The organism is Streptomyces ovatisporus (assembly GCF_042653885.1).
GTDB classification, from domain to species: Bacteria; Actinomycetota; Actinomycetes; order Streptomycetales; family Streptomycetaceae; genus Streptomyces; species Streptomyces ovatisporus.
Genome location: NZ_JBHSFH010000006.1, coordinates 171543 through 229213, shown reverse-complemented (window position 1 = coordinate 229213; position 57671 = coordinate 171543). Strand labels below are relative to the sequence as shown.

Sequence of the window (57671 nt, the reverse complement as noted above, 5' to 3'; positions counted from 1 at the left end):
GCCTGCTGGTACGGCTGAGCGGCGCGAGCCCGTCCCAACTGCTCGCGGAACTCGTCGGGATGGAGATTCCGGTGAACGGCCTCGCGCCGCACCGCCGCCTGGAGGACGCCTTCCTCACCCTGATCGAAGGAGAGACCTCGTGACCGCCCAGCTGGAGACCGCGTCCGGCTACCGGCCGGGCCGCACCCTGCCCTTCCGGGTGGAGGCCGTACGGCAGTTGCGGCGCCGCCGTACGGCGGTGGTGGCGATGATCCTGGCCGTCCTTCCGTTCATCCTGGTCGTGGCGTTCGCGATCGGCGGCGACGGCGGCGACGGTGACGGAGCCGGCCGGGAGCGGCGGATCAACCTGCTGGACACCGCCACCGCATCCGGGCTCAACTTCGCCATTTCGGCGCTGTTCCTGTCCGCCGGATTTCTGCTGGTCGTCCCGGTGGCGTTGTTCTTCGGGGACACCGTCGCCTCGGAGGCCGGATGGGCGTCGCTGCGCTACCTGCTCGCCGCGCCCGTACCGCGCGCGCGGCTGCTGTGGAGCAAGCTCATGGTCGCGCTGACCTTCAGCCTGGCCGCGATCGTGCTGCTGCCTCTGCTGTCCTTGGCCGTGGGCACCGTTGCCTACGGGTGGCAGCCGCTCCAGAGCCCGACGGGCAGCTCGATCCCCGCGGGCGGCGCCCTGTTGAGGCTCGCCCTCACCGTCGCATTCGTCTTCGTCTCACAACTGGTCACGGCGGGCCTGGCGTTCTGGCTCTCGACCCTCACTGATGCGCCGCTGGGTGCGGTGGGCGGCGCGGTCGGCCTGACGATCGTCGGAAATCTGCTGGACGCAGTCGAAGCCCTCGGTCAGTGGCGGGAGTTCCTGCCGGCGCACTGGCAATACGCGTGGGCGGACGCCGTACAGCCTCAACTGGAGTGGGCGGGGATGCTGAAAGGGGCCTCGGTATCGGTGGCCTACGCCCTGGTGCTGTTCGCCCTCGCGTTCCGGGGGTTCGCCCGGAAGGACGTCGTTTCCTGAGCTCTCTGCCGGCCCCGGCGAACTTCAGCTGGGCCGTTTCCCTCGGACACACCTGGTCCCGTACCCGTCGCACACACCTGGTCCCGTACCCGCTCTCCGCGAGCGAGTACGGGACCTGGGCGTTCACAGCCGATGGATCACGGCCGTTCAGCGCTGGGCGGCGTTCCTGCGGCGCAGCCACCACACCTGGGCGCTACCGGCGGCCAAGACTGCGACCGCGATCCCGACGATCAGACCGACGGGGGTGCTGGATCCGGTAACCGGCAGGTCACTGTCCTGGCCGTTCGCCAGCTGGGTCGACTCGTCCGGTGCCGAGGACGGATCGTCCCGGTCATCGACCGAGGAGGTGGAGTCGTCCGACTCCGACTCCGACTCCGAGTCCGACTTCGACCCCGACTCAGACTTCGAGTCAGAGTCCGGCTTGGAGTCCGAGTCCGGCTTCGAGTCCGTCTTCGACCCCGAGTCCGTCTTCGAGTCGGAGTCCGTCTTCGAGTCCGACGGGGTGGAGTCGTCCGGCTTGGAGTCCGAGTCGGGCTTCGAGTCCGAGTCCGGCTTGGAGTCCGAGTCCGGCTTCGAGTCAGAGTCGGGCTTGGAGCCCGAGTCCGGCTTCGAGTCGGAGTCGGGCTTGGAGTCGGAGTCCGGCTTCGACGGCGACTCCTCAGGCTTCGAGTCTGTTCCTTCTCCGCCGTCCGAGTCCTCGGCGTCGCCCCCGCACTCCTTGTCCTCGTTGATGCAGTCCACGGCCTCCTTCATCAGCTTCGTGGGCATGACGTTGATGAAGTCGCTGTGGTCGGTGATGGGCTTGTGCAGCTGCTCCGGGAAGGAGTCCACCGCGAACGGCGTGTCAGCGTTGAGCAAGTTCTGCTGCGGGATGTCGTACTTGATCGTCTGCTGAAGCTGCGGGATGTTCTGGAACCCCTGGGGACAGTTGCCCTGGTCGTCCGAGAACTTCATGTGGTCGCGGTGGTTACCGCTGTCCGTGTTCTGACCGTCCCAGCAGTTCTGGAACTTGAACGTACGGATCGTGGCGCTGCCCTCGGGGCAGATCGGGTACTTGTCCTTGAGCTGACGGTCCTCGAAGCCCTCGCAGCTCCACGATGCGTTGGCGTTCTCGTCGCCGTTGGTGAAGGACTTGGCGTCACCGGTGATGATGCGCAGGAAGCGCGGCATCTCGGTGACCTGGTCGGCACCGCCGGAGGTGAACTTCAGCTCGGCGTCGGGCTTGAGGATGCTGCCGATGTTGAGGTCGTTGGCCCCACCGTCACCCGGCTGGGCATCGGCACCCTGGCCGCCACCCACCTGGTCTTCCTCGCCCTCACCCTGACCCTGGTCCTGTCCCTGTCCCTGGTCCTGGCCTTCGGCCGGGGGCTCTTCCTCGGCCGGGGGCTGTTCCTGTCCCTGATCCTGACCCTCGGCCGGGGGCTGCTCCTGGCCCTGGTCCTGCTCCTCAGCCGGGGGCTCTTCCTCGGCCGGGGGCTGTTCCTGGCCCTGATCCTGCTCCTCGGCCGGGGGCTGCTCCTGTCCCTGGTCCTGACCCTGTCCCTGGTCCTGACCCTCGTCATCGCCGGTCCGCTGGCCCTGCGGCTGCGCCTGGCCCTTGTCGCCCTCCTGCACGGCGCCCCGCTGGTCCTCGTTGCCGTCCAGCGAACGGATCACGGGCCAGTAGTGCGACGACTGGTCGTTCTTGGCGCATGTGGTGCGGGCTGCGGCGAGAGACTCGTCGGTGGAGGCCTGGTTGGTGTCCTCGTTGCCCACGTAGTCGTGCACGTGGTGGGCGCCGTTCAGAACACCGGGAGCGGCGATCACGTTGTCCGAGTTGAAGTGCTCTTCCTCGTTGTTGCCGCACTTCGTCTCGAAGCTGCCGCCCGGGTCCTCGGCCTTCGAGGCGTTGGGCTCGACGTCTTCGATGTTGACGAAGTCCTCGGCGACCGGGCCCTGGACCTGCTTGCCGTCTTCGCCTCCGCCTTCCTGGCCTTCCTGGGTCGCCTGGTCCTGCAGCATCTGGCACTGGGCCATGGACGCCATGTCACCGGGCGCCTGGCCGCCGGCGTTCTGGATGTCCCGACCCATGCTCCGGATGGTCTCCGAGCGCTGCTGCTTCAACTGGCCGAGGGTCTCTTCGGCGCTCTGCTCCTGGGAGTTCCACTGGCCGTAAGCCTTCGCGACCTGCTGGTCCAGAGTGGCGAGCTTCTGACCCACAGGCTCCTTGGCACCCTTGGGCACCTGGCCCAGTGCAAGGCTCACGTCAGGACAGTCGATCGTGCTCGCCGTGGGAGCGGTGTCTTCGTCCGCCCCCGCGAAGGCGCTTACACCTATCGCCGCTGCGCCACCACCGCCAATCACCAGCGCTGCGACGATCGCTATCGTTCTGTTCGCCGTGCGCGAGCGTCTGTGGCCCTTTACTCTCATATTGACTTCACTCCACTCATTTCGCGTCATTCAGCGCCTCGAATCACGAGCCAGGTGTCCTCCAAGGCTGTGAGATGATCGAGGACAATGGCGTTGGACCGGGTCGTCGCGAACGACAACACCATTGAATTGCGGGTCTGATCGCGTACAGGCCTAGGCCTACGAGGCCTAAAGACGGCGCTGAGCCTAGCGCAGCATGACCGCGAGGATGGCGCTCTCGTGCCGATGGAACAAGTTTGAACGCTCCCGTGCGGCCGTCCCCCGTTCTTCCGGGTGCACCACCGAGAGGATTGAATGGTGTTGCACCAGTTTTGCGGCGAATTGTAGAGAGATTCCCGCGAGGTGACGTCGTGGCCGGATGAGCCCGGTCCGGGTCACGGTCGCTGCCGCGGAGCTTCGCCTGGACGGCAGCGCTGACGGGGCAGGCCCTCCTTCAGCTGCGTGGGCAGGCACCGTACCGAGCACGGAGTCCGTGTGTGCCGCGTCCCCCGCGCCGACCTCGATGAGGCGTCCGCGTGGCAGCCGGCCGCCACGGTGCGCGGGTTGTCCGGGCGGAGGGCGACGGAGACGTCCGATCCGGAGCACGGCGCAATCCGCCTCCGGTCATGTGCCGGAGCAGTGCCGGGAGGGAGCGGTGAACTGTGCGTACTGTTCGGCGTTCTTCTCCGAATTTGACCGATATATGCCACATAATCCACAACACCCCCAGGATCGCCGACGCGAGTAGTGGACTGGGCAGTTCTTGCAGCAACGGCAGGGCGAAGTCCCGCCGTTTCTCTTCGAAAACTCCCCTTATTGAGAACATCACTATTGCCGTGCCCGTGAACAAAAGCCACAGAGGCGGCTGTATGTTCCGGTAAAAGCTGTATTCGGTGGCGGTGAAGGCGTTCAGTGCGGCAGTGGTCAGGTTCATCGCGGAAACCCGGCCACCGTGGCGGCCGAAATCCGCAGTCCGCGCCGACGTCCAGCCTGGGGGAGCCCCCGCCGGCACTATGACCGCCGGCTCGGTCCGGCTCGTCGCCGGTGAAGCCGCCGGCGCGGGTGAGCGCATGAGCGAGCGGATCGCGTGGTGGATGTGCCGGGACGACGCCTGGTGGCCGGTGCCCGGGAAAGAAGTGATCGAGGACGGGTGAGACGCAGGGACACGGGCGCGGTGAAGTCGCGCCGGAACAAGGTCGACGTGCACGGGCGGCCGTCCGGCATCACCGAACACCTCGCCGGTGAAGGCAAGTTGTATCTGTGTGCGGTCAATGACGCATGGTCGGGACCGCGATCGGACGTGGGTCGAGTGGACCTGCCACCGATCCCGCAGTCAACTCCCGCTGGGGCGTTTGCCCCCCGTCGAGTTCGAGACCACTATGAAGCCCGCCACAGCCCTCGCAGCATGTATCCCAACTGTCACCTGCCCGCACATCAGTTCCGAGCGTCGGCTGACCGGAACGATGGGCGCTCGTACTACGACCGCAAGAGCGTCACAGACGATGGAGACCACGGCATCGACCACATGTCATCTGCACCTGCGACGACCTCGTTAGGCGAGTCCCAGGTCGAGACGTAGATGACATGCCGGTGACGCCTTGTCAAACGACCGAGGGCCTTGGACAGACGCCCGAGGAAGGTGGGAAATGAAGAATCGCGCTCTGCCCACGATCGTCGTCGCAGTCTCCGTCCTCGCCGGGTGCAGTGGTGTGGAAACCGGTGCAGACGACGTCAAGTCGAGGCCCACGACATCGGTTTCAGCGTCGGCAGCGGACCGGGGCGAGCAGTTGGAGGAACTCAAGGTTGCGCCCAGTGGTTCGATGGACGGCTACGACCGTGACAAGTACCCGCACTGGAGCGGCCAGGGCAACTCGTGCGACACACGCGAGGCCGTCCTCAAGCGCGATGGCGAACGCGTGGAGACAGGCAGTGACTGCTCACCGACCAGCGGCACCTGGACCAGCCCTTACGACGGCGAGAAGTGGACCGACCCGTCGGATGTCGACATCGACCACATGGTCCCCTTGGCCAATTCCTGGATCAGTGGTGCCGATGAATGGTCCGACGAAGAGCGTGAGGAATTCGCCAACGACCTGGAGAGCAAGCAGCTTCTCGCGGTGACTGACAACGTCAACCAGCAGAAGAGCGACCAGTCGCCAGACCGGTGGAAGCCTCCGCTGGAGTCGTACCACTGCCAGTACTCCACGGACTGGATACAAGTGAAGCACCTGTACGAGCTCACGATTACCGCGGCAGAGAAGGCCGCGCTCAAAGACATGATCGGTACCTGCTGACGCAGCGGCGAACAGCCGGAACGAATCGGCCAGCGCCTTCATGAGGGGCTCGTTGAGCCGAAAAAGCCGGACGCCGTACACGACCGCCGACCGTCGGCGGTCGACTCCGAAGCCGGACCCATCTCCTGGTGGGGAGGTCGCCCGTGCGGCCGCCACCTCTCGTCGGCACGTCACCGGCAGGCAGGGGATCCTCGAGCATCGACCAGAATGCAAGGTGCGTGCTGCGTCGTCAACGGACCAGCATAATCCGACGAAGGGCTTCAAGTAGCCCCGGCGGCCCAGGAATTGACGGGCGCGACCGAAGAGGCCACGATGTACCTTTCTTCGACAGGTGATTCCCGGAAGGAACTCAACATGGCGCAGCGGGTCGTTACTCTCCTCATCGACGACATCACGGGTGAGGAGTCCGAAGACGTCACCAACGTGCAGTTCTCAGTCGCCGGCACGGATTTCGAGATCGACCTCAACGACAAGAACCACGCTGCGTTCATGAACGCCCTGGCCCCGTACATGGAAAAGGGCCGTCGCATCAAGCGGAGCCGGAAGAGCGGCGGATCGAGCGCCCGGTCCTCCTCATCCGGCGGCGGGGACACCGCGAAGATCCGTGAATGGGCCAAGAGCCAGGGGCACGAGGTCAATGAGCGGGGACGGGTTCCTGCCCATATTCGTCAGGCGTATGAACAGGCCCACTGAACGTTCCCGCGACCGTCGGCACGCGAAGAGAATGCCTTCGGCTGTCCGAGCCCATGGCGCCTGTACCGCCGCTCTTCCCGGAACGGTTGAAGTTTCTTCCGGTTGAGGTCCGCGCTGTGCACCGGGGCGCGGACCTCGACGCATGTGCCTTCGAGGTCCGGCCGCCGTACAGCACGGTGACGGGGTCAGCCGGGTCCATGAAGTTCTCGACCGCGGATATGCGGGCTACCTCTGCCAGGGCAGCGTCTCGATCGCAGGAATATCGCCCGCCGCGAGGCGTCTGCCGTCTACGCCCCTACTGCCCGGAACCGGACGGCAGCGTCCACCAACCGTGGGCGGGGCTCACCACCAGCCGAACGCCAGCCAGGCGAGGAAGGGTGCGACGACGATCGAGACGATGCCGTAGGTGAGGAGCTGGCGGAACAGGCGAGGCCGCACCGACGGTTCCGCGGCACCCAGGATCAGGCCGCCGGTGATGCCGAGCGGGTTGATGTCGACCAGTACCGAGGCCAGCGCCAGGGCGAGCACGCCGCCGACAGGGGAGAGGCCGTCGGCCACCAGCGGGGGCAGCAGCGGCATGGCGGTGACGAACACCGCGATGGAGCTGGCGGCGAACGACGTGATGCCCGCTATGTAGCAGAGCACCAGCAGGCTGAGCACCGGCGACCCCTGGACCCGGAGCAGGTCGCTGATCTGCTTGAACGCGCCGAGGTCCTCCATCAGCCCCACGTACGTCAGCAGGCCGCCGATCAGCAGCACCACGCCCCACGGGATCTTCGAGACGATCGCTCCGGGCTTCAGCCGGAGCACCAGCTGGAGAACCATCGCCGCTGTCAGGCCGAGGTAGCCCACGTTCATCTCGAAGCCGACCGACAGTACGACGACGGTGAGCAGGCAGAGGACGGTGAGGATGCGGGTTCCGCGGCTTCCCTGCGTCGTTCCGGAGGGCCGCGGGGCGTCTGACGCCGGCTCGGTGCCCTCGGCCGCGCCGTACCTGTGCGGTGCATCCTGCGGATCCGGTCCGGTGTCCTCGGTACGGGTGCCGCCGGCGGGGCCGCCCGCGCCCGCCGGGACGGCGGTCCGGCCCCTTGGCACAGCACCGGTCCGCTTGGCGACGAACAGGCAGCCCGCACATACGGCCAGCCCTGTGACCAGCCCGCCGAGGAGGAGGGTCACCGGTGCCGTGCCGGGCAGGCCGATGCCGAGTTTGGCGCTCAGCTCGCGGGCGGTGACGCCGTAGACCGCGAGTGGCGAGAGCAGGCCGCTGATGATTCCGGTGATGCCGAGGACGGCTGCCACCAGCGGTGAGATCCCGTACCGCGCGGCGAGGCCGAGGGCGATCGGGGCGACGATGGCGGTCGCGGCCGCCGGCAGGGTGCCGACCGCGGTCAGCACGGCGCCGATGACGAACGGGACGAGCGCAACCAGCAGCAGCCGCCCGCCGACCAGCCGGAGCAGCAGGTCGAGCAGCCAGTCGAGGGTCCCGTTGAGCTGGGCGGCGGCGAACAGGGCCGTCACTCCGACGATGAGCACGAAGAAGTCGGCCGGGAAGAAACCCGTCACTTCGTCCGCCGGCACACCGGCAGCGATACCGAGGAGGAACGCGGCGGACAGGGCTGCCGGCCCCAGGTCGAACCCGCGTATCAGGGTCGCCGCGAAGAGAGCGACCAGGACGACGATGGACAGGACTGCGACAGTCATGAGCAAGCTCCTCAGACCACTCCGCGGTGGTACAGATCATCGATCTCGGGCTCGGTCAGTCCGGCAAGGTCCCGCAGCACTTCGGTGGTGTGCTGGCCGAGGCCCGGTGCGCCGCGGCCGACCGTGCTGTCGAAACCCGAGAAGCGGCCTGCCGGAGCCTGCATGAGACGGGGACGTCCCCCGTCTTCGTCCGGTACTTCCACCACCGACCCGCGGGCGCGAATGTGCGGGTCGGCGCAGATGTCCGCCGCCGAGTTCACCGGCCCCGCGGCCACACCGGCCTCCAGGAGCAGGGACATCAGCGGCTTCAAGTCGTGAGCCGCGACGAAAGCGGCGACTCGCGCCTCGATCTCCTCGCGGTGCTTCAGGCGCGCGGTCATGGAGTCGTGGACGGCGAGATCCCCGGCACCCATGACCGCGACCAGCCGCCGCCACATCTGCTCGGTGGAGGCGGGCAGAGCCAGCCAGCGGCCGTCGCGAGTGCGGTAGAGGCTGTTGGGGCTGATGTGCGGATTCTGATTGCCCTGCCGCTCGCGGCTCTCACCCGTCGCGCCGTACTCGACGACGAAGTCCTCCATCATGCGCAGCAACGGCTCGTAGAGGGGGATGTCGGCGAGCTGTGGCTCGCCCGTGAGGTCCCGCTGACGCAGCGCGAGCATGGCCGCGAACGCGGCGTAGATGCCGGTGACGCCGTCGGCGACGGGGTAGCCGGCGAAGACCGGCGGCTGGTCCGGTGGGCCCGTGCGGTGGGTCAGGCCCGCGAAGGCCTCCGCCACGCGGGCGAAGCCCGGGCGGTCGGCGTACGGTCCGGTGCGGCCGAACGCGCTGACGTGAACCATCACCAGGTCCGGCCGGTGCGCCCGGAGGTCGTCGAAGTCGATCCGGAACCGGCGCAGCGTCGCCGGGCGGAAGTTGGTCACCACGATGTCCGCGGTGCCTGCCAGCCGGCCGACCAGGCCGGCGGCATCGTCGTGGTGCAGATCGATCGTCACGCTCCGCTTGGCGCGGCCGAGCATCGACCAGGCTGCCGAGACGCCGTCCTCCAGCGGTGGGTAGAGCCGCGCCGGATCGCCCTGCCCGGGATGCTCCACCTTGATCACCTCGGCGCCGAACTCGCCGAGCAGAGAGGACGCCAGCGGGCCGGCCAGGATCGTGGACACGTCCAGGACACGCACTCCGCTCAGCGGGCCGTCGGACACCATGGATTCCTTTCACGCCGAGACCTCGGAACTGCCCCGCAACCAGGGCGCTCGTCACGATGCCCTGACGGGGGAGCGCCCGGGAAGGCACGATTCGAGCTCACCGGTGAAAGGTTCTGCCTTTATGGTGAGCCGATGCGGGTGGAGAGAGCTCGGTACTTCCTTGCTGCCGTCGAGACGGGGTCGCTGCGCTCGGCGGCCGTCCGGTGCGGAGTCAGCCAGCCCACCGTCGGCCAGCAGATCGCGCTGCTCGAAGAGGAACTCGACGTCGTCCTGCTCACCCGCAGCCGGCACGGCGTGCGTCCCACGCCGGCGGGTCAGGCCTTGCTCGAACCGCTGGGCCGGCTGGTCGCGGCCGAGGATGCGGTGCGGGAATCGGCGATGGAATCGAGTGCCGCGTATCGAGGAGGCGTCCAGATCGGCGGCGTCTCGGTGACCGCGGAGACGATCATCGCTCCCGTCGTCGGGCACCTTCGCAAGCAGCATCCCGGGCTGCGGTTCTCGGTCCGTGAGGGAGCCTCCGCCGACATCGAGGCCGCCGTACTCGACGGCGGTCTGGATTTCGGAGTCGTCACCATGCCCATGAGCCCGGCTGCGACGGGGCTGCACCGGACACCTCTCGTATCGGCTCCCGTCGGGATCCACGTGCGCACCGACCATCCGCTCGCCGGGCGCGGCCACGTCCACTGGCACGACCTCGAGGCATGGCCCCTCGTCACCATGCGGACGGGCACCGTGATGTGGGAGATGCTGCACCGGCACGTGACCCGTCCCGACGTGGTCGTCCAGGCCATGTCGGCGCGCACCGTCAAGGTGATGGTCGGGCAGGGCGCCGGGCTCGGCCTCCTCGCCGGATTCGAGACCTCGGCTGACATCCCCGACCTCGTCTGGCTGCCCCTGCGTGACGCGGACCCCGTACACCTGTGCCTGACCCAGCGCCGGGACGGGCGGCCCTCGCGGTCCGCCCTCATCGTCCGGCGGCTGATACGGGCGCGGGCCGACGAGCTGACGGAGTAGCGGACCGGGAACCCCGGCCGCGCCCCGAACACCCCGTCAGCACGAGGGACTTCGCCGCCGTCGCCTGCGTGTCAGGTCCCGGACCTGACGTGCATCCGCTCGCCCTGCGGCCCGAACAGCGCCAGCAGCTCCACGGGGTGGTCCCCCTGGTTGGCGATGACGTGGGGGGTGCGGGTGTCGAACTCGACGACCTCGCCCGGCTTGAGGTCGAGGTGCCGGTTACCGAGGACGAGGTGCAGCCGGCCGGAGAGGACGTAGATCCACTCGTAGCCTTCGTGAACCTTCGGCTCGTACGGCCCCGGTGGGTCGTGCGGCGGCACGATCACCTTGAACGCCTGCAGTCCGCCAGGCCGACGGGTCAGCGGGACGTACGTGCGGCCGTGCCGTCTGATCGGCTTGGCCCGCACCCGCGGGTCGCCCGTCTCCGGCGCGTCGACCAGCTCGTCGAGCGGCACCTGATGGGCCCGGGCCAGCGGCAGGAGCAGCTCCAGTGTCGGCCTGCGCTGCCCCGACTCCAGCCGGGAGAGCGTGCTGACCGAGATGCCGGTGCTCTTCGCCAGGCCCGTCAGGGTCGCGCCCCGCTCCAGGCGCAGCGCGCGCAGTCGCGGGCCCACCCCGTCGAGTACGTCATCGAACTCTGCCATCCCCACACTTTGCCAGACCAGCAAAGAAGTTTGCCAATACTGCGGAGCGGTCGCACGCTGACAGGCATGGACATCAACGAGTCGTACGACGTGATCGTGGTCGGCGGCGGAGCGGCCGGCCTGAGCGCCGCGCTGGTGCTGGGACGGTCCCGGCGCTCGGTGCTGGTGATCGACGCCGGAGAGCCCCGCAACGCCTCCGCCGACCACATGCACAACTACCTCGGCAGGGAGGGCGCGAGACCGGCCGAGCTGCTGGCGGACGGCCGCGAGGAGGTCGGCCGGTACGGCGTGGAGGTGCGCGACGGCCGGGTCTCGACCGCCGCCCGCGCCCGCGGCGGCTTCGCACTGGGTCTTGCGGACGGCAGCACCGTCTCCGCTCGCCGGCTGGTGCTGGCCACGGGAGTGGTCGACGTGCTGCCGCAAGTCCCGGGGCTGGAGGAGCGGTTCGGCCGTGACGTGCTGCACTGCCCGTACTGCCACGGCTGGGAGGTCGCCGGCCTGCCGCTGGGGGTGGTGGCGAGCGGGCCGGACTGCGTCGAGCGGGCCCTGCTGTTCCGGCAGTGGAGCGAGGACGTGGTGATCCTGCTCAACGGCCGGCCGGCTCCGCAGGGGGAGGACGCCGAGAAGCTCGCCGCCCGCGGCATCCGGTGGGTGCCGGGCGCGATCGCCCGGGTGGTCGTCGAGGACGATGCCGTCACCGGCGTGGAGCTGGCCGACGGCGGGACCGTGGACCGCAAGGCGCTTGTGGTCACCACCGTGCCGATCCCCGACACCACCCTGCTGGATGCCGTCGGCGGCCCGGACGCCCCCGGCGTGAAAGTGGTCGGCAACGCGGCCACACCGTACGGCGGGGTCCTCGCCTCGGCCGCCGACGGCGTGATGGCGGGGACGCTCCTCAACCACGACCTCGTCCAGGAGGACACCGCGGCGGCTGTCGCGGAGCACCGGAAGGAAGCCGCCTGATGAGTGCAGAACCTGTGCACGGAGACCCGCTCACCGACGAGGAAGCCGCCCTGTTCGAGCCGCCGAGCTGGGAGGAGCGGTACTCCGGCGGGAGGAAATACTGGAGCGGCAACCCCAACCCGCAACTGGTCGCCGAGGTCCGCGAGTTGACTCCGGGCACCGCGCTCGACGTCGGCTGCGGAGAGGGCGGCGACGTGATCTGGCTCGCCCGGCAGGGCTGGCGGGTCACCGGCGCCGACTTCTCCGCCAACGGCCTGGCCCGCGCCGCCCGGCACGCCGACGAGGCCGGGGTCGCCGAGCGCACCGACTGGTGGCAGGTCGACGCCCGGACCTTCGCGGCCGAGGGGCGCTCCTACGACCTGGTCACCACCCACTTCCTGCACCCACCGGATCACGGCATGGCCGGGGTGACCGGCCGGCTGGCCGAGGCCGTCGCGCCCGGCGGGCACCTCCTGGTCGTGGGCCACGCGCCGTCCGAGGCGTTCACCCACCTCACCGCGAGCCAGCGCAGGGCGATGTTCCTCGCCGAGGAGCTGCTGCCGGGGCTCCCCGACGGCTTCGACGCCCTCGTGGTCGAACAGCGTCCCCGGACGGTGGTCCGCGACGGGGTGACGGTCGACGTCCACGACTCCACCCTGTTCGCCCGCCGTACGCAGTAGGGGGGAGCGGCCCAGGAGAGCGGTCCCACCCCGGTTCAGGGCGTCGCCCGACGAAGGCGGATGACGCGGACAACACCCGCCGACAGTCGAACGACATGCTGGCTCCCCGCGCCTGGGCTGACCCCCGGCCGGGAGCAGGCGTCCGGGATGCCGATCGGGTAGTCCTGCTCCGCTGACTGACGCGTCCCGAACAGCGAGCTTTTCAGCGCTGGTTCATGGTGGTGCTCTCTGGCAGACGCATCAGGGAGTGGTTCATGGATCGCACTGTGAAACTACGAATGGGCACGAGGCCGCGGCGAGGCGCCTCGAGAGCGGTGCTGGCTCTGTCGGCAGTGCTGTGCATCGGGGGCACGGCACTCGTCCCAGCAGCGTCCGCGCACCCGGTCCTCGATCAGCAGACTTCGTCGGAGGGAGGAGAGCAGCGACCTGTCGCCGACCGTGACACGCCGCCAGCCGTTCGCTGGCACGAATGCGCCAAGGACTGGGAGGTGGGGAAGGGGTGGAAGTGCGGCACTCTCGACACTCCGCTGGACCACCGGAACCCGCAGAAGGGCACCCTGAAACTGGCAGTGGCGAAACTGCCGGCTACCGAACCGTCCCAGCGCATCGGCTCGCTCATCACGAATCCCGGTGGCCCTGGCGGTTCCGGTATTGAGCTGGCGAACAGCTGGGGCTGGCCCACCAATGTCACGAAAGAGGTCAGAAGGCGTTTCGACCTGGTGGCCTACGATCCACGCGGAGTGGCAAACAGCATTCCGGAGCTGAGCTGCTCAAAACCGACGCCTCGAGGCCTCGACGCACAAGAGGATGACGACGAGAGCAACAGTCCACGCACACAGTCGGAGTTGCTGGATCAGCTGAAGGACAAGGACGACACCGGTGACCAGTGCGTGAAGAACGCCGGCTGGCTCGTTCCGTACATGACCACCGTCGACAACGTCCACGACCTGGACCGCCTCCGCCAGGCTGTCGGGGACTCGAAGCTCAGCTACCTCGGCGTCTCCTACGGCACCACCATCGGCAGCGTCTACGCCAACATGCACCCCGACAGGGTGCGCTCGCTCATCCTGCACAGCGTGGTGGACGCCAAGACGCAGATGAACGATCCCGGCGCCTACAGTCTTTCGGAGGCAGTGGGCATCGAAACGGCCGTCAGGGCGGCGCTGCGGGCGTGCGACCGGGATCCGGAGAACTGTGCGTTCCACGGGAACGCAGAGAAGAAGTTCGACCGGCTCGCTCAATATCTGGGCGACGCACACAAGCCCGCTCCCGCACCGGTCAGGACCTGGAACCGATTCGTCGACGCGGCCGAAGAGATGGATTCCGGTTCGCCGAAACAGACCAGAGAAGCCGCCAAGCACCTGCAGAGCCTCTACGAGCAGACCTTCCCCGCAACCAAGAACGGCGCGGGCGGCGCCGTCGGCACGGAGGAAACCGATCGTCAGCGGCGCAACGAGGACGATGTGCTGGAGACGACGGACTGTCTCGACCTTCCTCGACTGCCCAAGGAAAACGGACCGTGGCTGACGCGCTTCGCGCGTGCTCGGGCAGAGTCACCTGTCTTCGGGCCCGCAGAGATCCTGACCGACATCGCGTGCCGCGACTGGCCGGACGACCATCGCGCGGCGCTGCCCCGTTACACCGGCCCCTGGAACAAGCTGAAGTCCCCCGTCCTCGTGATGAACCACGAGTGGGACTGGCACACCTCTCTCAAATGGGCCCAGAACATGACCACGGCTCTCGACCAACCTGGGATGGTCGTCATCAACGGCTTCGGGCACGGCGATCCCACCGAGTGCAGCCGGCGCTGGACGGAGAACTACCTCCTTCACGGGAAAGTCCCCACCAACGTCGCGAAGTGCAACGACGGCTACACCAGACCCTTCAGGGGGTGAACTGTTCCCCGCCTGACCGGATGGGTGGGTAGTCGCGTTGCAGGCGGTGTCCGGACGTGAAGAAGCTCCTGGCAGACGGGTTCACGACCAAGATCGCCTGTCCAGCCAGGAGCTTCCGCGTGCTTTGTCCACCCACCGGCATCGACGCCGGCGGTATGCGGCGACCTTGTCGAGGATCTCGGCGGCGGCCCTGTCCCAGGCGAATGGCCCGGGGTTGTCGTTCCAGCCGGAGGGCCGGGGGCGGGCCCGGTCAGCTGCCGAGTGTCCCCGGTGCCGTGAGTTCGGCCCAGATGACCTTGCCGTGCTCGGTGTAGCGCGTGCCCCAGCGATCGGCCAACTGGGCCACGAGGAAGAGGCCCCGTCCGCCTTCGTCCATGGTGGCCGCGTAACGCAGATGCGGTGAGGTGCTGCTGTGGTCGAAGACCTCGCAGAAGAGCGTGCGGTCGCGGAGCAGCCGTACATTGATGGGCCCCGCGCCGTGACGCATGGCGTTGGTGACCAGTTCGCTGAGGACCAGTTCCGTGGTGTCCACGAGGTCCTCCAGCCCCCACTCCGCGAGGTGCTCGGTGACGGCGGCGCGTACGTGGCGCACGGCGGCGGGGTCCGACTCCACGTCCCACTCGGCGACCTGCCGGGCGCTCAGCACCTGCGTACGGGCGACGAGCAGCGCGATGTCGTCGCTCTGGATGTCCGGGAGCATGGCGTCGAGCACGGCGTCGCAGGTCTCCTCCGGCGCCTGGTCGGCGCGCGCCAGGGTCTCACGGAGCAACTGCAGCCCGGTGTCGATGTCCTGGCCGCGGCGCTCGACGAGGCCGTCGGTGAAGAGGACGAGCCTGCTGCCCTCGGGCAGCCGCAACTCCATCGACTCGAAGGGCAGTCCGCCGATGCCGAGGGGGAGGCCTGACGGTACGTCCAGGAACTCCACGGTGCCGTCGGGGTGCGTGAGAGCGGGCGTCGGGTGGCCGGCCCTGGCGATGGCACACATGCGGGAGACGGAGTCGTAGACGGCGTACAGGCAGGTGACGCCGGTGATGGTGGTGTCGTCGCCTGCCGCCACCGCGTCCTGGTCGGTGAGGGTGACCAACTCGTCGAGGTGGCCGAGGAGTTCGTCCGGCGGCAGATCGAGGGACGAGAAGTTGTGCACGGCGGTGCGCAGCCGCCCCATGGTTGCGGCGGCATGCAGCCCGTGCCCGACGACGTCGCCCATGACCAGCGCGACCCTGGCGCCCGGCAGCGGGATGACGTCGAACCAGTCGCCGCCGACTCCCTCCTGCGCGGGGAGGTACCGGGAGGCGACTTCGACGGCGTTCTGGTCGGGCAGCGCGCGGGGCAGCAGGCTCCGCTGCAGGGCCACGGCCATGCCGTGCTCGCGGGTGTACCGGCGGGCGTTGTCCAGGGACACGGCGGCGCGGGCGGCCAGTTCGGCCGCGAGAAAGAGATCGTCCTGCTCGAACGGCTCGGGCTCCTCGGAGCGCCAGAAGTTGACGACGCCCAGCAGCATGCCGCGGGCGGGCAGCGGCGCCGTGATGAGTGAGTGGATCCCGAAGTCGAGGATGCGGGAGGCACGCGCCTGGTCCACCGCCTGCCACCCCAGGGAGTCGGCCAGACGAGGCACCAGTACAGCCTGCCCGCTCTCGAGGCTGCGGGCAGGTGGCGAAGACGGCACATAAGTGATCAGGTCGCCGGTCGCGTAGAGGGGGGAGTCCTCGCGGACGCCGCTGGAGGCCAGGCGGCGCATCCGCGTACCGCCCTCGTCGTCGGTGCTGGCGCTGTTGCCGTTCACCCCCGGTTCGTCACCGCGCAGCACGGCATCGGCCAGATCGACGGTGACGAAGTCGGCGAAGCGCGGGACCGCGACCTGCGCCAGCTCCTCGGCCGTATGGGTCACGTCGAGGGTCGTGCCGATGCCGCCGGTCGCGTCGTAGAGAAACTTCAGTCGCCGCCGGACCAGCTCGACCCGCTGCGACGCCTCGCCGATCATCTCCATGACGTCGTCGGTGCCGATGTGCTCCTCTCCGGCCACGGCGTCGACCGCAAGCCGCGCGGACGCCGCGCCGACCGAGCCGGCGAGTTGGGCTTCCGCGTGGTTGACCAGCTCCGGGGTCGCTTCGGCCGCAGGTGACTCGGGTCTCCTTCCGGGGTAGGAGCGCATCGCCCGCTGGGCGCCGTCCCGCCCGAGGAAGCGTTCCAGGAGCGTTTGCAGCTCGCCGACCGTGGCACGGACATGCCAGCGCCGCCGCTCCCTGACGGGCTCCCCGAGGACTTCGACGAACTGCATCGCCTGTGCCCGCTCGGCGGCGTCCGGCCGGCCGGCGAGCGAGACTGCGACGTACCCGCCGATGTTCAGCAGCGCACTCCAGAACATCGCATGGCTGATCGGGTCCATTCCCGTCAGTCCGAACAGGCGCTGCGGCCGGAGCAGTTCGATGCCGAGCGGGCCCTCACGCAGGAACGAGGAAGGCAGCAGTCCGGCGTCGGCGAAGATCGGCAGCAGCAGGGTGTACGCCCACACCGCGAATCCCGCCAACAGTCCGACCAGCACGCCGTGTCGGGTGCCGCCCTTCCAGAACAGGCCGCCCAGGATCGCGGGCGCGAACTGTGCCACCGCCGCGAACGACACAGTGCCGATCGATCCCAGCGCCGGTCCCTCGCCGGCGAGCCGGAAGTAGGCATACCCCAGCAGCAGGACCAGCACGATGGTCGCCCGGCGAATGCCCAGCACCAGCCCGGCGACGTCGGCCCGCTGTGCCAGCCGGGACCTGCCACGCAGCAGCAGCGGCATCACGAGCGAGTTCGACACCATGGTGCTGAGCGCGATCGTCTCGACGATGATCATGCTGGTGCCCGCGCTGATGCCGCCGATGAAGACGAGCAGCGCGAGTACCTGCGGGCCTTCGGCCATCGGCAGTGCCAGCACATAGGTGTCGGCGTCGACGGATCCTCCGAACTGCAGCAGCCCACCGGCCGCGATCGGAAGCACGAAGAAGGTGATCGCGAGCAGGTACAGCGGGAAGAGCCACATCGCCCGCTTGAGGTGCCGCTCGTCGACGTTCTCGACGACGATCATCTGCCACTGCCGGGGCAGCAGCACGATCGCCAGCATGGACAGCACGTTGAGCCAGACCCACTCGCCGTAGCCCGTCTCCTCCCGCACCGTGAACAGCCTGCTGAGATCGGCGTCCGCTGCCTGGGAGAACAGGTCACCGAAACCCCCGAACGCCCAGAAGCTCACGAAGATCCCGACCGACAGGAACATCACGAGCTTGACCACGGACTCGAACGCGATGGCGGCGACGACGCCCTCGTGGCGTTCGGTGGTGTCCAGGTGCCGGGTGCCGAAGAGGATGGTGAACGCGGCCAGCAGCAGCGCGACGTAGAACCCGGTGTCCTGGAACAGCGGGACATGGCCCAGCTCCGAGGTGGAGGTGATCTCGGGGTGCCGGCGAAGGATCTCGAAGGTGTTGGAGATCGCCTTGAGCTGCAGCGAGATGTAGGGAACGATCCCCACCACGGCGATGATCGTCACCAGACCGCCCAGCGCTGCGCTCTTGCCGTAGCGGGCGGAGACGAAGTCGGCCAGCGAGGTGATCCGGTGCCGTCGGCTGATCCGGATGATCCTGCGCAGCACCAGCCAGCCCAGCGCGAACATGAGCATCGGCCCCAGGTAGACCGACAGGAAGCCGACTCCGGCTGTGGCGGCCGTGCCCACGTTGCCGTAGAAGCCCCACGCGGTCTCGTACACCGCAAGGGACAGCGCGTAGACGGTGGCGTTGTTGATCACGCTCCGGCCGGCGTCCGCCCGCCGGTCGGCGTAGGAGGCCACGGCGAAGAGCAGACCGAGGTACCCCACCGAAACCACGACGATGACCCAGGTCTGCAGCACGGCGCTACCTCGATCTGCCGCCGATGACGGCGACCATGCCGATCACGACCGCCCAGACGATGTACAGGTAGGCCCAGAGAAGCGGGACGCCGAAGACCCGGTCCGCGCGGTCGAACTGCGCCAGCAACGGCGGAACGATCAGCACCAACCCCAGCAGGGCCACGGCCACCAGGCGCCCGGCGAGCTGCTCGTCGTCTCGCGACTCAGCCACGGGCTGCCTCCGTATCCTCGATGTCACGCCGTGGACCGCCAGGTATGTGCTGTGCCATGACGCCGATCGGGCACCGCCATGACCCGCACCCTGCCAAGTCCAACACGGCAGCGGGACGCGTCGAAGACCGCCACGCCCGCGACCTGCCGCAGGCCAGGGAGGCGAGAGCGATCACGATCCGGCTGCCCCGGAGGGATCCCGGCCGAACCTGTCACCGGTTTGTGGAAGAGTTCGCACGACGAGTGCGTGATGTCGCGGGAGACGGGAGCCGCGACAACCGGCGGCCCTTCCGGTGACCGGCGCCGCACACGGAGTCGACGGCCGGAGTGCAACGCTCTGGGGTGGATGAACCATTCGGGGGGAGTAGTGCTGTTTTCCGCAGGACTGTTGACGGATCACCAGTCGGAGTTACTTGCTGCTGTCGTCGGAGCTGTGGCAACCCTGCTGGCCACCGTCGCCGCATTCCGGTTCCAGGCGTCCAGAGAGCCCAGGAAGCGGCTGGTCTGGAGCTCGAAGACTCAGCGGGCGGGAATCGATCTTGATTCTGATGTACGTCAGGGCATCCAGCTCTTCTATCACGGGAATCCCGTCGATGAGTTGACGCTGGTCGAATTCAAGGTGGAGAACGCCGGGAACCGCGTCGTCCGGGACCATCAAGTGCGTCTGGAATTTCCGCAGTCCGCCGTAGTGGTCGACAGCCACTGCTCTCCGGTTCCGGACCGGGAACTGGGAGTCGAACGACGGGCGGACAGAGAGCAGGGAAGAAACGAAGTCATCTACTCGGTGGGGCAACTCGAGCGGGATCAGAGCGTCACCGTCAAGATCCTCGCCAGCGGGGCGGGCGGGGAGAAGTGGCGCCCCATCTCTCACAGTCCTGAAGGAGACGTCCAGTTCGTCGAAGGCTCCGTGGTGCGCACGGCGGACGACAGCGAGCACGTCGTGCCGTTCTGTTTCGCTCTGCTCCTTCTTGCGGTGCTGGCAGGTATCGGGACGAGTCGCGTTCTGATGGGCCAGCCGGTGATTGTGAATCTGGCTGCGCTTCTCGTCTTTCTCACGGTGCTGGGATTTGCGCTGCGGCACCTGGCTCCGGCGGTGAGATTTGTTCGGGACGTGATGCTGAGATGGTACGAGACCCGCGGAAATCAAGTAACAGTGCATGGAAGTGTCAGCGCGCTGAGCATCGGCGACAGTTCGTCCGCCACCCAGAGCACGACGGGAAATGCGGAAGAGTGAGACGAGCGGAGTAATTCCCGTGGTCGGATTCGCGGCTCCTGTGGCGCGTGCTGCGCTCTGTCGGGTGCGCTGACACCCCGGGGGAGCAGCCCGGGGGGACACCGGTCGGCCCGCGTGCCGTGCAGAGGCGAGCAGGTGGGCGACCCGGGAGAGGCCGTGAACGGAGCCACACCCTCGAGCGAGCAGGGTGTCGGCAGGTGGCTATCGTCGTCCAGTGCAAAGAACCGTGGGCGTGCGGGCGCTGAGCAAGGGACTCGCTGTGATGAGCAGGTGGTGGCCGCGTTTGCGGCACCCGGCGCAGGTGGTCGTGGCGGGCTTCGCCACGGCGATCGCCGTCGGTACCGGTCTGCTGATGCTGCCGGCCGCCAAGGCAGGGCCAGGCGGCGCGACAGCGCTGGAGGCATTGTTCACCTCCACCTCGGCGGTATGCGTGACGGGGCTGGTGGTGGTGGACACGGCGACCTACTGGAGCGGCTTCGGGCAGGCTGTGATCCTGGCGCTGATCCAGGTCGGCGGCTTCGGCATCATGACGTTCGCCTCTCTGCTGGTGGTGCTCGTCTCACACCGGATGGGACTTCGTGCACGTTTGACGGCCGCGGCGGAAACCAAGACGCTCGGCCTCGGGGAAGTGCGCACGGTGGTCTTCGGTGTGGTCAAGGCGAGCCTGGTGCTGGAGGCCATCACCGCGGCGATCCTGCTTCTGCGGTTCGCCGGCGCGTACGGCGAGTCCTGGCCACGAGCGTTGTGGCTGGGCGTTTTCCACGCCATCTCGGCCTTCAACAACGCGGGCTTCGCGCTGTACACCGACAGTCTGATGGGCTTCGCCACCGATCCGTGGATCTGTCTGCCCATAGCGTTCGCGGTCATCGCCGGGGGGCTGGGCTTTCCCGTTCTGTTCGAACTGCGCCGCCACTTGCGCAGGCCTCGCCGTTGGTCACTGCACACCAAGATCGTGCTTTCTGTCAGCGGGATCTTCCTGGTCGGCGGCAGCACGTTCATCACTGCCCTCGAATGGGGAAACCCGGGAACGCTGGGCCCCATGGACGTCCCCGGGAAGGTTCTGGCCGGCTTCTTCCAGGGGGTCATGCCCCGCACTGCCGGGTTCAACAGCGTGGACACGGGGCAGTTGAACCCCGCCACCTGGCTGGGTATGGATGTGCTGATGTTCGTCGGCGGAGCCAGCGCCGGCACCGCCGGGGGCATCAAGGTCACGACCTTCGCCGTGTTGTTCTTCGTCATATACGCCGAGGTGCGCGGCGACGGGGCCGTGAACATCTTCCGTCGCCGACTCCACAGCGATGTCCAACGCCAGGCGCTGACCGTGGTCCTGCTGTCGGTGGCGGCGGTCGCCACCTCGACGCTGGTCTTCGTGATCTCCACCGAGTACAGCTTGGACCGGTCCCTGTTCGAGGTCGTTTCGGCCTTCGCCACCGTAGGCCTGTCCACAGGTATCACCGCTGATCTGCCTCGGCTGGAACTGCTCCTGCTCACCGCGCTGATGTTCATCGGCCGGCTCGGCCCCATCACCGTGGCCTCCGCGCTCGCCTTGCGCCAGCGCGTCCGCATGTACGACCTGCCTGAGGAGCGACCTGTCATTGGCTAAGCACCCCCCGCACAAGAAGCGGCGCGCTCCTCACAAGGATTCCGTCGTCGTCATCGGCCTCGGACGCTTCGGCCGGGCGCTGGCGCTGGAACTGATCGATGAGGACACCGAGGTTCTGGGCATCGATGAGGACGCGGAAGTCGTCCAGTCGTTGTCCGGGTCGCTCACTCATGTCGTGCGCGCGGATTCCACCAAGGAAGACGCGATGCGTCAGCTCGCAGTCCACGAGTTCGACCGTGCTGTCGTGGCGATCGGTACGGATCTGGAAGCCAGCATCCTCACTGCCTCCTTGCTGATCTCCTTCGGTATCCAGCACGTGTGGGCCAAGGCGATCAGTGAGGCACACGGGCGCATTCTCAGTCAGCTCGGCGTTCAGCACGTGGTCTACCCAGAACACGACATGGGTCAGCGTGTCGCTCACCTGGTGCGTGGGCGCATGCTCGACTACATCGAATTCGAGGACGACTTCGCCATGGTGAAGACGACGCCGCCCGCTGATGTCATCGGTCTTCCCTTGGGGAGCAGCGCTGTTCGGACCCGCCATCACGTCACTGTCGTCGCCATCAAACGCCCCGGCGAAGGCTTCACCTACGCCACCGCCGAAACGGTGGTGGAGTCGGACGACACCATCATCGTGGCCGGCCGCACTCGGGCGACCGAACGCTTCAGCGAACTCCAGTAGGACGTGCCCGGTCAGGTCGTCCATCTCCTGACGGGTATGCCGGCGTCGGCGGCGAGGGCGGCGCAGGCGTTGGCGTCGTGGGAGTTGTGCGGCTTGGGCCGGCGGCACTTGCCGGAGGTGCAGGGGGCGACGAAGACGAGGCACACGTCGGCGCCGGCGGCGACCATGTGCCGGTCGCGGATGTAGTCGGCGTCATTGCCGTGCGTTTCCCGGTCGGCGGGGTGGGCTTCGGCCGCAATGTCATGGGCGGCGCACCACTCGGCTGCTTGTGCGTCCGGGCCGTGGGGGCGGGCGCCGTGGACGACGAGGATGCCGTCCGCTCCGTCCGCGAGCGAGTTGTGCAAGGTTTCGAGGAGCGCGCCGGCGATCTGCTGTTCGTCGTTCCATGTGCGGGAGCCGGTGACGAGCACGCGTCGGATGTCGCTCATGCTGCTGTGTCTCCTCGTGCGGGTCGGGGTGGTCGTCGAGTGCGAGGCCGGCGGAGGTGAAGCCTCGCTCGCCGACGGCGAGAGGTCTGCGCCTCGCCTGCCGGCTGCGCTGCAATCTTCGGGCCTCACCGTACGGGTCACGTCGCGTGCCTCCTGGAGGGTCCGCTTCCGTTGAGCGGAAACGGCACTGTCCGTCCCGCGAAGGCCAGGAGCACTGTGGCCGCCTCCCCTTGGGCCCTTCCGGCAGGAGGCACAGTGACGTCTTTCATCCGCAATCAGTGGTATGTCGCGGCTTACGCCGACGAGGTCGGCCACCGGCTCTTCTCGCGTACGGTCTGCGGCGAACCGGTGCTGCTGTGGCGGACCGAGGCCGGAGAGGTCACGGCCATGTCGGACCGTTGCGTGCACCGGCGCTTTCCCCTCTCCCAGGAGCCCGGCCACCTGGACGGCGACCGCGTGGTCTGCGGCTACCACGGCTTCACCTACGGTGCCGACGGTGTGTGCGTGAGCGTTCCCGGGCAGCAGCGCGTCCCGCGCACCGCACGGCTCTGGTCCTACCCCGTCGTGGAGCGGGACTCCTTCGTCTGGGTGTGGATCGGCGACCGTGAACTCGCGGACGAGAAGCGCATCCCGCGTGCACCGTGGCTCGACGGATCCGGCTGGACCGTCGTCCGGGGCATGGAGCCGCTCGCCGCCCGCTACGGCCTCCTGGTGGACAACCTGCTCGACCTGTCCCACGAGACGTATCTGCACGGCGGCTACATCGGCACCCCCGAGGTCGCCGGGACCCCCATCACCACCGAGGTCGACGAAGCAGCCGGGATCGTGCGAGTGAGCCGTCACATGGACGACGCCGCCTGCCCTCCCTTCTACGCGGAGTCCACCGGCATCCGAGGACGCATCACGCGGTGGCAGGACATCGAGTACCACGCCCCGTGCCTGTATCTGCTGCACAGCCGCATCACCCCCGTCGGTGCCCCTCCGCCCGAGCCGGACGGCAGCGACCCGCACGCCTTCCACGTCGAAGTCGTCTACGCCATCACCCCGGAGACGGACGGAAGCACCCACGACTTCTGGGCCGTGGCACGCGACTTCGCCCTGGACGACGACAAGGTCACGGACTTCCTCCGGGAGAACAACCGCACCGTCGTCCTCCAGGACGTCGTCGCCCTCGACGTGCTGGAAGAGGCGCTGGCCGCCGAACCGGACGGCTACCAGGAGCTCAGCATCAACATCGACACGGGCGGTCTGGCCGCCCGCCGCATCCTCGCGCGCCTGCGTGAGGAGGGCGCATCCCGTACCGGTGCGACAGCCGCCCCGGTGCGCGAACCGGCTGCCCGATGAGCGGCACGGAATCGAGCAGGGCCGTACTTCCAGGGGTGCACCGCATCCACTGGGTGCCCGGCACCGACCGGCTGCTCGCCGTCTGCTTCTGCGGCGCCGGACGGGAGTTCGAGGACCCCGTCGAGCTGTGGGACTGGCTGTCCGGCCACCCTGAAACCGGCCCATCCGCACACGACGGCACCGTGCCGCGGCACTCCGAGGGGGACTCCCTGTGACAACCGGAACCATGCCGCCGGGGGCCTCCCGGGGCGACGAGGCGACGGAGACCGAACTCGCGCTCGTACGGAAGGAGTTGCTCGCCGAAGACGTCGTACGTCTGACGCTCGCACCCGCCGGCGGGGGGCCGGCGCCCGCCTGGGCACCCGGCGCCCACATCGATCTGCTCCTGGGCCCGCGGGGAGAGAGGCAGTACTCGCTGTGCGGTGATCCCGGCGACACCTCGGTCCTTCAGGTGGCGGTCCTCCGGGAGCCGGACGGACGTGGCGGCTCCCGGTACGTGCACGACGAACTCGCCGTCGGCTCCACGGTCCGTGTCCGCGGCCCGCGCAACAACTTCCCCCTCGTCGAAGCGGCTTCGTACCTCTTCGTCGCCGGGGGCATCGGCATCACCCCGCTCGTACCGATGATCGCCGAGGCCGGACGGCGGGGCGCCGAGTGGCGACTGCTGTACGGCGGGCGCACCCGCTCGTCCATGGCCTTCGCCGGAGAGCTGGCCGAGCGCGCGCCTGCCCGCGTACGGCTCTGTCCCGAGGACGAGAGCGGACTTCTCGACCTGGACGCGGTGCTGGCGGCCCCCCGCGAGGACACCGCCGTCTACTGCTGCGGACCGGAGCCGTTGCTGGCGGCCGTCGAGCAGCGCTGTACGTCCTGGCCCGCCGGTGCGCTGCACACCGAGCGCTTCGCTCCCAAGTCCCCGCGGGACGCGGGGCGTCCGGGCTCCTTCGAGGTGGTGCTGGCACAGTCGGGGAGGACGCTGGCCGTGCCGGCGGACCGTTCCGTGCTGGAAGCCGTGGAGGAGGCGGGCGTACCCGTGCTCTCCTCGTGCCGGGAAGGGACCTGCGGCACCTGCGAGACCGGGGTGCTGGAGGGGGTGCCCGAACACCGTGATGCGCTGCTCAGCGAAGCCGAACGGGACACCGGCGACGTCATGTTCATCTGCGTCTCGCGCTGCCGGGGCGGGCGGCTCGTCCTCGACCTGTGAACGTCACGGCCGCCCCGTCCGGGGGAGCGCGGCTTCAGCGCCGGCCGCCCGCCCCGGAAGGCGAAGCGGGCGGTGGCGCGCCCAGGGTACGGGAGATGCCGGAGGCGGCGACCTGCACGAGCGGGACCAGGGTGTGCCCCTGGACGGTGTCCACGTGCGCCACGACGGAGACGGCCGCGACGACCTCGCCGCCCGGCCCGTACACGGGTGCGGCCACGGACACGCTGTCCATGGTGACCTGCCGTTCGCACACGGCGACACCGGTGTGGCGGACCTCCGCCAGTATCTGCCGCAGCCGGGAAGGGTCGCACTGGGTGCGTTCGGTGTAGCGGATCAGCGGCTGCGAGAGGACGTACTCCTGGACGTCCGGCGGTGCGTGAGCCAGCAGGACGCGGCCCACACCGGTCGGTGTCAGCGCGAACCGTCCGCCGACGCGGGTCAGTACGGGCACCGAGCCGCGTCCCGCGAGCCGCTCCACGTAGACCACGGAGACGTCCTCGCGGACGGCGAGCTGGACGTTCTCGCCCGTGACACGAGCCAGGTCGGAGAGGTTCGGAAGGGCCGACTCCCGCAGGCCGAGGCCCCGTGGTGCCAGCGCCGCGATCTCCCACAGGCGCAGGCCGATGCGGTAGCCGCCGTCCGCTTCCCGCTCCAGGGCGCCCCATGCGGTCAGTTCGCTGACGAGCCGGTGTGCGGTGGTGAGGGGCAGCCCGGTATGACGCGAGATGTCCGTCAGCTTCAGCACCGGCGCCGTCGGCGAGAACACCTCCAGCACCCGCAGAGCTCTGCTGGTCACCGATCCTGTGCCGGACCGACTGCCCACTCCCATACGGCGCTCCTTCGGATGAGGCGGCCGCCGTGGCGAAAACTAGACAGGTGGCCGGGATCCGTCAACGGCACGGGGCGGCCGGAGGCTGGAACGGGCGGTGCAGGCGGGCAGAGGCGGGCAGGGATGTCCACCGTTTTCTCCGTTCCGTGCCGGCACGACCCTTGCCCGACGCGGAGCCACCGCCCACGCTGCCCGCATGACCACCGGCCCCGCGCGTACGCCCGCCCACCTCGCCAATCTCGACCTGAACCTCCTGGTCACGCTGCGCGAGCTGTTCCGGGAGCGCAATGTGACCCGGGCGGCGAGGCGGCTCGGGGTCTCACAGCCCGCCGTCAGCGCCTCCCTCTCCCGGCTGCGCAGGCACTTCGGGGACGAGCTGCTGCTCCGCAGCAACGGCGTGTACGTCCTCACCCCGCTCGCCACGCAGCTGACAGAGCAGGTGGAGACGGTCTGCGCCGCGACCGAACGGCTCTTCGCGACCGGCAGCGCCTTCGAACCGGCCGGATCCCGGCGGGAGTTCACGCTGCTGATGTCCGACTATCCGGCCACGGTGCTCGGCGACCGGCTCTCGCGGCTGCTCGCCCGCGAGGCGCCTCACGCGGCTCTGCACATGCGGCTGGTACGGGAGACGATCGGGGACGACATCGTCGAGACCATCAGGCTCGTGGACGGCATGGTCTCCCCGCGGCTGGGCCACTTCCGTACGCCCGTCGGCTCGCAGCCGCTCTTCAAGGACCGCTGGATGTGCCTGCTGTCCGCCGACCATCCGCTGTGCGAGGCGGAACCCTTCGTGCTGGACGACGTGAAGCCGCTGCCGTGGGTGGTGCCCTACCACCGTGACGCCGGCTATCCCTCGGCCTCTCCGGCCACCCGGCAGCTGGCCGCTCTGGGCATCCGGCCGCGGATCGCCGTACGCGTCGAGAGCTACCGCGCCGTTCCCGACTTCATCGCCGGTACGCGCAGGGTGGCTCTGTATCCGGCCCGGCTCGCGGCCCGGCTGCCCGCGGAGCGGGGGCTGCGGGCGCTGGAGTGGCCGGTTCCGCTGGACGACATCGACGAGCTGCTGTGGTGGGACACCGTCTACGACAAGGATCCGGCGAACAGCTGGCTGCGCGGGCTGGTGGCGAGAGCAGCCGCCGAACTCGGACCGGACGTGGCGGAACCGGCGAGCGTGAAGTCCGACGGGACCGGTCAGCCGGAAGAGCCGCCGCGGGCAGGAGAGCCGTGTCATAAACCGGATTGATAGCGGCCAGCCAAACAGGCTATTGAACCGGACGTTCCCTTTCCGGATGAGGGCTCCCTACTGTGCCCGCAACGGCCGCCACCCCGACCGGCCCCTCGGCAGCGGGTGGTTCCGTCGCACGTCACGGAAGAGGAGAGCCCCGCATGCCGCATGCACTGACCGGCCTCACGCTGCACACCGTCACCAAGCCGTCCGCGTCCACCGCTCATGCCCTGGACGCCGATGTGTGCATCGTGGGCGCGGGGGTCTCGGGGATCTCCGCCGCCGTCGAGTCCGCCCGGCTGGGCCGCGACGTCGTGCTCGTCGACAGCCTCCCCGTGCTCGGCGGCCAGATGGTCAACTCCCTGATCGGCCTCTTCTGCGGAGTCTTCGGCAACGCGCCCGGCTACCGGCAGCTCACCCACGGCATGTTCGACGAGATCTTCGCCGACCTCGGGGCGAGCGGGGACGTGCACTTCAACCGCGGACACACCATCACCGTCAGTTATGACGAGGTGGCGCTGGGCCGCTGGGTCGAGCGGAAAATCCGTGAACTCGGCATCCGCGTCGTTCTGGGCGCGTCGATCACCGGCGTCGAACGGGACGGGCGCCGCGTCACCGCCGTCACCTTCGCGACCCGCTACGGCGACGTCCACGTGTCGGCCCCCGGCTTCATCGACGCGAGCGGCGACGCGGCGCTCGCCTGGGAGGCCGGACTGCCCTGCCGGGTCCCCGAACGCACCATCTACGGCTCCCAGCAGATCGTGCTCGAACACCTCGACGAGACGCACCAGCCCGGCCGTGAGGAACTGGCCGAACACGTCGCACGCAAAGCCGCCGACTACGGGCTGCTGCGCCGCGACGGGCTCGCCTTCTTCTTCCCCGGGCGCAACACGGCCGTACTGAACATGACCCACATCGAGGCACCGCTCGACCCCGTGCGCGCCGCGCAGGCACAGCTCGAAGGCCGCGAACAGGCAGACCTGGTCGTGGAGTTCCTCCGCGCCGAGTACCCGAAGGCGTTCGGTGACGCACGCGTGCGGTCCTACGGGCTGCCCGGCCGGCGGCAGACCCGCTGGATCAAGGGCGTCCACGCGCTGAGCCTCGAAGAAGTACGGGCAGGCACCCGCTTCGAGGACGCGGTGGCCCGTACGGCCTGGCCGATCGAGCTGCACGACAAGGCAGAGGGCTACGTCTGGGAGATGTTCGACGCCGACCACCTCCACTACGTACCGCTGCGCTCGATGCTCTCCCCGGACGCCGACAACCTCGTCGCCGCCGGGCGCTGCGCCGACGGGGACGCCGCCGCGCTCTCCAGCGTGCGCGTCATGGGGCCGTGCGCCGCGATGGGTGCGGGCGCCGCCCATGCGCTGGACCTGGCCGGGACGGCCGGAGACGGCAGCGTCCACCGCATCGACACCGTCGCGCTCCGCGAACGTCTCGCACCCAACGTCGAGGACTGACCGCGCACTCCGTCCGACGCCCCGCAGCCGCACCGAGGAGCAGGAAAGGCCCATGACGCAACTGCGCAGCAACTACCAGCCGGGCACGTCTCCCTGGGCGGTGCGCCGGGCCCAGTGGCGCGCGCTCGGACTCACCGACGAGGACATGGCCAAGCCGAAGATCGCCATCGTCAACTCCTCCTCGTCGCTCGCCACTTGCTACAGCCATCTCGACGGCATCGCCGACGCGGTGAAGGAATCGGTGGCGGAAGCCGGCGGTATCGGCTTCGAGATCCGCACGGTCGCCCCCAGCGACTTCATCCACAGCGCAGGGGGGCGCGGCGGCTACATCCTCTCCTCCCGCGATCTGATCAGCCACGACATCGAGGCCGCGGTCGAAGGCGCCCAGCTGGACGGCATGGTGTGCCTCGCCTCGTGCGACAAGACCGCCCCCGGTCAGCTGATGGCCGCGGCCCGCATCGACCTGCCCACCGTCATGGTCGGCTGCGGCTACCAGCCGTGCGGCACGTTCGAGGGCAGGCACTGCGACATCGAGGACGTCTTCCTCGCCGCGGGACACCATGCCCAGGGCAGGCTCTCCCTGGAAGAGCTGACCGGGATGAGCGAGAACGCGGTCGCAGGTCCCGGTGTCTGCGCCGGCATGGGAACCGCCAACTCCATGCACATGGCCTGCGAGGCGCTCGGCATGGCACTGCCCGGGTCGACGCCCGTGCTGGCGAACTCCCCGAAGATGTGGGCCGACGCGCGCGCCGCCGGACGCCGCGCCGTGGAGCTCGTGCACGAAGACCTGCGGCCGCGTGACCTGCTGACACCGCAGGCCTTCGAGAATGCCGTGACGCTCATGCTCGCCGTGAGCGGCTCCATCAATTCGGTGAAGCATCTGCAGGCGATAGCGGAAGAAGCCGAGTCGGGCACGGACGTGTACGGGCTGTACGAGCAACTGGCCGACCGGGTACCGCTGTTGACGGCCGTACGCCCCAACGGGCCGCACAGCATCGAGGAGTTCGAGGCGGCAGGTGGCGCGGCCGGCGTACTGCGGGCACTCGGCGGCCTGCTGCACACCTCCGCGCGTACGGTCAGCGGGCGCAGCCTGGGCGAGAACCTGACGGACCCGGACGGCGGGACGTCCGGCTTCGACGGAACGGTCATCCGTCCCGCCGGCCGCCCGCTGGGACGCCGCCCCACCATCGTGCTGATCCGCGGCAGCCTCGCCCCCGCCACCGGCATCGTCAAGCTGGCGGTCGACGAGGAACGCGAGACCTCCTTCACGGGCCCGGCGAAGGTCTACGAGACCCCGCAGGCCGCGCTGGACGGACTCGGACGCGGCGAGGTCGAGCCCGGTTCGGTGCTGGTGCTCCGCGGACTCGGCCCGAAGGGCACCCCGGGCATGGGCATGGCCTCCCGCCCCGTCTTCGCCCTCGACGGGGCGGGGCTGACCGGGCAGGTGGCCGTGGTGACCGACGGGCAGCTCTCCGGCCTCGTCAACAAGGGCGTGGTCGTGGGCGAGGTCTCACCGGAAGCCGCGGACGGAGGGCCGCTCGCCCTCGTCCGCGACGGCGACACCATCGCGATCGACGTGACCGCACGACGCGCCGACTTGTGCGTACCCGACGAGGAGTTGGCCCGGCGCGGCGAGGAACTGGCCCTGGCCGTCGCCGGATCCGGGGGAGCTGCGGATGCCCACGGCGCGGGCCGCGGCTGGCTCTCGGTCTACCGCCGAACCGTGCGGCCCCTCCAGGAAGGCGCGGTTCTCGCCCCCCGCCGGCTGCCCGGCCGTACGTCCTGCCCCGCTGCCCGTGACGGCGACCCGGCTGCGGCGTCGCCGGCCACGGCGGCGCATCCGCCTCCGGAATCGCCTCCGGACACGACTCCGGATGCCCCACCGAGTGCCGCTGCCCGTGCGGAAGGAACCCACCGCTGATGCTCCTCACCGACTCCGACAAGGCCATGCTGGACGGCGCGGAAGGCCCCGCCGTGGCGGCGGCGATGGACCTGCTCGTCCGCTACGGCCGCGCGCTGGACGCCGAGTGGCTGTGCGACGTGCGCAACGTGGCCGGGACGATGACCCAGCCCTCGCCGGTGAAAGCCCGGCTGGTGCGTGAGGGCGGGTGGGACAGGGCGTACTCCGTCATCAATCTGGACTGCGACGACACCCTGGAGATCCCCGACATGCGGGTGCCGACGTGTCAGCTGCAGCAGTCCTTCGGGCCCGACTCCGCCGGCATCGCCCCCTACCCGAAGGAACTTGTCGAGCTGCAGAGCGACGCCGAGGCCTTCTACGGACGCAAAGGCGTCAACATCCTTGCGACGTGCACGCCTTATCAGGTCGGCAACATTCCCGTCCGCGGCGAACACGTCGCGTGGATGGAGTCCTCGGCGGTCGTCTACGCCAACTCCGTGCTGGGGGCCCGTACCAACTGCGAAGGCGGTGCCTCCACCGGCGCCGCCTCACTGACCGGCCGCATTCCCTGCTGGGGCAACCATCACAGCGAGAACCGCCGCGGTACGCACCTCATCGAGGCGCGTGCCCCTGTGGACGGGCCCCTGGAGTGGGGGATGCTCGGATACTTCGCCGGCGGTCTCGTACAGGAGGAACGCCCCGTTGTCACCGGTGAGTTGAAGCAGCCCGACCTGCTGGACCTCAAGCACTTCGGGGCCGCCGCGGCATCCTCGGGCGGTGTGGAGATCTACCACCTGCCGGGCATCACACCCGAGGCGCCCACCGTCCCGGAGGCGTTCGGGGGTGCGGAACCGCCGGAGGCCGTGCCGTACGGCGAGCGCGAGCGCCGTCACGTGTATGAGGACCTCAACTCCCAAGGCGACTGCGGCGACGTCGACTTCGTCCTGCTGGGATGCCCGCACGCCTCACTCGACCAGGTGCGCGAGACGGCGCGGCTGCTGGACGGCAGGAAGCTGCACTCCGGGACGCAGCTGTGGCTGATGGTGCCGCGTGCGCTGCGTACGACCGCCGACCGCAACGGGTGGACCGGAGTGATCGAGCGGGCAGGCGGGAGCGTACTGACCGACTCCTGCCCGGCCATGTCCCGTTCGGCGCCGCCCGGCACCAAGGTCTTCGCCACCGACTCCGCCAAGCAGGCGCACTACCTGCCCGCCATCCTCGGCATCGAAGCGTGGTTCGGCAGCCTGCGGGACTGCATCGAAGCGGCAGTCACCGGGCGCTGGAAGGGAGACCTGCGATGAGCCCCCGCCATGACGCCCGGGCACCCGCAGCGGCGGCCGCGTCCGCCGCGGAAGCCACCGGCGGATGCCTGAAGAAGCCTCAACCGGTCTCCGTACCACTGGAGTTGGGCGGAGGCAGGACCGTCGTCCCGGGTACGGCAGAGGGCGAGGCACTCGTCTCCCACGAGACGATCTCCGGCTGGGGCGGCATCGACCCGGCCCGAGGCGTGATCATCGAGCGCCGTCATCCGCTGTACGGGCAGTGCTTCACCGGGAAGGTTCTCGTCTTCCCCGGCGCCAAGGGCTCCTCGGGCTGGGCCGGTTTCTTCCAGGCCACACGGCTGCTGGGCACCGCACCACTGGCGATGATCTTCGTCACCGTCACCACCAAGGCCGCCCTCGGGGCGGTCGTCACCCGGGTCCCCACCGTCACCGGGCTGGACCGCGATCCGCTCACCGTCATCCGCACCGGTGACCGGGTCCGTGTCGACGCAGACCGAGGCTGCATCTCGGTATATCCCGCGCACCCTCAATGACGAGGAGTTCCCATGTCATCCATACCGTCCCCTGATTCACCGTCCGGGTCGCCCCCAGTCGTCGAACTCGCTCCGCTCGTCGAGAAGCAGCAGGGCCGCCGGGCCTGGTACCGGGTCTTCGCCGTCTGCTGCCTGATCACCTTCCTCGACGGCTTCGACTTCCAGATCCTCTCCTTCACCGCCACCTACCTGAGGGGCGACTTCTCCCTGAGCGACACCCAGTTGGGCACGCTGGGCACCGTCGGCCTGTTCGGCACGCTCGTCGGCGGGCTGTGCATGGGGTACTTGGGCGACCGCCTCGGCCGCAAGCCGTCGATCGTGCTGTGCGTGGCGGGCTTCGGCATCTTCATGCTGGGCTTCGCCGGTGCCGAGACGTACGGGCATCTCATGGCGCTGCGTTTCATCTCGGGCTTCTTCCTCGGCGGCGTGCTGCCGCTGTCCTGGGCCCTGGCGGCCGAGTACGCGCCCAAGAGGGCCCGCGTGACCGCGATTTCGGTGATCATGGTGGGCTACACGCTGGGCGGTGCGGCCGGCGGGCCGATCTCGAACCTGCTGGTGCCCGGCCACGGCTGGCAGTCGGTCTACATCGCCGGCGGCGTCTGCTCCCTGCTGGCTCTCGTCCCGGTGCTGTACTTCCTCCCCGAGTCCGTCAAGTTCCTCGCCCAGCGCGGCCGTCCCGACGCCGACAGGCGCATCGCCGCGATACTCACCCGGCTGTGGCCCGGCCAACCGGTCGCCCCGGGTGCGCACTTCGTCCCGGGGGACCCGCAACCGGCGACGACGGCGGGGAAGTTCACTCCCGCGAAGCTCTTCCGCGGCTCGCTCGCGCGGATCACCCCGCTTCTGTGGCTGGTCTATCTGCTCTCCTCGGCGCTGATCTACTTCATGGTGTTCTGGACGCCGCTGATCAACGAGCGGATGGGCTTCAGCGTCAGCGCCGCTGCGACTATCGCGGCGGCGGCGAGCGTCGCGGGAGCCGTCGCACAGCTGGCCATCAGCAGGTTCGTGGACCGCAAAGGCGTCGGCAGCATTCTGTGGATGCCGCTGATGGCGTCCCTCGCCATGCTGACCCTGGGCCTGGGTTCGCCCGGCCCGGTGCTCTACATCTGCGTCATCATCTCCGCGAAGATGTTCATCAACGGCGGCCACGGCGGCATCACCAGCATCGCCGGCACCTTCTACCCCACCTCGATCCGTGCCAACGGCGCCGCCTGGGCCTCATCGGTGGCGAAGGTCGGCGCGATGATCGGCCCGTGGCTCGGCGGTGTCCTGCTGGACGCGGGACTCGGTACGGGAGGCGCGTTCACGGCCTTCGCCGTCTGCCCGGTCGTGATGGTCGTGCTGCTCTTCGCGATGGGACGCGCCCAGAAGTCGCTCTCTCCCGACACGGAAGGCGCGCTGTTCGACGGCACCGCACACGCGACCGATCCGCCGGCACCGCAGCCGGCACCGACGCCCGCCGGCCCCGGTGCCGTACTGACCGGCCCGCAGCCCGACGTGACCCCGGCTCCTCAGCCTCAGCCCCGGGAGCCGCAGTCCTGACCGTGGCGTCGGTGGCGGGGGACCGGGCCCGGCGAAGCGGAGACGACGGCCCCTGCGGGCGGCCGCGGTTCATCCGGCAGGGCCCGGTCACCGGCACGGCTACGACGCTGGTGGAGGCACCGGATTGTCGGGGGTGTCGAGCCAGACGTGCTGGTGGCCGGGCCGGGTGGTGATTCCGAACCGGGTGCGGCGGGGGCTGCCGGCCTCGCGCCACCAGGCGTACGCGGAGGCGACCTCGTCCCACAGCAGCCGGGGCCCGTACTGCTGGACGTCGAAGCAGTCGGCGTCGGGAGTGAAGTCGAGGGAAGCCCACGACCGGCTGCCGGGGTCGGCCAGCCAGAGCGTCCACTCGCCCTCGGAGCCGTGGCCGACGCTGTGGCGGCAGTCCGGCACCATGACGCCGGCGGTGAAGGCGGCGTCGTCATCGCCCAGGACCAGGCGGGGATCGAGGTCGGTCCGTCCTCCGGCCGCCTCGTCCTGCGGCCTGACGGTGGCCATGATGTCTCGTCGGGGTGCCTGACGGCGGTCCCACATGAAGGCGCAGTCCCCGACGACCGGCCCGCTGGCGGTGCCCTCCTCGGACCGGCTGGAGGTGAGCCGGACCAGGACGCCGTTGTAGAGGCCGGTTCCCCAGGGAATCAGCAGCTTGCCCCCGGGCGCGGTCTGCTGGACGAGAGCGTGCGGGATCCGGTGCACGGCGTAGGTGACGATGACCCGGTCGTAGGGAGCGCCGTCGGGCCGGCCCGCGGCACCGTCGCCGGTGACGACCTTCGGAGCGCGGCCGGCGTTCCTCAGTGACGCGCGGGCCGAGTCGGCGAGCTCGGGGTCGACTTCGATCGTGGTGACGTTGTGGTCGCCGAGCCGGTGGGCCAGCAGCGCGGCGTTGAACCCGGTGCCTGTACCGGCTTCGAGGACGCGGTGGCCCTCCTCCACCTGAAGGGCGGTGAGCATGTCGGCCACCAGCCGCGGCATGCTCGCCGAGCTGGTCGGCACCAATGCGGTCCCGCCCTCGGCGTCCTCGACCTGGGTCACCAGGGCGATGTCGGAGTACACCGACCGCAGCCACCGTTCGGGGTCTGCCCGGCGGGTGAGCGGACGGTAGCCGTCGTCGCTGCGGATCCAGATGCGGTGGGGGACGAAGTCTTCTCGCCTCACCTGCTGAAACGTCTCCATCCAGGCGCCGTCGAGGTGGCCGGCGTCGTGAAGGTCCGCGGCCAGCTGTGAGGAGCCAGGCATGATCAGTTCTTCTTCGGCGGGGGCGGAGGAGGGATGGGCTTGTCGGGCTTGTGGCCGTCGCTCTCGGCCGGATCCTGTTTCCCGCTGTGCTTGCCCATCGCATGCCCCCGGCTCGTCGGCTGACTGTCCAAAAGACTGACTGCCCGAAAAAGGCTACCGACGGGTGTAGAACGTGGCGAGTATCTCCTCGGCCAACACCACGCACGGAGGAGGCCGTTGCCCGCTCGTTGACGCTGGGCCGGCCGCCCGACCGCTGCCGCGAGCAGCCGCGCACCGTGTGTCAGCCGTCGTACTTCTGCCCCTGCCCTTCCGGCTGACGGCCGCGTAGCCGCGCGGTGTCACGAGCCGGCCGCACCGTCAGCTGGTGCCGCTTCCTGCCAATGGGGGCGACGCCGGGCCGGCGTTGAGTACGTTCTCCCCTCGGGGCGCTCGACCGGCGCCCTGTTCCGCACCGACCGGGGGAGCAGAGGCATCGTGCCTGGTGGCGAAAGCATGCGTATCGGACTGTCCGCGGCACAACGGGAGATCTGGCTCGCGCAGTCGCTCCGTCCCGGCAGCGCGATGTACAGCGTCGGCGAGTACGTCGAGATCCGGGGGCGCCTGCGCATCGACCTCTTCGAGCGTGCCCTGCGCCGCACGGTCTCCGAGTGCGGGACGCTGAACCTCGGTTTCTCACCGGCAGGCGAGGCGATGCGTCTCTTCGCTGCGGATCACCGCGACGTGCCCCTCACACACGTCGACCTGCGCGGCGCCGACGACCCGTGTGCGGCCGCGCAGCGCTGGATGTCCGAGGACATGGACCGTGTCATGCCCTTCGGCGACGGACCGCTCTTCGCGTTCGCCCTGCTGCGGGTGGCCGCCGACACGTACCTGTGGAGCTGCCGTTGCCACCACATCGTCGTCGACGGGACGTCCCTGGCCGCGATCGTGAGGCGCTGTGCGGAGGTGTACTCCGCGCTGGAGGCGGGCGGGCCGGTGCCCCCGCACGGCTTCGGCGATCTCTGGGCGCTCCTGGAGGAGGACCGCGACTACCGCGAGTCCGAGAACTTCGCACAGGACCGGAAGTTCTGGACCGAGCAGTTGCGTGAGCTGCCCGAACCGGCGTCGCTGGTCGGGCGACGAGCACCGTACGAGGGGTTCAGCCGGGCGTCGGCCGCCCTGGACTCCGGGGAGTGCCGCAAGCTGGACGAGGTCTGCGCGGGTGTCGGGGTGCGGCGCTCGTCGATGCTGCTCGCCCTGTCGGCTGCGTATCTGTACCGGATGAGCGGCGCGAGTGAGGTGACCGTCGGACTGGCCGTCACGGCGCGGCGCACTCCGCTGGCCAGGGCCACGGCGGCGGCACAGTCCAACGTCCTCCCGATCAGGCTGTGTCCGCACGACGCGCAGCCGCTGGCGGAGCTGGCACGCCAGGCCGAACGCGCCGTGGCCACCGCGCTTCCCCACCAGCGTTACCGCACGGAGGACATGCGGCGGACGACGAAGGGTGAGAGCCGGCCGCCGTTGTACTCCCTCGTCGTGAACATCATGTCCTTCGACCGGGACCTGGCCTTCGGGACCTGTACGGCACGTGTGCGGAATCTGGCAACCGGCCCCGTCGACGACGTGTCGTTGTCGTTCACGGACCGCAGGGACGGCCGCGGTCTGGAAGTCGACCTCGACGCGAACACCGCCCTGTACGGGGAACGTGACGTGCGGGAACATCTCCGCCGCGTCGAGCGGCTGCTGCGGCACGTCCTCGCCGGTGGAGCCGTCGCCGAAGTGGGGGAGCTTCCCCTGGTCTCCGCCGCGGAGGGGGACCTGCTGCTGGCACTGGGCGGAGCGGCTCCCGAAGCAACCGCTGCGGCCCTCTACGAGCGGACCGTGGCACGTCGGCCGTCGGCCGCGGCCCTTCTCGGGGCCGAGGAGTGCCTGTCGTACGACGGCCTCAACCGGCGGGCCAACCGCCTGGCGCGGCTCCTCGTCTCGCGCGGTGCGGGACCGGAGCGGATCGTCGCGCTGGTGATGGAGCGGTCCGTCGAGTTCGTGGTGTCGGTGCTGGCCGTGTGGAAGGCGGGCGGTGCCTGGCTGCCGGTCGATCCCCGGTATCCGCGGCTGCGGACCGGGTTCATGCTCGACGACGCCGCGCCGGCGGTCACGCTGACGACGTCCGCCGCACTTGCCGTGTGGGACGGCGCCCCGCCCGGCGGCGCTCTCGTGCTGGACGCGCCCGATGTGGTGGCCGACCTGGCGGAGCGGAGCGACAGCAACGTGCGCGACGAGGAGCGGCCGGACCGGCTCACCGCTCGCCATCCCGCCTATGTCGTCTACACCTCCGGCTCCACCGGCCGTCCCAAGGGGGTCGTCGTCACGCATGAGGGGATACCCGGCCTCGCCCGCGCGCAGCGGAGCCGGTGGGGCGTCGGCCCCCGGTCCAGGGTGCTTCAGCTGGCGTCGCCCAGTTTCGACGCCGCCGTCTGGGAGCTGCTGGCCGCTCTGCTGTGCGGCGGTGAGCTGATCGTCGGCGCGGGCGGACCGCCGCCCGTGGGTGCCGGCCTGGCAGAACTGATCGCGGACCACGGCGTGACACATGCCCTGGTGCCACCCGCCGTCCTGGCGACCGTCGAGCCGGGAACGCTGCCCCCTGGTACGACGCTGCTGGTGGGGGGCGAGGTCTGTACGGCCGGACTGGCGGCCGACTGGGCGCCGGGCACCACTCTCGTCAACGGATACGGCCCGACGGAGGCGACTGTCTGCGTCACCCTCAGCGACGCCCTGCCGGGACACGGCACGCCCCCCATCGGCACCCCCGTGGACGGGACGTCGGCGTACGTCCTGGACGGTGCGTTGCGGCTGGTTCCCTTCGGCTCGGTCGGTGAACTGTGCCTGAGCGGGCCGGGACTGGCCCGGGGCTACCTGAACCGCCCCGGCCTGACCGCTTCCCGGTTCGTCGCCGACCCGTACGGTCCTCCGGGCTCCCGGCTGTACCGGACCGGTGATCTGGTGAGGTGGCGCGAGGACAGATCGCTCGCGTACGTGGGCCGGGCCGACGGCCAGGTCAAGGTCAACGGGCTGCGCATCGAACTCGGCGAGATCGAGTCCGCGCTGGCCGCGTGCCCGGGCGTGCGCCGGGCCGCCGCGTCCGTCGACGAACCCCGGCCGGGCACGAAGCGGCTCCTCGCCCACGTCGTGCCGGAGCGGCCGTACGGTGCGGCGCCCGACGACGTCACGGCCTTCCTGCGGCAGAGGCTCCCCGGGCACATGGTGCCGTCCGCCGTCGCCGTGCTGGACGCGCTCCCCATCACCCCCGGCGGCAAGCTCGACCGTGCCGCGCTGCCGCCGGTGCCGTACGCGGAGCCAAGCACCGCTGCGGGCATCCGGCCGCCACGCACCGGCCTGGAGGAGACCCTTCGGCGCCTCTTCTCCGAGGTCCTGGCCCTGGACGAGGCCCGGTTCGGCGTCGACGACAGCTTCTTCGCCCTGGGCGGCGACAGCATCATGGCCATGCAGCTCGTCGCGCACGCCCGGGAGCACGGCATCGTTCTGACGAACCAGCAGATCTTCTCGGGCCGTACCGTCGCGGAACTGGCCCGCGCGGCGAAGGAGACGGACGTGTCCGCCGGCGCGCGTCCCGCCGCACACGATGCCGCGGCGGCGGACCGGGCGGAGTGTCCCGCACCGCTTCCTGACGCCGAGACGGCCCGGCTCGAGGCGGAACATCCCGACGGGCCGAGCCTCCTCCCGCTGACGCCGCTTCAGGAGGGCCTGCTCTTCCACGCCCTCCGCGACACCTACGGCCACGGGCAACAGGACCCGTACACCGTCCAGTTGGTGGTGGAACTCTCAGGGACACTCGACGCGCACAGGCTCCGCGCGGCGGGCGAGGCGCTGCTGCGGCGGCATCCGCACCTGGGGGCGGCCTTCTGGCACGAAGGGCTGTCGCGGCCGGTCCAAGCGGTCCGCGAGGGCGTGACCCCGCGCTGGCAGTACCGCGACCTGACCGGTGCGGGCGCGGAGGATCCGGGAGCCGCAGCGGTGCTCCGTGGCGAGCGGACCAGGCGGATGGATCCCGCGCAGGCGCCTCTGATCGGGTTCACCCTGCTGAAGCTCGGCCCGGAGCGGTACACGCTGGCCCTGACCTGCCATCACATCCTTCTGGACGGCTGGTCCATGCCCGTGGTCGTACGCGAACTCCTCGCGCTGTACCGCTCCGGCAGCCATGATGCCGGGCTGCCGGAAGCCGTCCCGTACGTCCGTCACCTCGCGTGGCTCGCCCGACAGGACAGGGAAGCGGCGCGGACGGCCTGGCGCCGGGCGCTGGACGGGCTCGCCGCGCCGACGCTGCTGGCCGGTGAACGGCCCCGCGGCTCACGTCCGGCGGAGCCCGCATGCCAGACGCGGGAGCTCTCCGCGGAGCTCACCGCCGCGCTGACCGGGACCTGCCGGGCCCACGGGCTCACACTGAACACCGTGGTCCGGGCTGTCTGGGCGGTGCTGCTCCGCACCGTGACAGGGCGGAGCGACGTGGTCTTCGGCGGCACCGTCGCGGGACGGCCGCCCGAGCTGGCCACGGCCGAATCGATGGTGGGCATGTTCGTCAACACCGTGCCGGTACGCGTACGGACCGACCCCGGCGAGACCCTGCTGAAGCTGATGGCCCGGATCCAGGACGAGCAGGCGGCGCTCTCCGGGCACCAGCATCTCGGGCTCAGCGACATCAAACGGCTCATCGGGCAGGGAGAACTCTTCGACACGCTCACCGTCGTCGAGAACTACCCGATGGACACGGCCGGTTGGGGTGACCGGCCGCGGGTGACCGGCCTCACCGCCCACGACGCCACCCACTATCCGCTCGCCCTCGCGGTCGTACCGGGGGAGCGGATCCAGCTGCGGATCAGCCACCTGCCGGAGCTCGTCGGCCGGGAGGAGGTGCAGCACTTCGCCGAACTGCTCCTGAGACTGCTGGAGACGGCCGCCCACCGGCCGGAGCAGCAACTGGACGGTGTGGAGGCGGCGTTGCCCGAGCTCAGGCCGTTGTTCTCCCCACCGGGTCCGGAGGCGGAAGCGGAGCCCGGCACCGGACAGGAGCCCGAACCCGCAGCCGCACTGCCGGTGGTGGAGGCGAAGCTGTGCGAGCTGTTCGCGGAGGTGGTGGGCGTCCCGACGGTCACCGCAGGGGACAGCTTCTTCGAACTCGGCGGCGACAGCATCCTCTCCATCCAGCTCGTCGGACGGGCACGGGCCGCCGGCCTGACCTTCACCACGGGGGAGGTCTTCGAGAACCGGACGGTCTCCGCCCTGGCCCGGGTGGCACGCCGTACCGGCACACAGCGCCCAGCGGCGACGGAGCCCGACGCCGGCCCGTGTCCGGCGACGCCGATCATCGAATGGCTCCGCGCTCTGGGGCCGCACGCCGAGCGGGGCTTCCACCAGTCGGTGGTGGTCCAGGTGCCGCCGGGCGCGGACACCCCTCGGCTGGCCGCGGCACTCGACCTGCTGCTCGACCGGCATGCCGCGCTGAGAATGCGGAGCGTCGCCGACCGGGACGGCGCCGACCGGGACGGCGGCGCGGCAGACGGCGCCCGCCCGGCGGGGCCGTCCCTCGAAACGGCACCGGCGGGAGAGGTCCGCGGGCGCGACTGCCTGAGCCGGGTTCCCGTCGGTGCGGCGGACTTCGCGGACACCGGGCGGTGGCGCCGGCTTGTCTCCGAGGAGACGGCAGTGGCACGTTCCCGGCTGGACGTCCCGGCAGGCCGGATGATCAGGGCCGTCTGGTTCGACGCAGGCGAGGCCGCACCGGGACGGCTGCTGCTCGTCGTCCACCACCTCTGCGTGGACGGAGTCTCCTGGCGGATCCTGCTCCGCGATCTGGCGGACGCCTGGCAGGCCGCCGCCGAGGACCGCGCTCTGCGCACCCCCGCCCCCGTCACGTCCTTCCGTGACTGGGCCCGGCTGCTTCGCGAGCAGGCCCGGACAGAACGGCGGAGGGTGGAGGCGGCCCGCTGGGTCGAGGTCCTGGACGGTGAGGACCCTCTCATCGGCAGCCGTCGGCCGGACCCCGGGCGGGACACGGCCTGCACCTCCAGATCCCTGACGCTCAGGCTCCCGGCCGAGGCGACGGCCGCACTGCTGACCGCGGTACCGGCCGCCTACCACGCGCAGATCGACGATGTGCTGCTCACGGGTCTGAGCCTCGCGGTGGCCGAGTGGCGGCGCGGACAGGGACACGCGGACGCGGACGGCGGGCCCGTCGTGCTCCTCGACCTGGAGGGGCACGGCCGCGAACAACTGACGCCCGAGGTCGATCTCAGTTCCACCGTGGGCTGGTTCACCAGCAAGTACCCGGTGCGGCTGCGGCCCGGGGCCCTGGACTGGGCGGCGGTGACCGAGGGGCGTCCTCCGCTCGGCCGTGCGCTCAAGGAGGTCAAGGAACAGCTGTCCGCCGTCCCCGACCACGGCGTCGGTTACGGCATGCTGCGCTACGTCGACCCGGACACCGCCGAACTGCTCGCCCCGTACGACGACCCCCAGATCGGCTTCAACTACCTGGGCCGCTTCCCGCTGCCGGAGGGCGCGGACTGGCAGCCCGACCCGGCCCTCGGACCGCTCGCCGGAGGCTCCGACCCGGGGATGCCGCTGCCGCACACCCTGGAGATCAACGCCATGACCGAGGACCGGCCCGGCGGATCCCAGCTGGTGGCGGTCTGGTCCTGGGCGGGGGAGCTGCTGGAGGAAGAAGCCGTACGGGACCTCGCGGAGGCCTGGTTCGGGGCGCTGCAAGGCATGGTCCGGCACATCGGGACGGACGGCGCCGGCGGGCGTTCGCCCTCCGACTTCCCCCTGGTGCGGCTCTCGCTCGACGAGGTGGAACGGCTCGAGACGGACGTGCCGGCGCCGGCGGACGTATGGCCGCTGACCGGCCTGCAGAAGGGGCTGCTGTTCCACGCCGTCGACGACCAGAAGCCCGACGAGTACCTCGTGCGCTGCGTCGTGGACCTGGAGGGCCCGCTGGACGCCGCCGCGATGCGGGCCGCCGCCGAGGCGCTGTTCGTCCGGCACCCCAACCTGCGTGCCTGCTTCGCCTACGCCGGTCTCACCGAGCCCGTGCAGGTGATCCCCGCGCAAGTGGAACTGCCGTGGCGGGAGTTCGACCTGGTGGCTGAGGGGACAGGGGACGCCGGGGCTGTTGCGGAGGAGCTGACCCGGCAACTCGGCTCGGAGCGGTTCACCGTCGAGGAGGCCCCGCTCGCACGCGGTGCGCTGATACGCGTCGCTCCCGACCGCCACCGGGTCGTGCTGACCATGCATCATCTCCTCGTGGACGGCTGGTCGTTGCCGCTGCTGGTGCGCGACCTGCTCCGCCTGTACGACGCCGGGGGCGACCCCGGCACGCTTCCCGAGGTGAGCCCGTACCGGGACTACATGGCCTGGTACGCACGACAGGAGACCGCCCCCGCGCTCGACGCGTGGCGCGCGGCGCTGTCCGGAGTGACCACTCCCACTCTGGCTGTCCCCGGTGCCGAACGCCCGGCGGATGCGCCGGAGACGCGCGTCGCGCACCACACGCGTGAGCTCACCGAGGAACAGACCGCCGGGCTCTCGGAGGTGGCACGTGAAGCGGGCGTCACCGTGCACACCGTCGTCCAGGGCGCCTGGGCCATGGTGCTCGGATGGCTGACCGGCCGGGACGACGTGGTGTTCGGCACCACCGTCTCGGGGCGTTCGGCACCGGTGGACGGCATCGAGGAGATGGCAGGCCTGCTGATCAACACCGTTCCCACCCGGGTCGTACTGGACCCCGAAGCGACCCTGCCGCAGCTCCTCCGGCAACTTCAGTCCGAGCAGACCCGGCTGATGGACCACCATCACGTCGGCCTGTCCGACATCCAGCGCGCGGCCGGCACAGGCCCCCTCTTCGACACCCTCTTCGTCTACGAGAACTACCCGGTGGACAGAGGGAGTCCGGGCGGGGCGTCCAGGAAACTGAGGGTGACGGGCCTTCAGAGCAACGACGACAACCACTATCCGCTCAGTGTCGTCGTGGTGCCCGGCCGGCGGCTCGTACTGCGACTCAACCACCGCCCCTCCGACGTCGACGGGCACCGGGCGGCAGCAGCGGCCGACGCGCTGAGGCTGCTGCTCGCAGGCCTCGCCGAACGGCGGCAGGGCAACCTCGCCTCGCTCCCGCTGACGGACGGACCCGAGCAGCCGCCGTCGCCGCCCGGTCCGGAGCGGGACGGCCCGACTCTGCCCGGCCTGTTCGAGGCGCAGGTGCGGGCCACACCCGGGAAGACGGCGGTGACTGACAATCACCTGACCCTGAGCTATGCGGAGTTGAACCGCAGGGCCAACCACCTCGCGCGACGCCTGGTCCGGCTGGGCGCGGGCCCGGAGAAGCCGGTGGCCCTGATGCTCGACCAGGGCGCGGACGCCGTGGTCGCGGTGCTGGCGGTCCTCAAGAGCGGGGCGGTCTACGTGCCGCTGTCGCCTTCCCACCCGGCTGAGCGCACCCTGCTCGTCCTCGAGGACGCCACCCCGGTGTGCCTGGTCACGACCGAGACGCACGCGGCGGCCCTGCCGCCGGGCGCCGTGGCGATGCCCGTCGCCACGCTGAACGGCCCCTCGAATTCGCCCGGCACGGAGGGCCCCGGAGGCACAGGTCCCGGAACTGCCGCTGCCCACGACGCCGATCTCGTCGACGCGGAGCGCACCGCACCGCTCACCGCCGAGCACGGCGCGTACATCATCTACACCTCCGGCTCCACCGGACGTCCGAAGGGGGTGCTGGTGCCGCACGCGAACGTCGTACGGCTCTTCACCTCCGTCAGGGGCCTCTGCTCCTTCGGAGAAGGCGACGTGTGGACCCTCTTCCACTCCTGCGCGTTCGACTTCTCGGTGTGGGAGATGTGGGGAGCGCTGCTGCACGGCGGGACCCTCGTCGTCGTACCGCACGAGGTCACACGCGACCCGGAGCGCTTCCTGGAACTGCTCGTGGAACGGGGCGTCACCGTGCTCAGCCAGACTCCCTCGGCGTTCCGCCAGATGGTGCGCGCCGACCGCGCCAGGCCCGCCCTGGGCGACCGGCTGGGACTGCGCTACGTCGTGTTCGGCGGTGAGCGGCTGGACTTCGGTCCGCTGGGCGAGTGGTACGAACGCCATCCGCAGGACACCCCGCAGCTCGTCAACATGTACGGCATCACCGAGACGACCGTCCATGTCACCCACACCGGAATCACCGGCCCGGACGTGACCGCGGGCTCCTCGGCGAGCCGCATCGGCCGGCCGCTGCCGGACCTGCGCACCCACGTCCTCGACCGCTGGCTGCGGCCGGTGCCGCCCGGGACCGTCGGCGAGGTCTACGTCGCCGGCCCGGGCCTTGCCCGCGGCTACACGGGACGGCCCGGGCTGACAGCGACACGGTTCGTCGCCGATCCGTTCGGCCTTCCCGGAGAGCGCATGTACCGCACCGGGGACCTCGCCCGCCGCGACTCCGGCGGCGAGCTGTTCTACGAGGGCCGGTCGGACGGGCAGGTGCAGCTGCGCGGCTTCCGTGTGGAACCCGGCGAGATCGAGGCCCACTTGAGCAGCCTGCCGGAGGTCGGCCAGGCGGCGGTGACGCTGCGCGAGGTCCGGCCGGGCGAGCCGAAGCTGGTCGCCTACCTGGTGGCCGCGGACGGCGCTTCGCTGCCGGGCGCGGCCGAGCTGTCCGCCCTGGCGGCGGACCGTCTGCCGGGCCACATGGTTCCTTCGGCGTTCGTGACGGTGGCTGAGCTGCCCCTCACCGTGAACGGCAAGCTGGACCGTACGGCCCTTCCCGCCCCCGACTACACCGCCCTCTCCACCGGGTCCGCACCTCGCACGCCCCTGGAGAAGACCCTGTGCGCCGCGATGGCGGAGACGCTCGGTGTGCCGCGGCTCGGCATCGACGACGACTTCTTCCTGATGGGCGGCGACAGCATCACGTCCATGAGGTTCGTGGACCTCGCCGGGCGGGACGGCATCGCACTGAGGCCGCGGGACGTGGTGGAGAAGCGGACGGTCGCCGCGCTCGCCGAAGCAGCTGAAGCAGCTGAAGCAGCTGAAGCAGCTGAAGCAGCTGAAGCAGCTGAAGCAGCTGAAGCAGCTGAATCAGCCGGGGCAGCCGGTGCGGGGCGATCAGCGCAGGCAGGCGGCACGGCCGGGCCGGACGGGACCGCCGTGCGCCGCCGCGCAGGCGAACTCGCGGACGGCGTCGGCCCGTTCCCCGCCACCCCGATCATCGAACGCCTGCGGCAGGAGGCGACCGTCATGGGCGCTTACCACTTGTCGATGGCGGTGCGCGTGCCCGGGGACGTCGAGCCGGACCATCTGGTCGAGGCCCTTCAGACGGTCATGGACCATCACGACGCACTCCGGATACGTCTGACCCGCAGCGCGCCGGACAGCGGCGGCCCCGAGGCCTGGTCACTGGAGACGACCGCTCCCGGGTCCGTAAGGGCTGCCGACCGCTTCTCGCGCGTGTCCACGGAGGCATCCACGCACGACGAGTGGCGACGGGCACTGAGCTCGGCGACGGAGCGCTGGCAGCGTGAACTCGACCCCGACGCCGGGCAGATGCTGTGGGCGGTCTGGCTCGACCCCGGGGCGGGCCGCCAGGGCCGTCTGCTGACCCTGGTGCACCACCTCGCGGTGGACGGGGTCTCCTGGCGGATACTCCTGGCGGACCTGGCTCGTGCCCACGAGGCCGTGGCCGCGGGCGAACGTCCCACCCTGGCAGGGACTCCCGTCACGTACCGGCGCTGGGCACAACTGCTCGCCGAGGAGGCCGTCGAGCCGGCCCGGGTGGAGGAACTGTCCCTGTGGGAGGGGATGTTCGCCTCCCGGACGAAGGCGCCCGGCCGACGGGCGCTCGACCGGTCGGCGGACACGCTCGCCTCGGCACGCGGAATCGCGCTCGACATGTCCGAGGAGGAGACGCGGAGCCTCCTCCTCGTGCCGCAACGACTGGACACGGGCCTGCGTGAAGTGCTGTACGCCGCGTTCGCGATCGCCTACGCGCGCCTGCACGGTGACGACGAGGGCAGGGTGCTGGTGGACCTCCAGGCGCACGGGCGCGAGGCGGTCGCCGGAGAGTGCGAACCCTTCTCCACCGTCGGGTGGTTCACCGCCCAGTTCCCACTGCTGCTCGACGCCGGGACGCCCGCCGCACCCGGCGCGGCGGACACCGGCGCCTGGCTGGCCGACGCGGCCCGGAGGGTCGGCGCCCAGCTGGCGGCCCTGCCCGACCACGGCATCGGGTACGGACTGCTGCGCTACCTGAACCCCGGTACCGCCGCCCGCCTCGCCCCGCTCGGCGATCCGGAGATCGCGCTCAACTACCTGGGGCGCTTCCGGGTCGGGGACCGGGCAGGATGCTGGGAGCCCACGGGGGAAGCGGGGTCCGCGATGGGCGGGGGAGCCGACCTGGGGATGCGGTTCAACCGCGCGTTGGCGCTGACGGCCGCCGTCGAGGAACGGGAGGGCGGCCCCCGGCTGGCGGCTCGCTGGACGTGGCCGTCCGGGGTGGTCCCCGACGAGGAGGTGCGGGAACTGGCTCACGGCTGGTTCGCGGTGCTCCGGCGTTACATCGGTGCCGCCGGGACGGGGGACGCCGGACGAAGCGCGGGGAGCAGCACCTGAGACAGGTCCCGCTACGTCCGTCTCCTCGTCCGTGGTGGGGCCTCCGGCGGTGGGCCGCGGCGGGCATCGGGCAGGACGGTGGCGCGGAGGAGACGGAGGAGGCGGCGGCCGTCGGTCCGCCACGTCACCGTCATGCGGCGTTGCCGGCGACCATGTACGCCACGAGGACCAGCGCGAGGACGCACAGGATCGCGCCGGCCACGGCCAGCGGCTTGCCGCGGCGGTGCCCCGTGCAGCCGCCGATCGCGAGGACGAGTCCGCCCACCGCGGGAGGGAAGGCGACGTACTGCCGCAGGAGGTCCAGGTTGACCGGGAGGAGCGGCAGCACCCACGCGAGAAGACCGAGGACCACCGCGGCCACGGCAAGCCCGGGCCCCATGGGACGGTCCGCCGGAGGCCGTCCGCCGGGCCACTCGGGGCCGCTGGGGCCGATCCAGGGCTGCTGCGGATGCGGGTGTGGCGGCACCGGGCCGGGCGGCGGTACCGGTGAGGAGTACGCGACGTCGGGGCCCGGTGCCGCTGCCTCGGGCTGTGGAGCCGACTCGTTCGGTTCGGGCGGCGGGCCGTAGTTCATGCGGGACTCCTCGCTGGTGGGACCGCTTCGTTGCTTACACGTACGCCGGGCGGCATTCAAGATGCCGATGTCGCGGGCGTGAACGGCGCGTTGAGCGCGCCCCATGGCCGTTCCCTGCTCCAGCATCCCTGCGACTGTGGCCGGCACGCGCGGTCCGGCAGGCTGTTCCCCAACGGCGCTGCGCGGAGACGGACGAGGGCGGTTCGCGCGTCATACCGGCGTCGAGGGCGTCGTAGCCGTCGAAGTCGAACCGGTTTGGAGGGTCCTCGATGCTGCTGCGGAATCGGCAGCCTCGATTCCTGGTGCGAGGACGACGAGCGAGTCACGCACTCTGCGTCCGGCCGTGAACTCGCTGCCGTACCGGGCGTCTTCCCCATCGGCACCCCAGCTGGTTCTCCGGAACTCACACAAGAGTATGAGCGGAACTTAACGAATACGCCGGTGCTGCGCCCTGTTTCACTTCGTGGCGCCGGGCTCGATAAGGCGAGAGTCTGCCTGAAAGGTTGTCACGGGTCCGGCCGGATGGGTTACTTCTTGCATGAGATTTCGGTAAGTGTGCGAAGCGATTCTGCCGCCATTGGGCGAGCCCCCCGGGGGTGCCCCGTCGGAGATTTCCCAGGAAACCGGCCGGGGGCTGAAAGCGGTGAACGCGAGAGCCACCTCGCGTTCACCGCCACGTACGCGAATTCCGAACCGTTCATTTGCTGCTCGGAAATGTACAGCATTCCGGGCGAGGAGGAGTCGGCAATGCCCATCAGTCCGAATCAGGGTTCCACCGGAGGCGGCACCGCCGTCACGATCACAGGGACGCAGCTGAGCGGTACCACCGCGGTCCGCTTCGGGAACAAACTGGCCACCGGAGTCACCAACGTGTCTCCTACGGAGGTCACCGCCGTCTCGCCGTCCGGCAGCGGGTCGGTCGGGGTGACGGTGACCACCCCGGGGGGAACGAGCAATCCGGTGCCGTTCTACTACGTCGGGGCCCCGTTCAAGCAGACCATCAGCCCGACCGGCGGCTCGACTGCGGGGGGCGATACCGTCACCATCAACGGCACGGGTCTCTCCAGCGCCACCAACGTCGCTTTCGGCGCCAACAACGCCGCGCCGACGGTGGTGTCGGACAGTCAGCTCACAGTCGTCGCTCCGGCGGGTGCCGCGGGACCGGTCGGCGTCACCGTCACCACCGCCGGCGGAGTCAACAACGGCCTCTCGTACACCTATGTCGCCGATCCCACGGTCACGACGCTCACTCCGGCGTCCGGCCCGACCTCGGGCGGTACGGCTGTGACCATCGCAGGCACCAGCCTCACCACCACGGACTCCGTCACCTTCGGCGGGACACCGGCTCCGTTCACCGTGCTCTCGGACACGTCCGTTTCCGCGGTGACGCCACCCGGAGCGGCCGGTGCGGTGGACGTCGTCGTCACCAACGACGCAGGGAGTGACACGGCGACCGGCGCCTTCACCTACATCGCGGGTCCCGGCATCTGAGACGGGAAAAGGTCCCGTCGTTCAGCGCCCGAGGCGGGGCGGTGAACGACGGGACCGGGCGCTGCCGCACGTCCCGTCCGCATGGCATTTCCGGCCCTCCAGCCAGTTGAGCCGGGGTGGTGCGCAGCCGGACCGGTGTCGCCGCTCCTGTGCAATACCGGCGGCCGAAACCGCCCGGAGAGAAGTCTCTTCCACATCCGGGCGCGGGCGAATGCCACGAACCATTGGAGACGAAGTGAACGACCGCGATCGCGGAGAGACGCCGGCGTCCGTTTCTGCCCTTGCCGCTGCGCCCACTCTCGGTTCTGTTGTGCCGGCCGGCGGCCCCCCGGCGGGCAACAACACGGTCACCCTCACGGGCACCGGCTTCACGGGAGTCACCGCCGTCAACTTCGGCAGCCGTGCTTCGCCCGGGTTCACGGTCAATTCCCTCACGAAGATCACCGCGTTGGCGCCCGCCGGAACCGGAACAGTATTGGTGACCGTGCGGGCCGGCACGTCGACGAGCAACGCGGTCAACTACACCTACGCGGCACTCCCCACGCTCTCCGGCGTCTCGCCCGAACAGGGTCCGGTCTCGGGAGGCACCACTGTCACGCTCACCGGCACGGGTCTCACGGGTGCGACAGCAGTGAACTTCGGTACGGCGCCTGCGCAGTTCACTGTCGTGTCAGCCACGCAGATCACCGCCGTCACACCTGCGGGGACGGGCGCCGTCCCCGTGACCGTCACCACTTCCGGTGGAACATCCGGCGCCGTCTACTTCTTCTACGCCGTGCCTCCGACGCTCAGCAAGGTCTTCCCAGGCCGGGGCCCGACCTCGGGGGGAACGACCGTCGTTCTCACCGGCGCCGGACTCACCGGCGCGACAGCGGTCAGTTTCGGCGGGACCCCCGCGGGCTTCACGGTCGACTCCTCGACCCAGATCACCGCTGTGACTCCGGTGCGGCCGGCCGGTTCGGCTCCGGTCACCGTCACGACTGCCGGAGGCGTCAGCAACCCCGCTGCCTACACCTATGTTCCGCCGCCCGTCCTCTCCGCGCTGACGCCCCTGCAGGGCCCGATCAGCTCCGGCGCCGTCGTCACCCTCACCGGAAGCGGACTGACCACCACGTCCGCGGTCCGATTCGGCGCCGTGCTCGCCCCGTTCACCGTCGAGTCGGACACCAGCGTGGCGGCGGTGGCACCGGCGGGTCCGGCCGGCACCGTCCCGGTCAGCGTCACCACCGCCGGCGGGACCAGCGCCGCCCTCTCCTATACGCGCGTGCCGCCGCCGATGCTCTAGCGGAAACCGTGTCCCTGCTGCTCGCGCGAGCCGTTCTCGCTTCCGGCCCCTCGTTCGGTCTGCGTGGTGCTGTGCCCGGCAGAAGCGTCTTCTCGAAGTGCCGTGTTCCGTACGGTCGTTGACGTGCCGGAGTCGTCTCCGGGACGGCAGGTGGGCCTGCCCCACGCGGATCTGCCCCCGGCCGTTCTCCTCATTCAGGTGAGCTCCCTAGCCCATGTGGAGCGACGCCACCCGTTCCTCCGTGGATTTCCGGGGCGACCACGTAGAAAGACCGGCGAAGCCAGTCGACCATCGGCTGCCCGCAGCGGCCGACAAGGAGGAAATGTGGAACGGCGACGAGTACGGACAAACTGGTGGGGGAGTGTCGTCACGGCGCTGGTCGCCGTCGTGGCGTTCGCCACCCCCGCAGCCGCCCAGGAGCCCTCTACCACAACGGTGCAGGCAGTGCCCGCGAGCGTCGCGGTGGGCGCTCCGGTGGAACTGGTGGCCACCGTGTCGTGTCCCAACGACCCGAGCGGAGGCCTGGGAGTCACCTTCTTCGACGGAGGGGAGATCCTGGCAACCGTGCCGGTCGGTGCGGACAACACCGCGACGCACACAGCCACCTTCGACACCGCCGGCACCCGGACCATCACCGCGGCGTACAACGGCAACGGCGAATGCTTCGCCTCGAACGACACGACGACCGTCACGGTCTCCGAGTCGCCCACGCCCCCCACGCCTCCGCTGGCTCCCTGCGCGTGTGGCGGCGTGTACAACATCAACATTCACACCGAGTAACGGACTTCGGCACTCGGGCGTCCCCGGCGCCGCGTTCACCGGCGTGGACGCGACCGGTCCGCCGAGCTCGTCCGCCCCCCTTGGCCAGGGGTGTCGCCGCCTCCGGGCGACGACGCCCCTGGCCGCTCTCGTTCGCAGGCCCTGTCACACACTCCACGCTTGAGCGACGTTCCCTGTCATGTGCGTCCACCGCGGCGGGACCCTGCGTGACGCGGTCGGCCGGTCGCCGGTCACCGGGCTGTCGTGGATGAGCGCTGCTGCCGGCCGGCAGCAGCGCCTGCGGTGCGGCGCAGGCGGGCGCGCAGTGCGCGTCTGCTCGCCCAGATGTGGGCGAGTGCCCCGGCGAGCAGCAGGGTGCTGGTGGCCGCGTGCGCAGTGTGTTCAGGGGGGAGTCCCGCCCAGCGCATCACCCCGGATGCCGTCATGAGGATCGCGGCGAGGAAGAAGAGTACGTACGCGGACCGCCGGCTCCACCGGTGCCGTCGCGTACGGCGGTCCCCGCGGAACAGTTGCGCGATCCGGCCCCGACGGGTCCACAGATGAAGCAGGATCAGGGCGACCAGCGCGAACCCCGTCGCCAGATGCGCCCATGCCACCGGCACCAGCATCCAGCAGGCCACGAGCATGACCAGTACGGGGACGTCCGTGGTCAGCGCCGGGGGCAGGTCACGGACCCGGGCGACGGGCCGGGAGAGGGCCCGGTTGGTCTCATGCATGCGTCAGAAAGCCTCACAAACCGCTGAGTCGAACGTACCGCCGCGAGCGAAGTCCGCCGGACGCGGCGTCCGGCCGCGGCGAGCGCGCGGCGGGCCCGCTCGCCACGACCCTTGCGTACATGTTCACTTGAGGATGGCAGGTCCCCTCCGCCGAGGGCATCGAGCGCTGCGCACAGGCAGTCCGACGAGGGGACCGGCGTACCCGGCCCGGACGGAACGCCCCGCAGCACCACCCGGAATCGGGCGGTCATGCGCGGTGACGGCCTCGGAATCTCCGTGCCACGCGGAGCAGGCGAAGGCACGACCGGTCAGGTGACGTCGTCGCCGGAGTCCTCGATGAGGCCTTCCCGCAGGGCGAGGGCCACAGCGAGCGTCCGGTTGGGGCAGTTGAGTTTGGCGATGACGTTGGCGACATGTCGCTTCGCTCCGTGCTGCGAGATGTGCAGCGATCTCGCGATCTGCTTGTTGCTCAGCCCCTTCGACAGCAGGTTCAGAGTCTCGCTCTCACGGGGCGTCAGAGAGTAGGAGCGTTCCGTCCGGTGCGGCGCCCCCTCCCGCAACTGCCCGAGCAGCCAGCGCGACAGCGAGGCAGGAAGCGGCATCTCGCCGCTCGTCAGCCGGGTCAGTGATTCGCCGAGCGACTCGACCGTCAGGTCCGCGGCGAGGAGGAATCCGTCAGCCGGAACCTCGGAGGCCAGCGCCAGTTGCTGCTCCTCGGGTCCCTCCAGCAGCGACAGCAGTTTGGTCCCCTGTTCCTGGCAGGTCAGCGCCAGATCCCGGATGTCGTCGGTGGCGGCCCCACGGCAGATGAGCACATCGGGGTGTGCGAGTCCCAGCCGCCGCCGCGCCGTCTCGACGTCTCCGAAGACGCGTACGTTCTCCACGAGCGCCAGGTCGCTCATCATGGTTTCCAGCCCGCACCTGACCATCTCGTGCGGATGCACCACGAACACGCGCAGCCCCGCAGGGTCGGCGGCGCTCCGCTCGCCGGTCTCGCCGGGTGCCTGAACGCCGGCCGATCTCACTCGCGGTCTCGAAGCCGACAGGGGGCTCGTGTGCGTGTACCTCTGATTGCCGGTGTCAGGCATTCGGACTCCCCTTGGATTCCGTTTCCAGGTCAGCGCGTCGCGGGTCGACGGGTTCCGAACGCGACTTCGTACAGCGGGTCTGCCTATTCACGTGGAGGATGGAATCTTGCTGCCCGAAGCCGGCCTCGATCGTGGGTCATCGTACGACAGCTGAGCCAGCAGAGGTATCGTTTTCACAGGCAAATGATCCGTGCATTTGCTTTCCCTGCCGAGTAACTGCACATCATCGGTGCCGTACGTACGGTTTCAGCGGCCGAGGGTAATAGGAGGGTGACAAGAATTCAGTAAAGAGGAAGTCAACTGGCTTAGGGTTTCGGCCAGTTGCGGGGCGAGATTTCGCCACGAATTCATCCTGCAAACCGATGGAGTCGCCGAGTGAATACGCCCGAAGCGGGGCTGGAGGAGCCGGGTGTGCAGAAGATGTCACACGGCGTACTTATGCAGAACAAATTGCAAAGGCGACGAATGAGTGACCCGCTGGGAATGTCGAATTTGCCCACATCATTCCAGCACCCTGCCCCGAAAGTATATACCTGGCTCGGCCCAGAATGCGAATTCCGTAGTTCCCGGCCGGGATCCGAATTGGTGAGCGTGTGTTCGTGCTGTTCAGCGTCGGGTCGTCGCCTGATGGAATTCGTCGGGTTCCCGGAGGCACGAGCCGTGGCACGGCAGCCGAGGCCGCCGTACGGCGACAGAGGGGCTACGGGTCCTCACCCACGGGTGCGGGGGCGGGCCCGAGGACCTGCGTACACCTCCGGGCGGACCGGGTCGCGACGGCTCGGGGGCGACGCTGCTCAGGTCCCGGCCGGCGCCGCCTCGGGCGCGAGCCTTCGCTCACGGACGAAGGCCAGGGTCAGGCAGGCGCCGAACAGGTAGGCGGAGCCGCTCACTGCGAGTCCGCGGCGGATGCCGTCGGCGAAGGCCCGGTCGATCGTCTCTCCGCGTTCGCCGCCCTCCGAGCTGCCCACGCCGAGGTTGCTTTCGACGGCGGCGTCGACGAGCTGTTCCGCCGCTGCCGGTGACACGTCGAGTTGGGCCGCCCGTTCCGTCAGAGAAGCCGAGAAGCCCATGGTGACCACAGCACCCACGACAGCGATACCGAGCACGTTCCCCACCTGCTGGCTCGCGATGGACGTCGCGGAGGCGATGCCCGCCTTGGCCTGGTCCACGCTCGCCATCAGGGCCGCGTTGGTGGGGGTCACCGTCATGCCGACTCCAGCCCCCAGCGGCGGCAGCGCCGGCCACCACTGCGCATAGGGCGTCGCGGCTCCCGCTGTGGCGAGAGCCAGCAGGGCGACCCCCGCCATCACGAGCCCGCAGGTCATCGGGAGGGCGGGACCGTACCGTCCCGCCAGCCGTCCCGCCACCGGAGCGGCCGCGGCTGCCGGCAGGAGCAGCGGGAGCATGCGCAGTCCCGCCTCCGCCGGTGTGTACTCCTGCACCTGCTGGAGGAAGAGCGAGAGGAACAGGAACGAGCTGAGCAGGCCGAAGGCGACGGCGAACAGGATGCCGTTGCAGGCGGCGAAGCGCCTGTTGCGGAACAGCGCCAGGGGGACCATCGGCTGGGCGGCACGCTTCTCCGCGACGAGGAACAGCACCAGGGCCACGGCCGCGATGCCGAGCAGCGTGGCGATCCGGGGCGAGGACCAGCCCTGGTGCTCCGCCTCGATCAGCGCGTAGGTCACGCAGCCGAGCCAGCAGATGCCCAGCACCTGCCCGGGCATGTCCAGGGCCCGTCGCGTCACCGGCGTCTCGGGCAGGGCCCGGTACGCGACCAGCAACGCGGCAAGACCGACGGGCCCGTTGATCAGGAAGATGCTGGGCCAGCCGAAACCGTCCACCAGGAGGCCGCCGAGCAGGGGGCCGAGAGGCAGAGCCAGTGCCGAGACACCCGCCCAGACGCCTATGGCGCGGGCCCGTTCCCTCGGTCCGGAGAAGAGCTGGGTGAGGACGGCGAGTGTGGTCGGCACGAACAGGGCGGCCCCCAGGCCCTGAACCACCCTGCCCAGGACCAGCGCCTCCAGGGACTGGGCCGCCGCGCAGAGCAGGGATCCGGCGGTGAAGACCGACAGGCCGGACAGGAACATCCGCTTGCGCCCGAACCGGTCACCGAGTGAGCCTCCGGTGAGGAGCAGGCACGCGAACGCCAGCACGTATGCGCCGACGACCCACTGGAGACCCGAGACGCCCGCGTCGAGGTCCCTGCGGATGCTCTGCATCGCGAGGTTGACCACTGTGCTGTCGAGCATCGACATGAACTGGGCCGCACAGAGCGCCGCGAGCGCCCAGGTCCGTCCGGTGCCGTGCGCAAGTCCCAATGTCTCTCCGTGAAGTGATGATGCGGTGGCCGAGTTCGACGACCCGCGCGAACGACCGTACTCACGAGGCGGCGGAGCGACAGTTGCGAAAGACCGGACCGAACCGGGTGCCCGATCGGTCACGCCGTCGGGGCCCAGGTGACATCGCACTGTGGCCAAGAAGAAGAGACACCCTCGGCGGCTACGGGACACCACGGCGTTCCGCCGTAGATTTCCGCGAACGGGGGGCGTGCCGCAGGCGGTACACGCAAGAGACCTCGAACCACGGCCCTCGGCCCAAGAAGACGGACGGAGGAGCGCATGTCACGCTCTCACGTGGTCGATTCGCTCACAGCGACGGATTTCCTTCACAAGCACCTCGAACCCGGTCTGCCCGTCGTGGTCAGGGGAACTCTGAACGGCTGGAGAGTTCCTCCTCCCTGGGGGCTGACATGGCTCAAGGAGCGTTTCGGCGACTGCGAAGTGCCGCTGTTCGACACGCTGTTCGCGATGGAGGAGCTCGTCACCTTCGGCGACTACGTGGACACCCACACCGGCATGGACACCGGCCTGGACGAGAACACCTCGATACCGCCCTATCTGCGCTGGTTCACCCAGCAGAGCAAGGATCAGATGATCACAGCCGACGAGGCGTTCGAAGAACTGGCCGACTACTGGGCCGTGCCGTCGTGGCTGCCTCAGGGCGACTATGTCTTTCCGCCCGCTTCCGGACAGTTGGACGCCACCAGGGACTCCTTTCCCGCGAGGGGCATGTTCGTCTGCGGCACGGGGGGACGCACCCGCCTGCACGTCGATCCGTGGGCCAGCGACGCCTGCCTCTGCCAGGTGACCGGCGACAAACGCTTCATCATGTTCCCGCCGGAGGCAGGTGAGTTCCTCACCGACGGGAACGGCGGCACGGTGGATCTCGACGAGCCGGACGGCACCAGGTTCCCCGAGTGGCGACGGGCAGTCCCCGCTCTCGACGAGGTTCTCTCGCCGGGCGACGCCATCTTCATCCCCCAGGGCTGGTACCACACGGCCATCGCGCTCACGGACAGCGTCTCCCTCACGTGGAACTTCACCCACCGCGTCCACGAGGAGCGCTTCGGGGCGTACCTGAGTTCCGGCGGCGAAGCCGACCCGGTGGTCGCCTACTTCATGTCGAACGACGAGAGGCCGTGACCAGACCCTCCTCGTGGAGCGGGGAGGCACTTCGTGCGCCCCGCTCCACGAAGACGGGGTGGGGCTCGGAGGACGCCGCCAGCAGCGCCTCGACCGTTTGCCGGTCCAGCTTTCCGTGACTCGCGACGAACCTCCGCACCGAGGAGAACGGCATCGTCGGGGCGGAGGCCAACGGCGACCAGGCGGCGAGGACTTCCGCCGGTGCTTCGAGAGAGACCGGCCGGCGGTCCCGCAGCAGCGCGTCCAGCGCGGGCAGCTCCGTGCGCGTGAGCGCGAGGAACGGCACCGCGTGCACGAGGTTCCCCAGCACCGTCGCGCACGCGTGGGCGTGTGCGAAGTCGAAGTGCGCAGCGTCGGTGCCGCGTCCCTGCCGGGCACGGCGCATGGTCAACTGATCGGCCCGCGCCCGGAGTTCGGAGGCGCCGAGCCGCCGCAGCCCACGGCTGCCGGGGTCGTACGTCAGGACTTCCCCGGGACCCGACGGGGCGCCCTGCCGCTCCTCGTCCCCGCCGGGCGGAAGAGGCGGCGCCCACCTCTCCGTCGCCTCGTCGACCGCTTCGAGGGTGAAGACCCTGCCGCAGCGGCGCCGCACCACTTCCTCCGCCCCGTCGAGCCGCACCACACCCGCGACGTCCAGCAGCAGGTGAGGGCGTTCCAGCGTGCCGAGGCAGTCGAGGAGCCGGTCCTTCCCCAGCTGCAGGGACAGCAGTGCCGGCACCGCGCCGACGCGCAGGGCGGCGTACAACAGCGCCTGAAGGTCGGCGTGGTTGCGCTTGATCACCGCGACGACGCTCCCGGGCCGCACGCCGGCCGCCCGCAGGCTGCCGGCGTGCCGGGCGACCGCCCGCGCGAAGCCCGCCACGGAGTCGACGAGGGACCGTCCGGCTCGCCAGCGGGCGTCGCAGCCGAACTCCAGTCCGCCGTGGGACTCCGCCGCCAGGTCCGGGATGCGGCTCAGGGGTGCGGAACGCAGGGTGTGCACCTCCTTCCCGCCTGCTGCACGTCCTCGCTCACTCACGGCGCCCCGCGGGACGGCGGTGCCGGGACCTGAGACGGGCCCTGGCGAACGCCTCGTCGACGGTGTCCTGTTCGGGCCGTGCCCCGGACAGGAAATCGGAGAGGCGCCGGATCGTGGAGTGCTCGAACATGGTCATCAGCGGGAACTCCCGGTCCAGCGCCGTCTGAAGTGCCCGGTGGATGCGCACGAGGGCGACGGAATCGGCCCCCATGTCGAAGAACCGGTCGCGGACCGTCGCCGCCTTCGTCCTCAGTTCGGCACGGAAGACCGAGAGGATCACGGACTCGGTCTCGTTCTCCGCTCCGCCGTCGTCCTGGCCGGCCTCGTCGTCCCCGGCGGTTTCGGATCCGGCCTCCTCGGCGAGCCGCCGCAACGCGGCGCGGTCGAGCTTGCCCCGGGTAGTGAGAGGGAGCTCGGGCACTTCGACGTAGGTGGCGGGAACCATGTAGCCGGGCAGCGAGGCGGCCAGGCTTCGGGGCAGCACGTCGGCCAACTTCCCCTGGGCGGAGGTGTTTCGGCTGTCCTCGTCCTCCTCGGCGAGCACACCT

40 protein-coding genes and 1 pseudogene (2 of these 41 cut by a window edge) are annotated in these 57671 nt (G+C 70.0%); 26 read left to right on the top strand and 15 right to left on the bottom strand.

What is annotated here, in order from left to right; all coding sequences use genetic code 11:
* Together ACFPA8_RS12235 and ACFPA8_RS12230 are read left to right on the top strand one after the other, a co-directional pair.
* Positions 1 to 143 carry the final stretch of an alpha/beta fold hydrolase gene (locus ACFPA8_RS12235; RefSeq protein WP_386446792.1) on the top strand. 2560 nt of this gene lie to the left of the window's left edge, so 143 of the gene's 2703 nt are visible here — the last part of the coding sequence; the start codon falls outside the window, past its left edge; the stop codon is at positions 141 to 143.
* Entirely contained in the window at positions 140 to 1009 is an 870-nt protein-coding gene (locus ACFPA8_RS12230; RefSeq protein ID WP_386446789.1) for an ABC transporter permease, read from the top strand. Before ACFPA8_RS12235 ends, ACFPA8_RS12230 begins: the two co-directional genes overlap by 4 nt.
* Before the next feature lie 147 nt (positions 1010 to 1156).
* Here ACFPA8_RS12230 and ACFPA8_RS12225 read toward each other — a convergent pair whose 3' ends face one another.
* Entirely contained in the window at positions 1157 to 3253 is a 2097-nt protein-coding gene (locus tag ACFPA8_RS12225) for a DUF1996 domain-containing protein (RefSeq protein WP_386446786.1), read from the bottom strand.
* Between the two features lie 1157 nt (positions 3254 to 4410).
* Here ACFPA8_RS12225 and ACFPA8_RS12220 point away from each other — a divergent pair.
* From ACFPA8_RS12220 to ACFPA8_RS12210, 3 genes are all read left to right on the top strand, one after another.
* Positions 4411 to 4551, top strand: coding sequence for a hypothetical protein (locus ACFPA8_RS12220; RefSeq protein WP_386446784.1), 141 nt, complete (start codon positions 4411 to 4413; stop codon positions 4549 to 4551).
* Positions 4552 to 5043: 492 nt separating this feature from the next.
* The gene (locus tag ACFPA8_RS12215; protein ID WP_386446781.1) at positions 5044 to 5691 is read left to right on the top strand and encodes an HNH endonuclease family protein; all 648 of its coding nucleotides are present in this window, start codon (positions 5044 to 5046) and stop codon (positions 5689 to 5691) included.
* Between the two features lie 354 nt (positions 5692 to 6045).
* Positions 6046 to 6384, top strand: coding sequence for a histone-like nucleoid-structuring protein Lsr2 (locus tag ACFPA8_RS12210; RefSeq protein WP_386446778.1), 339 nt, complete (start codon positions 6046 to 6048; stop codon positions 6382 to 6384).
* A 342-nt stretch (positions 6385 to 6726) separates the two neighbouring features.
* On the opposite strand, the gene ACFPA8_RS12205 is transcribed toward ACFPA8_RS12210, so the two are convergent.
* Both ACFPA8_RS12205 and ACFPA8_RS12200 read right to left on the bottom strand, forming a co-directional pair.
* Positions 6727 to 8085 carry an SLC13 family permease gene (locus ACFPA8_RS12205; RefSeq protein ID WP_386446775.1) on the bottom strand — a complete coding sequence of 453 codons (1359 nt, stop codon included), beginning with the start codon at positions 8083 to 8085 and terminating at the stop codon, positions 6727 to 6729.
* Between the two features lie 11 nt (positions 8086 to 8096).
* On the bottom strand, positions 8097 to 9287 hold the full coding sequence (locus ACFPA8_RS12200; RefSeq protein WP_386446768.1) for a CaiB/BaiF CoA transferase family protein: 1191 nt from the start codon (positions 9285 to 9287) through the stop codon (positions 8097 to 8099).
* A gap of 132 nt (positions 9288 to 9419) precedes the next feature.
* Between ACFPA8_RS12200 and ACFPA8_RS12195 the strand changes: the two genes are divergently transcribed.
* Positions 9420 to 10301 (top strand): LysR family transcriptional regulator, encoded by an 882-nt coding sequence (locus tag ACFPA8_RS12195; protein ID WP_386446765.1) that lies wholly within the window; start codon positions 9420 to 9422, stop codon positions 10299 to 10301.
* Positions 10302 to 10372: 71 nt separating this feature from the next.
* Here the strand turns inward: ACFPA8_RS12195 and ACFPA8_RS12190 are convergent, their stop codons facing one another.
* Positions 10373 to 10945, bottom strand: coding sequence for a helix-turn-helix domain-containing protein (locus ACFPA8_RS12190; RefSeq protein WP_386446762.1), 573 nt, complete (start codon positions 10943 to 10945; stop codon positions 10373 to 10375).
* Between the two features lie 66 nt (positions 10946 to 11011).
* On the opposite strand from ACFPA8_RS12190, the gene ACFPA8_RS12185 reads away from it, so the two are divergent.
* The 3 genes from ACFPA8_RS12185 (at position 11012) to ACFPA8_RS12175 (ending at position 14462) form a co-directional block, all read left to right on the top strand.
* A complete protein-coding gene (locus ACFPA8_RS12185; protein ID WP_386446760.1) occupies positions 11012 to 11908 on the top strand; it encodes an NAD(P)/FAD-dependent oxidoreductase in 897 nt (298 codons plus the stop codon).
* On the top strand, positions 11908 to 12567 hold the full coding sequence (locus ACFPA8_RS12180; RefSeq protein ID WP_386446757.1) for a class I SAM-dependent methyltransferase: 660 nt from the start codon (positions 11908 to 11910) through the stop codon (positions 12565 to 12567). The genes ACFPA8_RS12185 and ACFPA8_RS12180 overlap by 1 nt, the downstream gene beginning before the upstream one ends.
* 488 nt (positions 12568 to 13055) lie before the next feature.
* Positions 13056 to 14462, top strand: coding sequence for an alpha/beta fold hydrolase (locus ACFPA8_RS12175; RefSeq protein ID WP_386446754.1), 1407 nt, complete (start codon positions 13056 to 13058; stop codon positions 14460 to 14462).
* 250 nt (positions 14463 to 14712) lie between these two features.
* Here ACFPA8_RS12175 and ACFPA8_RS12170 read toward each other — a convergent pair.
* Both ACFPA8_RS12170 and ACFPA8_RS12165 read right to left on the bottom strand, forming a co-directional pair.
* Positions 14713 to 16428 (bottom strand): annotated as a pseudogene (locus ACFPA8_RS12170) (ATP-binding SpoIIE family protein phosphatase); the annotation flags it as partial.
* A 1921-nt stretch (positions 16429 to 18349) separates the two neighbouring features.
* On the bottom strand, positions 18350 to 18556 hold the full coding sequence (locus ACFPA8_RS12165; RefSeq protein ID WP_386446751.1) for a hypothetical protein: 207 nt from the start codon (positions 18554 to 18556) through the stop codon (positions 18350 to 18352).
* Between the two features lie 432 nt (positions 18557 to 18988).
* Here ACFPA8_RS12165 and ACFPA8_RS12160 point away from each other — a divergent pair, with 432 nt between their 5' ends.
* The 3 genes from ACFPA8_RS12160 to ACFPA8_RS12150 all read left to right on the top strand — a co-directional run bounded on the left by ACFPA8_RS12160 (position 18989) and on the right by ACFPA8_RS12150 (position 22074).
* Positions 18989 to 19789: a hypothetical protein gene (locus tag ACFPA8_RS12160; protein WP_386446748.1), complete on the top strand. Its 801-nt coding sequence runs from the start codon at positions 18989 to 18991 to the stop codon at positions 19787 to 19789.
* A 214-nt stretch (positions 19790 to 20003) separates the two neighbouring features.
* Entirely contained in the window at positions 20004 to 21392 is a 1389-nt protein-coding gene (locus ACFPA8_RS12155) for a TrkH family potassium uptake protein (RefSeq protein ID WP_417801319.1), read from the top strand.
* On the top strand, positions 21385 to 22074 hold the full coding sequence (locus ACFPA8_RS12150) for a potassium channel family protein (protein ID WP_386446745.1): 690 nt from the start codon (positions 21385 to 21387) through the stop codon (positions 22072 to 22074). The genes ACFPA8_RS12155 and ACFPA8_RS12150 overlap by 8 nt, the downstream gene beginning before the upstream one ends.
* A gap of 11 nt (positions 22075 to 22085) precedes the next feature.
* Here the strand turns inward: ACFPA8_RS12150 and ACFPA8_RS12145 are convergent, their stop codons facing one another.
* Positions 22086 to 22502: an SLOG family protein gene (locus tag ACFPA8_RS12145; protein WP_386446742.1), complete on the bottom strand. Its 417-nt coding sequence runs from the start codon at positions 22500 to 22502 to the stop codon at positions 22086 to 22088.
* A gap of 255 nt (positions 22503 to 22757) precedes the next feature.
* On the opposite strand from ACFPA8_RS12145, the gene ACFPA8_RS12140 reads away from it, so the two are divergent.
* From ACFPA8_RS12140 to ACFPA8_RS12130, 3 genes are read left to right on the top strand one after another with little or no spacing between them, the layout of a single operon-like run.
* Positions 22758 to 23846 carry a Rieske 2Fe-2S domain-containing protein gene (locus ACFPA8_RS12140; protein ID WP_386446739.1) on the top strand — a complete coding sequence of 363 codons (1089 nt, stop codon included), beginning with the start codon at positions 22758 to 22760 and terminating at the stop codon, positions 23844 to 23846.
* Positions 23843 to 24061: a hypothetical protein gene (locus ACFPA8_RS12135; protein ID WP_386446737.1), complete on the top strand. Its 219-nt coding sequence runs from the start codon at positions 23843 to 23845 to the stop codon at positions 24059 to 24061. Before ACFPA8_RS12140 ends, ACFPA8_RS12135 begins: the two co-directional genes overlap by 4 nt.
* 11 nt (positions 24062 to 24072) lie before the next feature.
* On the top strand, positions 24073 to 25047 hold the full coding sequence (locus ACFPA8_RS12130) for a PDR/VanB family oxidoreductase (RefSeq protein ID WP_386447631.1): 975 nt from the start codon (positions 24073 to 24075) through the stop codon (positions 25045 to 25047).
* A 34-nt stretch (positions 25048 to 25081) separates the two neighbouring features.
* Here ACFPA8_RS12130 and ACFPA8_RS12125 read toward each other — a convergent pair whose 3' ends face one another.
* Entirely contained in the window at positions 25082 to 25843 is a 762-nt protein-coding gene (locus ACFPA8_RS12125) for an IclR family transcriptional regulator (protein WP_386446735.1), read from the bottom strand.
* Between the two features lie 229 nt (positions 25844 to 26072).
* On the opposite strand from ACFPA8_RS12125, the gene ACFPA8_RS12120 reads away from it, so the two are divergent.
* From ACFPA8_RS12120 to ACFPA8_RS12095, 6 genes are all read left to right on the top strand, one after another.
* Positions 26073 to 27119: a LysR family transcriptional regulator gene (locus ACFPA8_RS12120; protein ID WP_386446732.1), complete on the top strand. Its 1047-nt coding sequence runs from the start codon at positions 26073 to 26075 to the stop codon at positions 27117 to 27119.
* Positions 27120 to 27262: 143 nt separating this feature from the next.
* The gene (locus ACFPA8_RS12115) at positions 27263 to 28561 is read left to right on the top strand and encodes an FAD-dependent oxidoreductase (RefSeq protein ID WP_386446730.1); all 1299 of its coding nucleotides are present in this window, start codon (positions 27263 to 27265) and stop codon (positions 28559 to 28561) included.
* Between the two features lie 52 nt (positions 28562 to 28613).
* Entirely contained in the window at positions 28614 to 30482 is a 1869-nt protein-coding gene (ilvD, locus tag ACFPA8_RS12110) for a dihydroxy-acid dehydratase (RefSeq protein WP_386446728.1), read from the top strand.
* Positions 30482 to 31762: an aconitase X gene (locus ACFPA8_RS12105; RefSeq protein WP_386446725.1), complete on the top strand. Its 1281-nt coding sequence runs from the start codon at positions 30482 to 30484 to the stop codon at positions 31760 to 31762. Before ilvD ends, ACFPA8_RS12105 begins: the two co-directional genes overlap by 1 nt.
* Positions 31759 to 32277, top strand: coding sequence for an aconitase X swivel domain-containing protein (locus ACFPA8_RS12100; RefSeq protein ID WP_386446722.1), 519 nt, complete (start codon positions 31759 to 31761; stop codon positions 32275 to 32277). The genes ACFPA8_RS12105 and ACFPA8_RS12100 overlap by 4 nt, the downstream gene beginning before the upstream one ends.
* Before the next feature lie 12 nt (positions 32278 to 32289).
* Positions 32290 to 33819, top strand: a complete 1530-nt coding sequence (locus tag ACFPA8_RS12095; RefSeq protein ID WP_386446719.1) for an MFS transporter — start codon at positions 32290 to 32292, stop codon at positions 33817 to 33819.
* Positions 33820 to 33918: 99 nt separating this feature from the next.
* Here ACFPA8_RS12095 and ACFPA8_RS12090 read toward each other — a convergent pair whose 3' ends face one another.
* On the bottom strand, positions 33919 to 35055 hold the full coding sequence (locus ACFPA8_RS12090; RefSeq protein ID WP_386446717.1) for a methyltransferase domain-containing protein: 1137 nt from the start codon (positions 35053 to 35055) through the stop codon (positions 33919 to 33921).
* Positions 35056 to 35547: 492 nt separating this feature from the next.
* Here ACFPA8_RS12090 and ACFPA8_RS12085 point away from each other — a divergent pair, with 492 nt between their 5' ends.
* On the top strand, positions 35548 to 46689 hold the full coding sequence (locus ACFPA8_RS12085; protein WP_386446714.1) for an amino acid adenylation domain-containing protein: 11142 nt from the start codon (positions 35548 to 35550) through the stop codon (positions 46687 to 46689).
* A 130-nt stretch (positions 46690 to 46819) separates the two neighbouring features.
* Here ACFPA8_RS12085 and ACFPA8_RS12080 read toward each other — a convergent pair whose 3' ends face one another.
* On the bottom strand, positions 46820 to 47263 hold the full coding sequence (locus ACFPA8_RS12080) for a hypothetical protein (RefSeq protein WP_386446711.1): 444 nt from the start codon (positions 47261 to 47263) through the stop codon (positions 46820 to 46822).
* 747 nt (positions 47264 to 48010) lie between these two features.
* Between ACFPA8_RS12080 and ACFPA8_RS12075 the strand changes: the two genes are divergently transcribed.
* From ACFPA8_RS12075 to ACFPA8_RS12065, 3 genes are all read left to right on the top strand, one after another.
* A complete protein-coding gene (locus ACFPA8_RS12075) occupies positions 48011 to 48754 on the top strand; it encodes an IPT/TIG domain-containing protein (protein ID WP_386446709.1) in 744 nt (247 codons plus the stop codon).
* A gap of 211 nt (positions 48755 to 48965) precedes the next feature.
* Positions 48966 to 50039 (top strand): IPT/TIG domain-containing protein, encoded by a 1074-nt coding sequence (locus ACFPA8_RS12070; protein ID WP_386446707.1) that lies wholly within the window; start codon positions 48966 to 48968, stop codon positions 50037 to 50039.
* A gap of 324 nt (positions 50040 to 50363) precedes the next feature.
* The gene (locus ACFPA8_RS12065) at positions 50364 to 50819 is read left to right on the top strand and encodes an Ig-like domain-containing protein (protein WP_386446704.1); all 456 of its coding nucleotides are present in this window, start codon (positions 50364 to 50366) and stop codon (positions 50817 to 50819) included.
* 230 nt (positions 50820 to 51049) lie between these two features.
* Here ACFPA8_RS12065 and ACFPA8_RS12060 read toward each other — a convergent pair whose 3' ends face one another.
* The 3 genes from ACFPA8_RS12060 to ACFPA8_RS12050 all read right to left on the bottom strand — a co-directional run bounded on the left by ACFPA8_RS12060 (position 51050) and on the right by ACFPA8_RS12050 (position 54941).
* Positions 51050 to 51535, bottom strand: coding sequence for a hypothetical protein (locus ACFPA8_RS12060; RefSeq protein WP_386446701.1), 486 nt, complete (start codon positions 51533 to 51535; stop codon positions 51050 to 51052).
* A gap of 308 nt (positions 51536 to 51843) precedes the next feature.
* On the bottom strand, positions 51844 to 52560 hold the full coding sequence (locus ACFPA8_RS12055; RefSeq protein WP_386446698.1) for a response regulator transcription factor: 717 nt from the start codon (positions 52558 to 52560) through the stop codon (positions 51844 to 51846).
* A gap of 857 nt (positions 52561 to 53417) precedes the next feature.
* The gene (locus ACFPA8_RS12050; protein ID WP_386446695.1) at positions 53418 to 54941 is read right to left on the bottom strand and encodes an MFS transporter; all 1524 of its coding nucleotides are present in this window, start codon (positions 54939 to 54941) and stop codon (positions 53418 to 53420) included.
* A 300-nt stretch (positions 54942 to 55241) separates the two neighbouring features.
* On the opposite strand from ACFPA8_RS12050, the gene ACFPA8_RS12045 reads away from it, so the two are divergent.
* Complete coding sequence (locus tag ACFPA8_RS12045; RefSeq protein WP_386446692.1) at positions 55242 to 56105, top strand: cupin-like domain-containing protein; 864 nt, start codon at positions 55242 to 55244, stop codon at positions 56103 to 56105.
* Here ACFPA8_RS12045 and ACFPA8_RS12040 read toward each other — a convergent pair.
* Together ACFPA8_RS12040 and ACFPA8_RS12035 are read right to left on the bottom strand one after the other, a co-directional pair.
* Positions 56080 to 57087, bottom strand: coding sequence for an AMP-binding protein (locus tag ACFPA8_RS12040; RefSeq protein ID WP_386446689.1), 1008 nt, complete (start codon positions 57085 to 57087; stop codon positions 56080 to 56082). The genes ACFPA8_RS12045 and ACFPA8_RS12040 overlap by 26 nt on opposite strands.
* Before the next feature lie 28 nt (positions 57088 to 57115).
* Positions 57116 to 57671, bottom strand: the 3' portion of a protein-coding gene (locus ACFPA8_RS12035) for an amino acid adenylation domain-containing protein (protein WP_386446686.1). It continues 5717 nt past the right edge of the window; 556 of the gene's 6273 nt are visible here — the last part of the coding sequence; its start codon lies off the right edge, out of view; it ends in the stop codon at positions 57116 to 57118.

What these genes read in the sequence shown, in the direction of transcription:
- ACFPA8_RS12195 (WP_386446765.1), top strand. Translation starts at nt 9,420, where the DNA reads ATGCGGGTGGAGAGAGCTCGGTACTTCCTTGCTGCCGTCGAGACGGGG.
- ACFPA8_RS12090 (WP_386446717.1), bottom strand. Translation starts at nt 35,055, where the DNA reads ATGCCTGGCTCCTCACAGCTGGCCGCGGACCTTCACGACGCCGGCCAC.
- ACFPA8_RS12070 (WP_386446707.1), top strand. Translation starts at nt 48,966, where the DNA reads ATGCCACGAACCATTGGAGACGAAGTGAACGACCGCGATCGCGGAGAG.
- ACFPA8_RS12185 (WP_386446760.1), top strand. Translation starts at nt 11,012, where the DNA reads ATGGACATCAACGAGTCGTACGACGTGATCGTGGTCGGCGGCGGAGCG.
- ACFPA8_RS12180 (WP_386446757.1), top strand. Translation starts at nt 11,908, where the DNA reads ATGAGTGCAGAACCTGTGCACGGAGACCCGCTCACCGACGAGGAAGCC.
- ACFPA8_RS12075 (WP_386446709.1), top strand. Translation starts at nt 48,011, where the DNA reads ATGCCCATCAGTCCGAATCAGGGTTCCACCGGAGGCGGCACCGCCGTC.
- ACFPA8_RS12135 (WP_386446737.1), top strand. Translation starts at nt 23,843, where the DNA reads ATGAGCGGCACGGAATCGAGCAGGGCCGTACTTCCAGGGGTGCACCGC.
- ACFPA8_RS12085 (WP_386446714.1), top strand. Translation starts at nt 35,548, where the DNA reads ATGCGTATCGGACTGTCCGCGGCACAACGGGAGATCTGGCTCGCGCAG.
- ACFPA8_RS12115 (WP_386446730.1), top strand. Translation starts at nt 27,263, where the DNA reads ATGCCGCATGCACTGACCGGCCTCACGCTGCACACCGTCACCAAGCCG.
- ACFPA8_RS12095 (WP_386446719.1), top strand. Translation starts at nt 32,290, where the DNA reads ATGTCATCCATACCGTCCCCTGATTCACCGTCCGGGTCGCCCCCAGTC.
- ACFPA8_RS12200 (WP_386446768.1), bottom strand. Translation starts at nt 9,287, where the DNA reads ATGGTGTCCGACGGCCCGCTGAGCGGAGTGCGTGTCCTGGACGTGTCC.
- ACFPA8_RS12060 (WP_386446701.1), bottom strand. Translation starts at nt 51,535, where the DNA reads ATGCATGAGACCAACCGGGCCCTCTCCCGGCCCGTCGCCCGGGTCCGT.
- ACFPA8_RS12080 (WP_386446711.1), bottom strand. Translation starts at nt 47,263, where the DNA reads ATGAACTACGGCCCGCCGCCCGAACCGAACGAGTCGGCTCCACAGCCC.
- ACFPA8_RS12190 (WP_386446762.1), bottom strand. Translation starts at nt 10,945, where the DNA reads ATGGCAGAGTTCGATGACGTACTCGACGGGGTGGGCCCGCGACTGCGC.
- ACFPA8_RS12120 (WP_386446732.1), top strand. Translation starts at nt 26,073, where the DNA reads ATGACCACCGGCCCCGCGCGTACGCCCGCCCACCTCGCCAATCTCGAC.
- ACFPA8_RS12205 (WP_386446775.1), bottom strand. Translation starts at nt 8,085, where the DNA reads ATGACTGTCGCAGTCCTGTCCATCGTCGTCCTGGTCGCTCTCTTCGCG.
- ACFPA8_RS12220 (WP_386446784.1), top strand. Translation starts at nt 4,411, where the DNA reads ATGACCGCCGGCTCGGTCCGGCTCGTCGCCGGTGAAGCCGCCGGCGCG.
- ACFPA8_RS12130 (WP_386447631.1), top strand. Translation starts at nt 24,073, where the DNA reads ATGCCGCCGGGGGCCTCCCGGGGCGACGAGGCGACGGAGACCGAACTC.
- ACFPA8_RS12100 (WP_386446722.1), top strand. Translation starts at nt 31,759, where the DNA reads ATGAGCCCCCGCCATGACGCCCGGGCACCCGCAGCGGCGGCCGCGTCC.
- ilvD (WP_386446728.1), top strand. Translation starts at nt 28,614, where the DNA reads ATGACGCAACTGCGCAGCAACTACCAGCCGGGCACGTCTCCCTGGGCG.
- ACFPA8_RS12210 (WP_386446778.1), top strand. Translation starts at nt 6,046, where the DNA reads ATGGCGCAGCGGGTCGTTACTCTCCTCATCGACGACATCACGGGTGAG.
- ACFPA8_RS12215 (WP_386446781.1), top strand. Translation starts at nt 5,044, where the DNA reads ATGAAGAATCGCGCTCTGCCCACGATCGTCGTCGCAGTCTCCGTCCTC.
- ACFPA8_RS12045 (WP_386446692.1), top strand. Translation starts at nt 55,242, where the DNA reads ATGTCACGCTCTCACGTGGTCGATTCGCTCACAGCGACGGATTTCCTT.
- ACFPA8_RS12105 (WP_386446725.1), top strand. Translation starts at nt 30,482, where the DNA reads ATGCTCCTCACCGACTCCGACAAGGCCATGCTGGACGGCGCGGAAGGC.
- ACFPA8_RS12145 (WP_386446742.1), bottom strand. Translation starts at nt 22,502, where the DNA reads ATGAGCGACATCCGACGCGTGCTCGTCACCGGCTCCCGCACATGGAAC.